This window comes from Catellatospora bangladeshensis, from assembly GCF_016862575.1.
Taxonomy (GTDB): Bacteria; Actinomycetota; Actinomycetes; order Mycobacteriales; family Micromonosporaceae; genus Catellatospora; species Catellatospora bangladeshensis.
Genome location: NZ_BONF01000027.1, coordinates 114,607 through 172,277, shown reverse-complemented (window position 1 = coordinate 172,277; position 57,671 = coordinate 114,607). Strand labels below are relative to the sequence as shown.

45 protein-coding genes, 3 pseudogenes and 3 riboswitches (2 of these 51 only partly in view) are annotated in these 57,671 nt (G+C 73.3%); of the genes and pseudogenes, 16 read left to right on the top strand and 32 right to left on the bottom strand.

The features are described from left to right. From Cba03nite_RS22835 to Cba03nite_RS22815, 5 genes are all read right to left on the bottom strand, one after another. Positions 1-431, bottom strand: partial view of a cellulase family glycosylhydrolase gene (locus Cba03nite_RS22835; RefSeq protein WP_203749767.1) — the start only. Its footprint begins 1,552 nt before the window's first position; the window shows 431 of its 1,983 coding nt (coding positions 1-431); it begins with the start codon at positions 429-431; its stop codon lies off the left edge, out of view. 27 nt (positions 432-458) lie between these two features. Continuing rightward, positions 459-2,882 (bottom strand): glycoside hydrolase family 2 protein, encoded by a 2,424-nt coding sequence (locus Cba03nite_RS22830; RefSeq protein WP_203749764.1) that lies wholly within the window; start codon positions 2,880-2,882, stop codon positions 459-461. A gap of 23 nt (positions 2,883-2,905) precedes the next feature. Further along, positions 2,906-3,769, bottom strand: a complete 864-nt coding sequence (locus Cba03nite_RS22825; RefSeq protein ID WP_203749811.1) for a carbohydrate ABC transporter permease — start codon at positions 3,767-3,769, stop codon at positions 2,906-2,908. 80 nt (positions 3,770-3,849) lie between these two features. Further along, on the bottom strand, positions 3,850-4,728 hold the full coding sequence (locus Cba03nite_RS22820; RefSeq protein WP_203749809.1) for a carbohydrate ABC transporter permease: 879 nt from the start codon (positions 4,726-4,728) through the stop codon (positions 3,850-3,852). Positions 4,729-4,950: 222 nt separating this feature from the next. Next, complete coding sequence (locus tag Cba03nite_RS22815; protein ID WP_203749762.1) at positions 4,951-6,228, bottom strand: ABC transporter substrate-binding protein; 1,278 nt, start codon at positions 6,226-6,228, stop codon at positions 4,951-4,953. 275 nt (positions 6,229-6,503) lie between these two features. Here Cba03nite_RS22815 and arfB point away from each other — a divergent pair, with 275 nt between their 5' ends. Next, on the top strand, positions 6,504-6,929 hold the full coding sequence (gene arfB / locus Cba03nite_RS22810; RefSeq protein WP_203749760.1) for an alternative ribosome rescue aminoacyl-tRNA hydrolase ArfB: 426 nt from the start codon (positions 6,504-6,506) through the stop codon (positions 6,927-6,929). 128 nt (positions 6,930-7,057) lie between these two features. Here the strand turns inward: arfB and Cba03nite_RS22805 are convergent, their stop codons facing one another. The 4 genes and pseudogenes from Cba03nite_RS22805 to Cba03nite_RS39955 all read right to left on the bottom strand — a co-directional run. Continuing rightward, positions 7,058-7,417: a hypothetical protein gene (locus Cba03nite_RS22805; protein WP_203749758.1), complete on the bottom strand. Its 360-nt coding sequence runs from the start codon at positions 7,415-7,417 to the stop codon at positions 7,058-7,060. A 97-nt stretch (positions 7,418-7,514) separates the two neighbouring features. After that, complete coding sequence (locus Cba03nite_RS22800) at positions 7,515-8,480, bottom strand: isopenicillin N synthase family dioxygenase (RefSeq protein WP_203749756.1); 966 nt, start codon at positions 8,478-8,480, stop codon at positions 7,515-7,517. Positions 8,481-8,625: 145 nt separating this feature from the next. Further along, positions 8,626-10,203, bottom strand: coding sequence for a SigE family RNA polymerase sigma factor (locus tag Cba03nite_RS40545; protein WP_308442759.1), 1,578 nt, complete (start codon positions 10,201-10,203; stop codon positions 8,626-8,628). Between the two features lie 1,273 nt (positions 10,204-11,476). Beyond that, a pseudogene (locus Cba03nite_RS39955) lies at positions 11,477-11,932 on the bottom strand (SigE family RNA polymerase sigma factor); the annotation flags it as partial. Positions 11,933-12,083: 151 nt separating this feature from the next. Here Cba03nite_RS39955 and Cba03nite_RS22785 point away from each other — a divergent pair. Both Cba03nite_RS22785 and Cba03nite_RS22780 read left to right on the top strand, forming a co-directional pair. Continuing rightward, complete coding sequence (locus Cba03nite_RS22785) at positions 12,084-13,730, top strand: FAD-binding dehydrogenase (protein ID WP_203749753.1); 1,647 nt, start codon at positions 12,084-12,086, stop codon at positions 13,728-13,730. An 89-nt stretch (positions 13,731-13,819) separates the two neighbouring features. Beyond that, complete coding sequence (locus Cba03nite_RS22780; RefSeq protein WP_203749750.1) at positions 13,820-15,262, top strand: carboxylesterase/lipase family protein; 1,443 nt, start codon at positions 13,820-13,822, stop codon at positions 15,260-15,262. 160 nt (positions 15,263-15,422) lie between these two features. Here Cba03nite_RS22780 and Cba03nite_RS22775 read toward each other — a convergent pair whose 3' ends face one another. Together Cba03nite_RS22775 and Cba03nite_RS22770 are read right to left on the bottom strand one after the other, a co-directional pair. Next, a complete protein-coding gene (locus Cba03nite_RS22775) occupies positions 15,423-16,136 on the bottom strand; it encodes a helical backbone metal receptor (protein WP_203749747.1) in 714 nt (237 codons plus the stop codon). A gap of 9 nt (positions 16,137-16,145) precedes the next feature. Further along, positions 16,146-19,148 (bottom strand): putative bifunctional diguanylate cyclase/phosphodiesterase, encoded by a 3,003-nt coding sequence (locus Cba03nite_RS22770; protein WP_203749744.1) that lies wholly within the window; start codon positions 19,146-19,148, stop codon positions 16,146-16,148. Positions 19,149-19,471: 323 nt separating this feature from the next. Here Cba03nite_RS22770 and Cba03nite_RS22765 point away from each other — a divergent pair, with 323 nt between their 5' ends. Next, positions 19,472-20,509: a coiled-coil domain-containing protein gene (locus Cba03nite_RS22765; protein WP_239125952.1), complete on the top strand. Its 1,038-nt coding sequence runs from the start codon at positions 19,472-19,474 to the stop codon at positions 20,507-20,509. A 99-nt stretch (positions 20,510-20,608) separates the two neighbouring features. Further along, the gene (locus Cba03nite_RS22760; protein WP_203749741.1) at positions 20,609-20,812 is read left to right on the top strand and encodes a hypothetical protein; all 204 of its coding nucleotides are present in this window, start codon (positions 20,609-20,611) and stop codon (positions 20,810-20,812) included. Positions 20,813-20,820: 8 nt separating this feature from the next. On the opposite strand, the gene Cba03nite_RS22755 is transcribed toward Cba03nite_RS22760, so the two are convergent. Next, positions 20,821-21,303, bottom strand: a complete 483-nt coding sequence (locus Cba03nite_RS22755) for a MaoC family dehydratase (RefSeq protein ID WP_203749738.1) — start codon at positions 21,301-21,303, stop codon at positions 20,821-20,823. Between the two features lie 178 nt (positions 21,304-21,481). On the opposite strand from Cba03nite_RS22755, the gene Cba03nite_RS22750 reads away from it, so the two are divergent. After that, entirely contained in the window at positions 21,482-22,225 is a 744-nt protein-coding gene (locus Cba03nite_RS22750) for a helix-hairpin-helix domain-containing protein (RefSeq protein WP_203749735.1), read from the top strand. A gap of 2 nt (positions 22,226-22,227) precedes the next feature. Continuing rightward, positions 22,228-23,280: an OmpA family protein gene (locus Cba03nite_RS22745; RefSeq protein ID WP_203749732.1), complete on the top strand. Its 1,053-nt coding sequence runs from the start codon at positions 22,228-22,230 to the stop codon at positions 23,278-23,280. A gap of 71 nt (positions 23,281-23,351) precedes the next feature. On the opposite strand, the gene Cba03nite_RS22740 is transcribed toward Cba03nite_RS22745, so the two are convergent. After that, the gene (locus Cba03nite_RS22740; RefSeq protein ID WP_203749729.1) at positions 23,352-25,025 is read right to left on the bottom strand and encodes a PQQ-dependent sugar dehydrogenase; all 1,674 of its coding nucleotides are present in this window, start codon (positions 25,023-25,025) and stop codon (positions 23,352-23,354) included. Positions 25,026-25,153: 128 nt separating this feature from the next. Then, a complete protein-coding gene (locus tag Cba03nite_RS22735) occupies positions 25,154-25,636 on the bottom strand; it encodes a COG4315 family predicted lipoprotein (RefSeq protein WP_203749727.1) in 483 nt (160 codons plus the stop codon). Between the two features lie 281 nt (positions 25,637-25,917). On the opposite strand from Cba03nite_RS22735, the gene Cba03nite_RS40395 reads away from it, so the two are divergent. The 4 genes from Cba03nite_RS40395 (at position 25,918) to Cba03nite_RS22715 (ending at position 30,418) form a co-directional block, all read left to right on the top strand. Further along, positions 25,918-28,425, top strand: coding sequence for a sensor histidine kinase (locus tag Cba03nite_RS40395; protein WP_203749724.1), 2,508 nt, complete (start codon positions 25,918-25,920; stop codon positions 28,423-28,425). Beyond that, a complete protein-coding gene (locus Cba03nite_RS22725; protein WP_203749722.1) occupies positions 28,422-28,850 on the top strand; it encodes a roadblock/LC7 domain-containing protein in 429 nt (142 codons plus the stop codon). The genes Cba03nite_RS40395 and Cba03nite_RS22725 overlap by 4 nt, the downstream gene beginning before the upstream one ends. After that, the gene (locus Cba03nite_RS22720; protein WP_203749720.1) at positions 28,847-29,818 is read left to right on the top strand and encodes a TAXI family TRAP transporter solute-binding subunit; all 972 of its coding nucleotides are present in this window, start codon (positions 28,847-28,849) and stop codon (positions 29,816-29,818) included. The genes Cba03nite_RS22725 and Cba03nite_RS22720 overlap by 4 nt, the downstream gene beginning before the upstream one ends. A 72-nt stretch (positions 29,819-29,890) precedes the next feature. Then, entirely contained in the window at positions 29,891-30,418 is a 528-nt protein-coding gene (locus Cba03nite_RS22715) for a DUF6790 family protein (RefSeq protein ID WP_203749717.1), read from the top strand. Here the strand turns inward: Cba03nite_RS22715 and Cba03nite_RS22710 are convergent. From Cba03nite_RS22710 to Cba03nite_RS22700, 3 genes are read right to left on the bottom strand one after another with little or no spacing between them, the layout of a single operon-like run. After that, positions 30,409-30,735: a hypothetical protein gene (locus Cba03nite_RS22710; RefSeq protein ID WP_203749803.1), complete on the bottom strand. Its 327-nt coding sequence runs from the start codon at positions 30,733-30,735 to the stop codon at positions 30,409-30,411. The two genes, Cba03nite_RS22715 and Cba03nite_RS22710, sit on opposite strands and share 10 nt — an antisense overlap. Positions 30,736-30,743: 8 nt before the next feature. Beyond that, the gene (locus Cba03nite_RS22705; RefSeq protein ID WP_203749715.1) at positions 30,744-31,472 is read right to left on the bottom strand and encodes a CbtA family protein; all 729 of its coding nucleotides are present in this window, start codon (positions 31,470-31,472) and stop codon (positions 30,744-30,746) included. A gap of 11 nt (positions 31,473-31,483) precedes the next feature. Beyond that, positions 31,484-31,711, bottom strand: coding sequence for a CbtB-domain containing protein (locus Cba03nite_RS22700; protein ID WP_203749713.1), 228 nt, complete (start codon positions 31,709-31,711; stop codon positions 31,484-31,486). Positions 31,712-31,741: 30 nt separating this feature from the next. Then, a riboswitch (cobalamin riboswitch) is annotated at positions 31,742-31,935 on the bottom strand. Between the two features lie 82 nt (positions 31,936-32,017). On the opposite strand from Cba03nite_RS22700, the gene Cba03nite_RS22695 reads away from it, so the two are divergent. Next, positions 32,018-33,388, top strand: a complete 1,371-nt coding sequence (locus Cba03nite_RS22695) for an alpha/beta hydrolase domain-containing protein (RefSeq protein WP_203749710.1) — start codon at positions 32,018-32,020, stop codon at positions 33,386-33,388. Positions 33,389-33,436: 48 nt separating this feature from the next. Here the strand turns inward: Cba03nite_RS22695 and Cba03nite_RS22690 are convergent, their stop codons facing one another. The 11 genes and pseudogenes from Cba03nite_RS22690 to Cba03nite_RS22640 all read right to left on the bottom strand — a co-directional run bounded on the left by Cba03nite_RS22690 (position 33,437) and on the right by Cba03nite_RS22640 (position 45,647). Next, complete coding sequence (locus tag Cba03nite_RS22690) at positions 33,437-34,345, bottom strand: sirohydrochlorin chelatase (RefSeq protein WP_203749708.1); 909 nt, start codon at positions 34,343-34,345, stop codon at positions 33,437-33,439. Positions 34,346-34,563: 218 nt separating this feature from the next. After that, positions 34,564-35,148 (bottom strand): annotated as a pseudogene (locus tag Cba03nite_RS22685) (precorrin-8X methylmutase); the annotation flags it as partial. A gap of 23 nt (positions 35,149-35,171) precedes the next feature. After that, positions 35,172-35,345, bottom strand: a pseudogene (locus tag Cba03nite_RS22680) (4Fe-4S binding protein); the annotation flags it as partial. Then, on the bottom strand, positions 35,330-37,294 hold the full coding sequence (gene cobJ, locus Cba03nite_RS22675) for a precorrin-3B C(17)-methyltransferase (protein WP_275411612.1): 1,965 nt from the start codon (positions 37,292-37,294) through the stop codon (positions 35,330-35,332). The gene cobJ and the pseudogene Cba03nite_RS22680, both read right to left, overlap by 16 nt. After that, positions 37,291-38,661: a precorrin-6y C5,15-methyltransferase (decarboxylating) subunit CbiE gene (gene cbiE, locus Cba03nite_RS22670; protein WP_239125950.1), complete on the bottom strand. Its 1,371-nt coding sequence runs from the start codon at positions 38,659-38,661 to the stop codon at positions 37,291-37,293. Before cbiE ends, cobJ begins: the two co-directional genes overlap by 4 nt. Next, positions 38,658-39,794, bottom strand: coding sequence for a cobalt-precorrin-5B (C(1))-methyltransferase (locus tag Cba03nite_RS22665; protein WP_203749797.1), 1,137 nt, complete (start codon positions 39,792-39,794; stop codon positions 38,658-38,660). The genes cbiE and Cba03nite_RS22665 overlap by 4 nt, the downstream gene beginning before the upstream one ends. Before the next feature lie 121 nt (positions 39,795-39,915). After that, entirely contained in the window at positions 39,916-40,713 is a 798-nt protein-coding gene (gene cobM / locus Cba03nite_RS22660) for a precorrin-4 C(11)-methyltransferase (RefSeq protein ID WP_203749699.1), read from the bottom strand. After that, a complete protein-coding gene (gene cobI, locus Cba03nite_RS22655; protein WP_203749697.1) occupies positions 40,710-41,435 on the bottom strand; it encodes a precorrin-2 C(20)-methyltransferase in 726 nt (241 codons plus the stop codon). Before cobI ends, cobM begins: the two co-directional genes overlap by 4 nt. Next, complete coding sequence (locus tag Cba03nite_RS22650; RefSeq protein WP_203749695.1) at positions 41,426-42,769, bottom strand: cobyrinic acid a,c-diamide synthase CobB; 1,344 nt, start codon at positions 42,767-42,769, stop codon at positions 41,426-41,428. The genes cobI and Cba03nite_RS22650 overlap by 10 nt, the downstream gene beginning before the upstream one ends. Before the next feature lie 46 nt (positions 42,770-42,815). Then, positions 42,816-43,430, bottom strand: a complete 615-nt coding sequence (gene cobO, locus Cba03nite_RS22645) for a cob(I)yrinic acid a,c-diamide adenosyltransferase (protein ID WP_203749694.1) — start codon at positions 43,428-43,430, stop codon at positions 42,816-42,818. 147 nt (positions 43,431-43,577) lie between these two features. Beyond that, the gene (locus Cba03nite_RS22640; protein ID WP_239125949.1) at positions 43,578-45,647 is read right to left on the bottom strand and encodes a VWA domain-containing protein; all 2,070 of its coding nucleotides are present in this window, start codon (positions 45,645-45,647) and stop codon (positions 43,578-43,580) included. Positions 45,648-45,734: 87 nt separating this feature from the next. After that, positions 45,735-45,889, bottom strand: a riboswitch (cobalamin riboswitch). Positions 45,890-46,145: 256 nt separating this feature from the next. Between Cba03nite_RS22640 and Cba03nite_RS22635 the strand changes: the two genes are divergently transcribed. From Cba03nite_RS22635 to Cba03nite_RS22625, 3 genes are all read left to right on the top strand, one after another. Continuing rightward, entirely contained in the window at positions 46,146-47,585 is a 1,440-nt protein-coding gene (locus tag Cba03nite_RS22635; protein WP_239125948.1) for a trypsin-like serine protease, read from the top strand. 113 nt (positions 47,586-47,698) lie between these two features. Next, positions 47,699-49,627, top strand: coding sequence for a M14 family metallopeptidase (locus tag Cba03nite_RS22630; protein WP_203749788.1), 1,929 nt, complete (start codon positions 47,699-47,701; stop codon positions 49,625-49,627). Between the two features lie 82 nt (positions 49,628-49,709). Then, positions 49,710-50,630 carry a GNAT family N-acetyltransferase gene (locus Cba03nite_RS22625; protein WP_203749692.1) on the top strand — a complete coding sequence of 307 codons (921 nt, stop codon included), beginning with the start codon at positions 49,710-49,712 and terminating at the stop codon, positions 50,628-50,630. An 81-nt stretch (positions 50,631-50,711) separates the two neighbouring features. On the opposite strand, the gene Cba03nite_RS22620 is transcribed toward Cba03nite_RS22625, so the two are convergent. The 3 genes from Cba03nite_RS22620 to cobN all read right to left on the bottom strand — a co-directional run bounded on the left by Cba03nite_RS22620 (position 50,712) and on the right by cobN (position 55,655). Beyond that, a complete protein-coding gene (locus Cba03nite_RS22620; RefSeq protein ID WP_203749690.1) occupies positions 50,712-51,551 on the bottom strand; it encodes a DUF6585 family protein in 840 nt (279 codons plus the stop codon). 1 nt (position 51,552) lies between these two features. Then, positions 51,553-51,909: a hypothetical protein gene (locus tag Cba03nite_RS22615; RefSeq protein ID WP_203749688.1), complete on the bottom strand. Its 357-nt coding sequence runs from the start codon at positions 51,907-51,909 to the stop codon at positions 51,553-51,555. 95 nt (positions 51,910-52,004) lie between these two features. Next, positions 52,005-55,655: a cobaltochelatase subunit CobN gene (gene cobN / locus Cba03nite_RS22610; RefSeq protein WP_203749686.1), complete on the bottom strand. Its 3,651-nt coding sequence runs from the start codon at positions 55,653-55,655 to the stop codon at positions 52,005-52,007. Positions 55,656-55,711: 56 nt separating this feature from the next. After that, positions 55,712-55,831, bottom strand: a riboswitch (cobalamin riboswitch). Positions 55,832-55,869: 38 nt separating this feature from the next. On the opposite strand from cobN, the gene Cba03nite_RS22605 reads away from it, so the two are divergent. Beyond that, a complete protein-coding gene (locus Cba03nite_RS22605) occupies positions 55,870-56,226 on the top strand; it encodes a DUF2784 domain-containing protein (RefSeq protein ID WP_203749684.1) in 357 nt (118 codons plus the stop codon). 149 nt (positions 56,227-56,375) lie between these two features. On the opposite strand, the gene Cba03nite_RS22600 is transcribed toward Cba03nite_RS22605, so the two are convergent. Beyond that, on the bottom strand, positions 56,376-57,671 hold the 3' portion of the coding sequence (locus tag Cba03nite_RS22600; RefSeq protein WP_203749681.1) for a nickel/cobalt transporter. 498 nt of this gene lie beyond the right edge of the window; the window shows 1,296 of its 1,794 coding nt (coding positions 499-1,794); its start codon lies beyond the right edge, outside the window; it ends in the stop codon at positions 56,376-56,378.

The following is a 57,671-nucleotide window of genomic DNA, read 5'->3' as shown; positions in this document are numbered from 1 at the left end:
ATCAGCTTGATCCCGCTCTGCCCCGCCTTCCACAGCACGTAGTCGAGCTTCTGCAGGCCGTCCGGCCCGTCGTTGTACGCGGGCCGCGTACCGTCCCAGTACTGGAAGTAGACGCCGTTCTTCTTGCCCGACACCGACCCCTGGTCGTCGGAGGTGCCGATGTCGAGCCATCCCCACGTGCGCAGCACGCCGAGCCCGGCGTCCTTCGCGCGGGCGAACACGTCGTCGACCATCGCCTGCGACGAGTACATCAGGTAGTAGTTGTTGGTCCCGGCGAACCGGAACCGCTTGCCGTCGAGCGTGAGGTCGCTGCCGTGGCGGGTGACGAAACCGCCGCCGGGCGGGGCGCCGGCCGCGGCGGCGCTGCCGGTGCCGGTGCCGAGCAGCAGGATCAGCGCCCCGGCGGCGACCGCCAGGATCCGTCTGTTCATGTGCGTGCTCCTAGAGGGAGTGAGGGGTCAGGCGCGCGGGATGTCGTTGACGCAGCGCAGCACCGGCCGGGCGGCCAGGTTGGCGGCGGGCAGACTCACGGCGCTGGAGACCTTGAAGGTCACCGACTCCCCCGGCAGCAGCGTGACCAGGGACTGGTCGACGGTCGCGGCCGGGTCGAGCCGGTCGGGGAACAGGGTCAGGTCGCGCAGGATCGTCCCGGCGGTCACCGTGACGGCGTACCCGCCGGGCACCGGCTCGACGTTCGTCTCGTACCGGGCCGCCGGATAGTCGGTGTCGCGGTCCTCGGCGTAGAACCACCACGCCTGCTGCTCACCGGCGACCGCACGGAGCAGCTCGGACCGGGGCTCCTCGGGCAGCGCGACCCCGTCGGGCAGCGGGATCGTCTGCACCGCGCGTGGCGCGACATCGACCGCGACCGTGGTCGACACCAGCGCTTTACCGCCGAGGTCGTACGAGGTCACGGCCGCCTCGGCCCGCCAGGGCCGGTCCGTGTCGTTGGACGCGACCAGCACCAGGCCGCCGTCGCGCGGCTGCAGGGTGAGCAGCCGCTCGGCGAACGCGTCGCGCAGCGCGTACCACAGGGGTTTGCGCCGCCCGTCGCCGTCGATCGCGGCCCACGAGGTGACCGGCCAGCAGTCGTTGAGCTGCCAGACGATCGCGCCCATGCAGACCGGCTGGTGGGACCGGAAGTGTTCCAGCGCCAGCCGGATCGCGCGGGCCTGGTTGACCTGCGTGAGGTAGTGCCAGTCGTCGAAATCGCGCGGCTCGGGCAGGTGCGCGTCCAGCCCGCGCCGCAGCTTCAGGTCGCCGTCCATCGCCTTCTGGTGGTGCCGCATCCCCGGCGAGTCGCTCGCCAGCGGCTCGTCCGACAGGGCACGGCGCAGCGTGGCGTAGGCGGGCGGCGCCTGGAACCCGAACTCGGCGACGAACCGGGGGATGTAGTCCCGGTAGTGCGTGTAGTCGATCTGGTTCCACACGTCCCAGATGTGCATGGTGCCGTGCGCCGGATCGTTCGGGTGCAGGTCGTCCGTGCCCGACCAGGGGCTGCCCGGCCAGTAGGGACGCGTCGGGTCGAGCGCGGCCACGATCGAGGGCAGCAGCCGGTGGTAGAAGCCCGCGCCCCAGCTGCGCCCGGCCAGCTTCTCCGGCCAGCCCCAGTCGGCGAAGCCCCAGATGTTCTCGTTGTTGCCGGTCCAGGTCACCAGGCTCGGGTGGGACGCCAGGCGCACCACGTGCTCGCGCGCCTCGGCCGCCACCTCGGCCGCGAACGGCTCCTCCTCCGGGTACGCCGCGCAGGCGAACAGGAAGTCCTGCCCCACCAGCAGGCCCAGCTCGTCGGCGAGGTCGTAGAAGTCCTCCGACTCGTACCGGCCGCCGCCCCACACCCGCAGGTAGTTGACGTTCGCCGCGCACGCCTGCCGGAAGCGCTCGGCCAGCCGCTCCCGGGTGATCCGGGTGACGAACGCGTCGTCGGGGATCCAGTTGACCCCCTTCACGAACACCGGCACGTCGTTGACCAGCAGCGTGTACGGCGTACCGTGCGCGTCGGGCGTGGTGTCGATCCGGACCGAGCGGAAGCCCACCCGCCGCTCCCACCGGTCCAGCTCGCGCCCGCCCTCGCTGGCCAGCACCACGCGCAGGGGGTAGAGCGGCTGCTCGCCGTACCCGCGCGGCCACCAGCGGCGCACGTCCGGCACGGACAGCCGGAGCACCGCGCCGATGCTGCCCGCGCCGATGGTGGCCACCCCGACCACGCCGCCGACCTCGGCGGTGACGGTCAGCGACTCGGTCGACGCCCGCTCCACGTCGATGTGCACCTCGACCAGGCCGGTCGTGCCGTCGACGGTGACCTGCGGGCGCACCTGCGCCAGCCGCGCCGTGGACCAGCTGTGCAGCCCGATCGGCTGCCAGATCCCGGCGGTGACCACGGTCGGGCCCCAGTCCCAGCCGAAGTTGCAGGCCATCTTCCGGATCAGGTTGTACGGCTCGTCGTAGGCCCCCGGCCGCGAGCCGACCTGCCGGGCCATCGCCGCCGTGTACTCGTACGGCGAGTCGAAGACCACGCGCAGGTCGTTACGGCCCGGGGTGAGCGCCGAGCGCAGGTCGAAGCGGTAGCCGCGGTGCATGTTCGCGGTGCGCCCGACCTCGGTGCCGTTGAGCGAGATGGTCGCCACGGTGTCCAGGCCGGCGCAGACCAGGTCGATCCGGTCGTCCTCCGGCCCGTTCCACAGGAAGCTGGTCTCGTACGTCCACCGGGTCTGCCCGATCCACTTCAGCGCGTCCTCGTTCTCGTCGAGGTACGGGTCGGGGATCAGCCCGGCCGCCAGCAGATCGGTGTGTACGCAGCCGGGCACGGTGGCCGCTACCCGGCTGACCGGCACCGGCGTGTTGCGCGCCGACACCTGCCAGCCGTGGTGGAGCTGGACCATGCTTCTGGACCGCGACGCCATCATCACGATTTGACCGCACCCTCCATGATGCCGCGGACAATCTGCCTGCCCCCGACGAACAAAAGAACAATCAGCGGCACGGTCGCCACGAAGGCTCCCGCGAGCACCCGCCGGTACAGCACATAATTGCCGCTGGCCAGGTCGAACAGCGCGACCATCGAGGTCGGGAAGTCCGTGCCGCCCAGCGTGATCAGCGGCCACTGGAAGTCGTTCCAGGTGCCGACGAAGGTGAGCAGCCCGAGCACGGCCAGCGCGGGCCGGATCGCGGGCAGCACGATGCTCCAGTAGATGCGCATCGTGGTCGCGCCGTCGACGCGCCCCGACTCGATCAGCTCGTCGGGCACCGCGCCGAGGATGAACTGCCGCATGTAGAACACGCCGAACGCGCTGACCAGGCCGGGCACGATGACCGCGAGCAGGGTGCCGTTCCAGCCGCCCTCGCCGGGCATGTAGCCCATGAGGATGTACAGCGCGACCACGCCGAGCTGGTTGGGCACGGTCAGGGTCAGGATGACCATCACCATGAGCGCGTTGCTGCCCTTGAAGCGCAGCTTGGCGAACGCGAACCCGGCCACCGAGCAGAAGAACAGCACGGACAGCGTCACCACGGTGGACACGATGAAGCTGTTCACCAGCGACTCGGCGAAGTACACGTCCTGCATCGAGAACACCTCGCGCAGGTTGCGCGAGAACTCGGCGCCGGGCAGGAACTTCGGCGGGATCTCGGCCAGCGCCGCGTCGGTGCTCGTCGCGATGACGAACATCCAGTAGATCGGGTAGATCGCGATCAGGAAGGTGAGGCTGAGCAGGACGTACGTCCATACCCCCGCCGGGGTGTCCTGGGGGGCGCGGCCCACCACGGACAGGCCGCCGCGGCGCTTGGGCGGGGTCGGCGGCGCCGGGCGCGCCCCGGCCTGCCGCACGGTCTGGGTGTCGGTGGTCGTGGTCACCGTCGTCCTCCTCCGAGCCGGCTGGTGAGCAGGGTGTTGACCGCCGCGACGATCACGATGATCAGGAACAGCGCCCAGGACATCGCGGCCGCGTAGCCGAGGTTGAGGTTCTTCCAGCCGGTCTTGTAGATCAGCTGGGCGATGGTCTGCCACTCGCCGTTGGCGCCGCCGGTGGCCGCGGCCGGGTTCGGCTCGAACAGCATCGGCTCGGTGAACAGCTGCAGGCCGCCGATGGTGGACAGCACCACGGTGAAGATGACGACCGGCAGGATCATCGGCACGGTGATCCGCCACAGCTGCTTCCACGCGGTCGCGCCGTCCAGCGCGGAGGCCTCGTAGATGTCGCGCGGGATGGTCTGCATCGCGGCCAGGTAGAGCAGCGCGTTGTAGCCGATCCACTTCCAGTTGACCATGGTGGCGATGGCGATCCAGGACTGCAGCTTGCCGGCCCGCCAGTCGATCGGATCGTCCATGCCGAACAGGGACAGCACCCAGTTGGCCGTGCCCGTGTCCCGGCCGAACACCACCAGGAAGACCAGCGTCGAAGCGGTCACCGGGGTGATGTACGGCAGCAGCATGCTCACCCGGAACCAGATCTTGCCGCGCAGCTGCCGGTTGAGCAGGAACGCGATGCAGATGGCCAGGAACAGCTGCGGGATGGTGGACAGCACGAAGATGCCGAACGTGTTGTAGAGCGCGTTCCAGAAGTCCTCATCGGACAGCAGTTTCTCGAAGTTGCCCAGGCCGGCCCAGCCGTCCTGGGCCGGGTCGTCCAGGCGCCAGGTGCGCAGCGCCACGACGCCGTTGAAGATCAGCGGGAACAGCCCGAAGATCGCGAACAGGATGAAGAAGGGTGCGATCAAGACGTAAGGCATCTGCTTCACGTCGAAGCGGTGCAGCCGGTGCGAGAGCCCGCGCACGATTACCTCCGTTTACCGAGGAAGGTCGATATGATTCCGTCGCGGAACGGGGCCGGGCACCGTGGCGCGCCGCGGTGCGGCGGCGCACGGGCCGGCCGGGTTCCGTCGCGGCGGGCGAAGGGGTGGACGCCGTAGGGAGACGCCCACCCCTTCTGATCCCCTACGCGAAGCCGCCCTTTAGGCCTTCGAGGCCTTGTCGGCTTCCTTCACCGCCTGCGCCCAGGCGTCGGCGGCCTTGGTGGTGCCCGCCTGGACGGAGTTGATGACGTTCTCGACCGCGACGCGGGTCGGGCCGTTCTTCTTGCCCAGGTACTGCGGGGTCAGGCCCTCCGCGGTCTTGGCGAAGATCTGGCCGACCGGGGCGTCGCTGAAGAACGGGTTCTTGAAGTCCAGGATGTTCTGGTCCTTGTAGAGGGCCGGCTGCGAGGGCAGGTTGCCGACCTTCTTGAAGATCTCGATCTGCTGCTCCGGCTGGACCAGCCACTCCAGCAGCTTGTACGCCTCGTCCACGTGCTTGCCCTGCTTGGGGATGGTCAGGAACGAGCCGCCCCAGTTGCCGCCGCCGCCGGGGATGGCCGCGATGTCCCACTTGCCGCTGGTGTCGGGCGCGGTGTTCTTGATGTGGCCCTGCATCCACGCCGGGCAGGCCAGCACGGCGAAGTCACCCTTGACGAAGCCCGCGTTCCACTCCGGCGACCAGGCCGGCAGGTTCGCCGACAGGCCCGCCTCGATGGACTTCATGGTCAGGTCGAACGCGACCTTCGGGCCGCCGTCCATCTTCAGCGCCTCGGACTCGTCGTAGAAGCCCACCGGCTGCTGGCCGAGGATCGGGTTGAACAGGTTGGTGGCGTTGTCCAGGAACTTCTTCTTCGAGGCGGCGGTGTACTGCTGACCGACCTTGATGAAGTCGTCCCAGCTCGGCCACAGCGCGGAGACCTTGTCCCGCTCGGTCGGCAGGCCGGCCGCCTTGAACAGGTCGGTCCGGTAGCACATGGCCAGACCGCCGACGTCGGTGCCGAGGCCGATCTGGGTCTTGCCGTCGGCCGACAGGGACTGCTTCCACTTCCAGCCCAGGTACTTGTCCTGGTAGGAGCCGGCACCCTTGTCCAGCAGGTTCACGAACTTGTCCGCCTGGCTGCGGAAGCTCACGATGAAGCCCTCGTCGATGGCGGCGATGTCCGGCGCGCCGCTGCCCGCGATGAGCTTCTTCTGCAGGTCCTCGTGCTGGGCGTTGTACTCGCCCGAGTTGAGGACGATCTTGACGTTCGGGTTCGCGGCCTCGTACTTGGCCTTGAGCTCGTCGAGGCCGAAGTCACCCCAGAAGGCGATCTTCAGCTCGACCGGGCCGCCGGGCTCCGACGGCTCGCTGCCGCCGCCCTTGCAACCCGCCAGCGCGAGCGCGGTGACCGCCACCAGGGCGGTCCCCACGGCCCAGCGGGACCTGTGCAGTCGCATGTGTCCTCCGAACAAACCTGAAACGCCCGCGTTCAGGGATCGCGAAGCGTCTACTGAACCGGATAAGTGCACACACGGTATGGGCGCGCTCCCAACATGTCAATGGGGGGTCGAACTCGTGACGGCTCTGTGACATGGACCATGAAAACCGATTAAGCAACTTTGCTGACCGTCGATGCCTTCTGCCCGACAGGCGAAAATGGTGCGGTGGTCGCGCTCTCCGTGCGGCATGATCGGCGGGCCGCAGGGAAGACACCGGAAGGGAGGACGCAGCCATGGCCGAGGACCTGAAGATCAGCGACCGGATCGTGATTCCGGCCGCCGAGCTGCGCGAGCGTTTCTCCCGCAGCTCCGGCCCCGGCGGCCAGGGCGTCAACACCGCCGACAGCCGCGTCGAGCTCTCCTACGACGTGGAGCGCTCCCACGCCCTCCCCGACCCGCTGCGCGCCCGCGCCCTCGAACGCCTCGCCGGCCGCCTCACCGACGGCGTCCTCACCATCGCCGCCAGCGAACACCGCGCCCAGCTCGCCAACCGCGAAGCCGCCCGCGCCCGCCTGGCAGCACTCCTCCGCGACGCCATCGCCCCACCCCCACCCCCACGCCGCCCCACCAAGATCAGCAAAGGCGCCCACCAACGCCGCCTCGACTCCAAAAAACACCGCGGCGCCCTGAAACAACTCCGCCGCGGCTCCCACGACTGACCGCCCCGCGCGCCTCTCCAGCGCCGATCTTGCGTGGACTGTGGGTACGACACGCACTATCCCGGCAAATCCCTAACACTTCGCGCAAGATCGACAGGATCTTGGTGGCGGCGGTGTGCTGGGTGGGGTCAGGTGCGGGATTGGCGGACCTCGGGGGTTACGGGGGCGGTGGCGGCGAGGCGGAGGAAGAGGTCGCAGGCGGTTTGGGCCTGGACTCGGCGTTGGTAGGCGCGGCTGGCGATGGCCACGGCGCCGGGGGCGGCGTCGAGGCGCCAGGCCCAGGCGAGGCGGCTGACGCGGTGGATGACCGGCTCGACCTCGGTGACCGCGGCGCGGACCTCGTCGACGGCGCGCAGGCAGGCGTCCACATCGGGGAAACCTGCGCCGGAGCGGCCGAGGTCGCGGTTGTTGCTGGACAGCAGCCGCCAGGTGACGCCGGCGCACGCCCGCTCGTAGAACTCGAAGCGAGCGGTCAAGGTGTCCCCCATGCGGCCGGTTTATCCGATCACATGACGTTCGCCCGCCGAGATGGACGGCTGCTGTCGCGGGGGTGAACAGCGTACGTCCCGGTGGGCGAAGAGACGGTCACAGCACCTCACCGCGCAGTTGGGGGAAGACCTTGCCCACCTTGCCCAGCAGGTACTCGCCGTACGTCCCGGTGAAAGCGCGCAGGTCCTGGCCGTCCCAGCGGGGGCGGCCGTCCGCGTCGGTACGGGCCCGGCCGGGTAGCGGCGGCACGGCCGCCGAGAAGTCGGGGTCGAAGAAGAACGGGAACGACAGGCGCTCGTTGCCGCTGACGTTGCGCACCCGGTGCGGGGTGGACCGGTAGTACCCGCCGGTCAGCCGGTCCAGCATGTCGCCGATGTTGCAGACGAACGTGCCCGGGATCGGTGGCGCGTCGACCCAGCCGCGCGGCGTGTGCACCTGCAGGCCGCCGTTCTCGTCCTGGGCCAGCAGGGTGAGCAGGCCGTAGTCGGTGTGCTCGCCCACGCCCCAGCCGTCGTCCCCGGACGGCGACGGCGGGTAGTGGAAGATCCGGAACAGCACGGTCGGGTCGGCGGTGTAGCCGCTCGCAAAGTAGTCATCGGGCAGGTCGAGACTCACCGCCACGGCGCGCATCACGTCCTGCGCGACGCCGGTCAGCGCGGCCACATACGCCGGGACCAGCTCGGCCAGGGCCGGGACCTGGCGGGGGTACAGGCTGGAGCCGTGCAGCGGCAGGCCCGCCCGCACCCGGGGGTCGTCGTCGGGCAGGTCGAGCCCGAAGTACAGGCCCTCCTTCAGGTCCGGGCGGCCCGAGGTCAGCTCGCCGCCGACCGGGAAGAAACCCCGCCAGGCCCGGCCGCCACGTGCCATGGCGATCTCCATTTTGGCGTCCTCGGGCAGCGCGAAGAACTGCCGCGCCGCCGCGTCGAGCGACTTCAGCAGGTCGGCGGGCACGCCGTGGCCGGTCAGGTAGAAGAAGCCGCTGTCGCGGCACGCGTCCTGGATCCCGGCGGCCACGCCGGCCCGGTCGGCGGACAGGTCGATGATCGGCAGCGCGCTATCCATGCCGCCATTCTCACCCCCTGGCCGCGACCAGCAATGCGGTGGCCTGCCCATCCGCGTCGTCGAGCACGACCGGACGGGCAGGGAACAGCAAGCCGGGTGCGCCGGCCCGCACGCCGGCCGGGTGCGGGCCGTCAACGGTGCCCGTTCAGAAGGTCGACCAGCAGCCCGGCGCGCGATAGCGGCCCGGCGGCAGGTCGACGGCCGTGTCGGCGCCACCCGGCCGCGAGCGGACGTGGAGCCTGTCGTCGCCGCGCCAGAGCAGCTCTGTGCCGCGGTAGCAGATCAGGAAGTTCGGGTTCATCGGCTCGGCGGGCCGGGGCAGGTCGAACCGGTGCAGCACCCTGCCGTCGGACACGGAGAACTGGAGGTAGGCCAGCACCTTCACACCGTGCGGAGCATCCCGCACCTCGATCGCCGCCGTGCCGTCGGCGGTGGGGTACATGCCGGCCAGCGGAGCCGGATGACGCCGCACCAGCTCACCCTGTTTGAGCGAACCGCCGAGGTCGACGGTGAGCGCCCGGACGATCCCCGTGCGGGTATCGACCGCCTCGACCCCGAGCTCGGCGCCCGTGCCGGCCGAGGACAGGCGCAGCACCTCGCCGGTGTCGAGCACCCCCGCCACGCTCCACCCGCCCTTACGCGCGAGCATGGCGGACTCGGTCCAGTCCGGTGCCGAGTACAGCGTGAAACGGTCGGCCATCGCACGGTATCCGAGCAGCCAGGCGCTCGACGGGGACCAGCGCACCACCGTCACGCCCGGCAGCGAATGCTCGGTGGTGCCCGCCAGGTCCCGGACGAACGCGGCGTCGGGGGTGATCCAGACCAGCCAGCGGCCGTCCGGGGACAGCTCGACCGGGGTGAGTATCCGGATGTCGGGCACCGCCATGCGATACCACGACCCGCCGGCCAGCACGTCTATCAGCACCTGCCCCCGCTGGGAGGTGAGGTCGTAGCGCACCACCGAGGCCGGGCCGACCCCGCGGTCACGCGGCAGCTCGGCGACGCCGGCACGAGGATCGGGCAGCCGCGTCGGCAGCGGCGGGAGCTGTACCCGCACGGACGGGCTGGGCGATGGAGTGCCGGTCAGCGGCGGTGGCACGGTGTCCCCGCCGCGCACCGCGAACAGCACCGCGACCAGGGCGAGTGGCAGCACCGCCAGCGCCGCGCCCACCGCGACCCGGCGCGCCCGCGAGCGCCGCGCCTGGACCACGGCCGCTTCCGCGTCGGCGTACTGGCCGGCCTGCTCGGCGAACATCGGCAGCGCCAGCCGCAGCTTGCCGAGCGCGGCGTGGGCCTGGCTCTTGACCGTGCCGATCGAGCAGCCCATCGCGGCCGCCGTCTCCGCCTCGGTGAGGTCCTCGTAGTAGCGCAGCACGACCACCGCACGCTGGCGGGGCGCGAGCGTGTCCAGCGCTCGACCCAGCACCACCCGGTCCACGACCTGGCGCGGCTCGTCCGGACCGGGCCACTCGGGCACCTGCGCCATCGGCCGGGCCGGACGCCTGCGCCACCACGAGATGTGCTCGTTGATCATGATGCGCCGGATGTACGCCTCCGGCTGCCCGTACTCCATGATCTGCCGCCACCGCGCCGCGGCCTTGGCCAGCGCGGACTGCACCAGGTCCTCGGCGGCGTGGTGTTCGCCCGTGAGCAGGAACGCGGTCCGCGACAGGGCTCCCCCGCGGGCCACGACGAACTCGTGGAACCCGTCGAATCTGTTCATGTCCTACCTCCGACCCCCACTACGCGGCAGGACACCAAAGGGTTGGCTCATCATCACGCGGCTGCTGTTTCGGGGAAAGTGCAGCTTCGCTCGCTCGCGAAGCTGCACTTTCCCCGAAACTGCGCGGCCGAGCCGGGTAGGGCGGGGCGGGTCAGAGGTCCGGCCAGCAGCCGGGGGCGCGGAAGTTGCCCGAGGGCAGGTTCAGCGCGACGTCTGGTGCGCCGGGGTAGGCGCGGGTGTAGACGTGGCCGTCGCCGTCGCGCCAGATCAGTTCCGTGCCGCGGAAGCAGAGTGGAGCGTTCGGGCCGGCCGACCCGGTGGACGCGGGCACCTCGTGGCGGCGTACGACCTGGCCGGTGTCCACCGTGAACTGGACCAGGGCGCTGACGTGGTCGCCGATCGGGGGCAGCCGGACCTCGATGCCCGCGGTGCCCGCGGCGGTGGGGTGGATCCAGGCGAGCGGCATGATGTGGCGCCGCACCAGCTCACCGGGTTTCATCACGCCGCTGAGGTCGACCCCGAGGCCCGTGACCTGCCCGGTGCGCCAGTCCAGCACCTCGATGTCGATCGCGCCGTGCTCGCCGGTCGAACCCATCCGCAGCACCTCGCCGCTGTCGAGCACGCCGGCGATGCTCCACTCCTTTCGCCGCTCCGGCGCCGCGACCTGTGCGAAGTCGGGAACGGAGAAGACCGCGTAGGTGCGGGTTCTGGTGATGGCGAGCAGCCAGTTCGCCGAAGGGGACCAGCGCACCGCCTCCACACCGTCCAGCGTGTGCTCGGTGGTGCCCGTCAGGTCACGGACGATCGCGCCGAACCTGGTCGTCCACATCAACCACCGGCCGTCGGGGGACAGCTCTACGGGAGCGCCGGAGAGGACCGGCTTCACGACGGGAACGTCGATGCGATACCAGGATCCGCCGGCCAGGAGATCGATGCCCCCGGGCTCGTAGCGCAACAGGGACGCCGGGCCGACGCCTCGGTCGCGCGGCAGCGGGCGGAGCGTGCCCGTGCCCCCGGCGGCGGGCACCGGGGTGGGCAGCGGTGGCGGCAACTGCGCCGGACCCGTGGCCGTCGGGCTGGGCGAGGGGGTCAGCGGCGGGGGCACGGTGTCGCCGCCGCGCAGCACGAACAGGACCGCGGCCAGGGCGAGCGGCACCACCGCCAGCGCCGCGCCGAGCGCGACCCGGCGCGCCTTCGACCGCTGGGCCCGGTGCACGGCGGCTTCCGCGTCGGCGTACACCCGGGCCTGTTCGGCGAACATGGGCAGCGCGGACCGCAGCTTGCCGATGGCGAGGTGGGTCTGGCTCTTCACGGTGCCGACCGAGCAGCCCATCGCGGCGGCGGTGTCTGCCTCGGACAGGTCCTCGTAGTAGCGCAGCACGACCACGGCGCGCTGGCGGGGGGTGAGCGTGGCCAGCGCCCGCCCGAGCACGACCCGGTCCACGACCTGGTGCGGCTCGTCGGCGCCGGGCCGGTCGGGCACCTCCGCCATCGGCCGGGCCGGACGCCGCCGCCACCACGAGATGTGCTCGTTGATCATCGTGCGCCGGACATAAGCCTCCGGCTGCCCGTGCTCCACGATCTGCCGCCACCGCGCCGCAGCCTTGGCCAGCGCCGACTGCACCAGGTCCTCGGCCGCGTGATGCTCCCCCGTGAGTAGGAACGCGGTCCGCGACAGGGCTCCCCCGCGGGCCACGACGAACTCGTGGAACCCGTCGAATCTGTTCATGTCCTCAACCTCCGACCCCCACTACGCAGCGGGACGGCCGCAGGTTGGAGGTCATCCTGCACCATCGGCCGGAAAGCCGGGCGACCACTAACTGAAGAAGTTTCGCGTTGGTTATGCTGCCGGTCACATCCCCGGCGTTGGAGAGGGCAGCGTGGACGCAGACGTCATCGTGGTCGGAGCAGGGCTGGCCGGACTGGTCGCCACCGCGGAGCTGGCCGACGCCGGCAAGCGCGTGATCCTGGTGGATCAGGAGCCGGAGGCCTCGCTCGGCGGGCAGGCCTTCTGGTCGTTCGGCGGCCTGTTCCTGGTCGACTCCCCGGAGCAGCGGCGCATGGGCATCAAGGACTCGCGCGAGCTGGCGATGCAGGACTGGCTGGGCAGCGCCGGGTTCGACCGCGAGTGCGACGCCTGGCCCCGGCGCTGGGCCGAGGCGTACGTCGACTTCGCGGCCGGGGAGAAGCGGTCCTGGCTGCACGCCCAGGGAGTGCGGTTCTTCCCGGTGGTGGGCTGGGCCGAGCGCGGCGGTTACCTCGCCGACGGGCACGGCAACTCGGTGCCGCGCTTCCACATCACCTGGGGCACCGGGCCGGGCGTGCTGGCGCCCTTCATCCGGCGGGTACGCGCCGCGCAGGCCAAAGGCCTGGTCACGCTCGCGTTCCGGCACCGGGTCGACGGGCTGACCCAGACCGGCGGCGTCGTCGACGGGGTACGCGGCGCGGTGCTGGAGCCGAGCGACGCCGCCCGCGGCGAGGCCAGCTCCCGGGTCGAGGCGGGCGAGTTCGAGCTGCGCGCGCAGGCCGTGATCGTCACCTCCGGCGGCATCGGCGGCAACCACGACCTGGTGCGGCGCAACTGGCCGGAGCGGCTGGGCACCGCGCCGCAGCGGCTGCTGTCCGGCGTGCCCGCGCACGTCGACGGGCGCATGCTCGGCATCACCGAGGACGCGGGCGGCAACCTGATCAACCGCGACCGGATGTGGCACTACACCGAGGGCATCGCCAACTGGGCGCCGATCTGGGACCGGCACGGCATCCGGATCCTGCCCGGCCCGTCCTCGCTGTGGCTGGACGCGACCGGCAGGCGGCTGCCCGTGCCGCTGTTCCCCGGCTTCGACACGCTGGGCACGCTGGAGCACATCATGCACACCGGGCACGAGTACACCTGGTTCGTCCTGACTCAGAAGATCATCGAGAAGGAGTTCGCGCTGTCGGGCTCCGAGCAGAATCCGGACCTGACCGGCAAGTCGGTGCGCCAGGTGCTGAAGCGGGCGCTGCCCGGCGCGCCCGGCCCGGTCGAGGCGTTCAAGCGGCACGGCGAGGACTTCGTCGTGGCCGACACGCTCGACGAGCTGGTCGCGGGTATGAACAAGCTGACCGGCGAAGGGCTGCTGGACCTCGCCGACGTACGCCGGCAGGTCGAGGCGCGGGACCGGGAGATCGCGAACGAGTTCACCAAGGACCTGCAGATCACCGCGATCCGCGGGGCGCGCAACTACCGCGGCGACAAGATCGTGCGGGTGGCCACGCCGCACCGGCTGCTCGACCCGAAGGCGGGGCCGCTGATCGCGGTCCGGCTCAACATCCTGACCCGCAAGACGCTGGGCGGGCTGGAGACCGACCTGGGCGGCCGGGTGCTGCGCGCCGACGGCAGCCCGCTGGCCGGCGTGTACGCGGCGGGCGAGGTGTCCGGCTTCGGCGGCGGCGGCGTGCACGGGTACCGCTCGCTGGAGGGCACGTTCCTCGGCGGCTGCATCTTCTCCGGCCGCCAGGCCGGCCGCGCCGCCGCCGCGGCCCTCTGACCGCTCCGCGAGGTTAGGAAGGGCACCTTCTTCATCGGAAAGCGATAAGAAGGTGCCCTTCCTTTCCGTTGGGGCGGGACAATCCAGGCATGACGGAGACTGCGGTCGAGGTGGTGGTCGGGACCGGGAGCGGGCGGGTACGCGGGCGCATCAGCGACGGCGTCGCGGTCTTCCTGGGCATCCCCTACGCGGCGGCCCCGTTCGGGGAGCACCGGTTCGCGCCGCCCGCGCCCGTCCCGGCCTGGGACGGGGTACGCGACGCGCTCGCGTACGGGCCGACCGCGCCGAAGGCGCCGTTCCCGCCGCCGCTGGACCGGCTGCTCAGCGACCCGGACATCCCGGGCGAGGAGTGCCTCAACCTGAACGTGTGGGCGCCCGCGGGCGCCACCGGTCGGCCGGTCATGGTGTGGATCCACGGCGGCTCGCTGCGCAACGGCTCCAACAGCCTGCCCACGTACGACGGGCGCCACTTCGCCCGGGACGGCGTGGTGCTGGTGTCGATCAACTACCGGCTCGGCATCGAGGGCTTCGGCGTCTTCCCCGACGCCCCGGGCAACCTCGGCCTGCGTGACCAGCTCGCGGCCCTGGGCTGGGTGCGCGACAACATCGCCGCGTTCGGCGGCGACCCGGGCAACGTCACCGTGTTCGGCGAGTCGGCCGGCTCCATCTCCATCGGCGCGCTGCTGACCAGCCCGTACGCGCAGGGCCTGTTCAGGCGGGCGGTGCTGCAGAGCGGTGCGCCGACCGCGCAGCAGCCCGAGGCCGCGGGCCGGTCAACCCGCATGATCGCCAAGCGGCTGAAGATCCCGGCCACCGCGGCGGCGTTCGCGGCCGTCCCGCCGGAACGGCTGCTCGCGACGCAGGTGGCGATCACGAAGGGCGGGCCGCCGCTCGGCAACGGCAACGGGTTCACCCTGTCCGTGGACGGCGACGTGCTGCCCCGCGACCCGATGGTCGCGCTGCACGAGGGTGCGGGGGCGGACGTGGAGCTGCTGCTCGGCTACAACGCCGAGGAGTACCGGCTGTGGTTCGTGCCCAGCGGGCTGGTCGACCGGATCAACCGGCTGACGCTGCGCCTGGCCCTGGCCAAGTTCCGGGTCAGGGCCCGCACCGCGCGCGTCTACCGGGCGGCCCGGCCGGAGGCGTCGCCCGGCGAGCTGCTCGGCGTCATCGCGACCGACCGACTGCTGCGGCTGCCGCTCAACCGCCTCGCCGACTTCCGCCTGCCCCACCGCACCTGGCTGTACGAGTTCGCCTGGCCGTCGCCGATGGAGCGCCTCGGCGCCTGCCACGCGCTGGAGATCGGCTTCGTCTTCGACACCCTCGACTCACCCGAGGGACTCCCGCTGGCCGGCCCGAACCCGCCCCAGTCCCTGGCCGACGACATGCACCGCGCCTGGGTCGACTTCGCCACCACCGGCGACCCCGGCTGGCCCGCCTGGGACGCCACCCGGCCCGTGATGCGCTTCGACGCCCCCGACTCCCGCGTCGTCCACGCCCCCAACGACCCGGAACTCAACGCCTGGTCCTGAAGGAAGGGCACCTTCTTAACGCTATGCGTAGAGGAAGGGCACCTTCTTAACGCCGCCGGGACGGCGCCGCCCGGCAAGATCGGTGCTTCGTGTCGAAATCATGTGCCAGACCGCAGATCTTGGCACGAGACCGCGATCTTCATCCGCCCGGCGGCCGGGGTCAGGCGGGGCTGGACAGCTGGGCGGCGAGCAGCGCCGGGGCCTCGGCCAGGGACGGGCCGTACCAGGTGAGATGGCGGCCGGAGACCAGCGCGCAGGGCACCCCGGGGAAGGCCTCCGGCCCGTCGGAACGGGTGAACGCGTAGGGCTCGTCCGGCAGCACGACCAGCTCGGCGGCGCGGGCGCGCAGCTCGTCGAGGGACGGGCGGGGGTAGCGCTCGTCCGCGTCGGCGTACACGTTGGCGACGCCGAGCCGGCGCAGCACGTCACCGGCGAAGGTGTCCGAGCCGAGCACCACCCACGGACGCCGCCACACCGGGACGATCGCCCGGCGCGGCGGCAGGGCGGGCAGCCCCGCCCAGGCGGCACGGGCCCGGACCAGCCAGTCCGGCTCGGCCGCCACGCCCAGGACGGCGAGCAGAGAGCCCAGCTCGCCGAGCCCCTCGTCCACGGTGCGCGGGTAGGTCACGTGCAGCGGCACACCCGCCGCGCGCAGGGCGTCGGCGTCGGCCTCGCGGTTCTCCTCGACGTTGACCAGCACCAGGTCGGGCCGCAGCGCCTGCACGGCGGCGAGATCGGGATGCTTGCTGCCGCCCACCCGGGCCACCGCGAGTCCCGCCGGATGGGTGCACCAGTCGGTCGCCCCGACCAGCACCTCGGGCACGGTCGCCGCGACCGCCTCGGTCAGCGACGGCACCAGGGACACGACGCGCACCGGGCGAGACTAGTCCGCGCCGGGCCGGTCGAGGTCGTCGACCAGCCAGCGCAGCGCCTCGGCGGCGGGCAGCGGCTTGCTGAACAGGTAGCCCTGCCCGTACGGGCAGCCGATCTCGGCGAGGATCTCGCGCTGCTCCTGCGTCTCGATGCCCTCGGCGATGACCTCCAGGCCGAGCGTGTTGGCCAGCCGGACGATGCCCTCCACGAGCGCCCGCTGCTGCGCGGACACCGCGATCTCGCTGACGAACGACTTGTCGAGCTTCACCACGTCCAGCGCCATCTGCCGCAGGTAGCTCAGCGAGGAGTAGCCGGTGCCGAAGTCGTCGATGGCCACGCGTACGCCCGCCTCGCGCAGGTCGGCCAGGTCGGTCCAGACGTCCTCCTCCTCGTGCAGCAGCAGCGACTCGACGATCTCCAGCATGAGCCGGTTGGCGGGCAGCCCGGCCGTGTCGAGTTCGCGCAGCAGGTCGACCACGACGCCGGGGGTGCGGAACTGCCGGGCCGAGATGTTGATGCTGACGTACGGCCCGAGCCCGGCGTGCGTCGGCCAGCGGGCGGCCATCGCCAGCGCCTGCCGGACGACCTGCGTCCCGATGGGCACGATGAGGCCGGACTCCTCGGCCAGCCCGATGAACTCGCCCGGCCCGAGCGTGCCGCGGTGCGGGTGCTCCCAGCGCACCAGCGCCTCCAGCCCGACCGTGCCGCCGCCGGTCAGCCCGACCACGGGCTGGTAGCGCAGGCTGAACTCCTCCTCGGCGATGGCCCGGTCGAGGTCGGCCTTGAGCTGCAGCCGCTCTACGAGCGCCTCGTGCAGGGCCGGCTGGTAGCGCCGCCACTGGCCCTTGCCCTCGCCCTTGGCGGAGTAGAGCGCCAGGTCGGCGTGGCGCAGCAGCTCGTCGCCGTCGTCGGCGTGCCGGGTGGTGGCCACGCCGACGCTCGCGCCCGCGGGCACGACCTGGTCGCCGACGGGCACGGGCGCGGACAGCACCCGGATCACCTTCTCCGCGACGGCCTCGATCGCGCCGGTGCCCGGGGCGTCCTCGATCAGCGCGGCGAACTCGTCGCCACCCAGGCGGGCGGCGGTGTCGTGCGGGCGGAGCACCCCTTTGAGCCGTTCGGCGACGGCGGTGAGCAGCTCGTCGCCGACGGGGTGGCCCAGCGTGTCGTTGACGTCCTTGAAGTCGTCGAGGTCGATGAAGAGCACGCCGGTGATGGCGCCGTTGCGCCGGGCCCGGTCCACCGCCAGGGTGACCCGGTCGATGAAGAGCGCGCGGTTGGCCAGCCCGGTGAGCGAGTCGTGGAAGGCCCGGTGGGTCAGCTCGCGCTCCAGCCGCCGCCGCTGGGTGACGTCCCGCAGGGTGATCACGAGGCCGCCGACGGTCGGGTCCTCGCGCAGGTCGCGGCTGGAGACCTCGACCTGCAGCCGCCGGTCGCCGAAGCCCCACACGGTCCAGTCGGTGGTCTCGCCGCGCCGTTCCTGGCGGGCCCGCAGCAGGTAGCCCGCGCAGCGCTCGCGCTCCTCCGGCACGACCAGGTCGAGCAGGTGGTTGCCCTCCAGCGCCTCGCGGCCGAACATCGCCGCGGCCGACGGGCTGCAGTAGCGGATGTCGTCGCCGTTCCCGACGATCATGATGACGTCGGCGGTGTTGTGCACCAGCGCCCGGAAGTACGCCTCGCTGTCGCGGCGGTTCACTTCGTCGTTGAGCATGATCCGGGACAGTGCCAGGGCCGCCTGCACGGCCAGCACCTCCATCGCGCCCTGCAGCGTACGCAGTACGTTCTCGTCCGCCCCGACGAGCAGCGTGCCGATGCTCCGGCCGCCGGAGGTGCCGTTGGCCGGGGCGAGCGGGCAGCTCAGCACCGACTCGAAACCGGCCAGCTCGGCCGAGTGCACCGGCCGCAGGTCACCGTTCTCGGCCAGCACCGCGGCCCGCGGCGCCCCGGCGGCCTCGGCGGGCGCTGCCTCGTCCTCGCCGACGGTGAGCACCACGCGGTGCGGGCAGTGCGGGGGCATCAGCCCGGTGGCGGTCTCCCGTACCACGTCGGTGACGTGGGCGACGTCGGTCGCGGCGACCAGCTCGGCGCCGGCCTCGCGCAGCAGCCGCTCCCGGGCGAGCGAGTGCCGGTGCACCCGCATCGCGTCGATCAGCCGGATCAGCACCAGCACGAACATGGCGATGCAGAGCAGCGCGATGGCCTCGGCGTTGCGTACCGGGCCGCGCAGCGCCTGGAACAGCAGCACGACCGGGGGGATGAACGACGACAGGCCGAGCACCACCACCCGGCGGCTGCTCAGCTCGGCGGTGGGGGCGGGCCCCGGCTCGGAGAGCCAGACCATGGACGGCAGCAGCGCGGCCAGGCCCCAGCCCCAGTAGAGCAGGATCCAGCCGATGTCGAGCGGCCCGCCGATGTGCCAGAACCCGTCGAGCCGGGCGAACAGGTGCAGGTTGTCGCTGACGAACATGCCGGCGCTGCCGGCCGCCAGCAGCGCGACCGACGCGCTCCACCGCGCCACGATCACGATGCGGAGCGCCATCGCCAGCAGCAGCAGGTCGGCGAGCGGGTAGGCGACCGCGGCTATCTGCTCCAGCGCGGTCAGTCCGGGCGTACGGAACCGCGGCTCGACGAGGAACATCCACGCGAGCAGGCCCAGCGCGAGCAGGAGGGTTACCGCGTCGAGCACCCCGGCCCGGTCGCGCACCGGCGAGCCGGACCGGGCCAGTCCCATCAGACCGGCGCTCATCAGCACGAACATGGCCAGGTAGCACATGTCGACGACGAACGGGACCTGGTACGGCGCGAGGCGGTCGCTGTTCAGCAGCGCCGAGAAGGTGTCGCCGACGACGAACAGCACCAGCGCGGCGGCCAGCAGGCGCCAGGGCAGCGCCTCCCGGGGCCGGTGGCGGCGTATGCCGTACTCGATCGCGGCGGCGCCGCTGAGTCCGAGGACAGCCCAGATCGCCACCTGCCACGGCCTGATGGCGTAGAACAGCACGCCAAACAGCACCATCCAGGCCGTGAAGAGCACTGAAACGGCGCGAGACGACACAATTCCCTCCGGCTAACACTATTACGGTGCCGATGCCGCAACGTGAAAACCAATGTTTCGGGCATAGCGGGGCATGCTCGTCGATCGCTTTGAGTGCCGGTCGCCGGACCGGGTAGTCTGACCGCCTGCCCCATGGCACCGAGGCTGTCTCACATAAAGATCTGCCGAAGCCACCGTCGCGCATCCCCGACGACAGGCCCGGCCGCCCGGCCCGCTGCATCCCCCGCAGCCCGCCACCGGCGCCGGTCCGGTCCGCGCGGCGAACGACGGAAGGATGCACCTCCGTGACCCCCACCGTGCCCCGCCGAAGGCGCTCGGCCCGCCTCGCGGTGCTGCTCGCCGCGCTGCTGGTCGTGACCGGCCTCGCGCCGGCCGCGCCCGCGCTGGCCGAGCCCAACGAGGGCAGCTCGAAGACCCTAAAGCAGCTCCGGGAGAACCTGGACGCCGCGGCCAAGGGCTACCTGGAGGCCCAGGCGGCCCTGGAGGCGTCCGAGGTCAGCCAGAAGGCCCTCGCCGCCGAGCTGACCGCGGCCGAGACCGAGCTCGAAGGACTGCGCCAGAACGTCGCCGCGTACGCCGCGGAGGCGTACAAGACCGGCAAGCTCGGCCTGGTCAGCCTGATGATCGACGGCTCCGGGCCTGGCTCGCTGCTGGCGAAGGCCGGCGCCATGGACCGGATGACCCAGCGCGACCAGAGCAAGATGCGCGACTACCGCACCCGCAAGCAGGAGGTCACCGCCAAGAAGGCGGCGATCAACGTGCAGGTCAAGCTGCAGCAGGACGCGCTCAAGGAGATCGAGAAGCGCAAGAAGGCGGCGGAGAAGGCGCTGGCCGTGGCCGACGGGCGCAACTCCAGCGGCTACATCAACGCGAACTCGCCGCTGGCCAAGCCCGCGCCGCGCAACTCCGACGGCTCCTGGCCGAAGGAGAGCTGCTCGATCGACGACCCGACGACCGGCGGCTGCATCACCCCGCGCACCCTGCACGCGATGAACCAGGCCAAGGCCAACGGCTTCAAACGGTATGTCTCCTGCTACCGCTCCGGCGGCGACGGCGAGCATCCCAAGGGCCGGGCCTGCGACCACGCCTCGGCCACCGACGGGTTCAAGAACTCGTCCGCCTCCGGCGGGGACCGGACCTACGGCAACAACCTGGCCGCGTTCTACGTCAAGAACGCGAGCCGGCTCGGCGTCATGTACGTCATCTGGTACTGCCAGATCTGGGTGAACGGCGCGTGGAAACGGTACAGCTCGACCGGCTCCACCTGCGGCGACAGCCCGGCCGGCGACCATACCAACCACGTACACGTGTCGATCCTCTGAGCATGCCGGCGAGCGGGGCGTCTCCTTCGGGAGGCGCCCCGCCGCGTTTCGCCCCCCGAACGGTGGCATGGCGGGCGCGCGGGCGGGCACAGTAAGGGCATGACGAACGTCGGGGATCCGCCGCAGTACTTCTGGTGCATCAAGCACAACAGGGTGGAGCACGGTGACGACAAGTGCCCGTCGAAGTTCCTCCTCGGCCCCTATCCCTCCCCCGCCGACGCCGAGCAGGCGCTGTCCCGGGTGAAGGAGCGCAACGAGCAGTGGGAGGAGGAGGACGCCCGCTGGAGCGGGGACCCCTCCTGAGCACCTGATCACCGCGGGACGGCGGCCGCCTCCCGCAGCAGGATCGTCAGGTCGGCGGTGGCCACGCGCTGCCGCCGGCCGGCGTGCTCCGACTCGAACGTCAGCCGGACCACCACCTCGGCGAAGCCCTTCGGGCGGGTGCGCGTGGACAGCAGCTCGGCGCCCATCCGGACCTGCGCGCCGACCGGCACCGGCGCCCGCAGCCGCAGGTTGTCCAGCCCCTGGTTCACCGTCATGTCGATGCCGTCGACCCGCCAGATCTCGGCGAGCAGGGTCGGCGTCAGCGACATGGTCAGGAAGCCGTGCGCGATGGTGCCGCCGTAGGGGCCGGTCGCGGCGCGCTCCGGGTCGGTGTGGATCCACTGGTCGTCCCAGGTCGCCTCGGCGAAGAGATTCACCTGGCGCTGGGTGATCTCGTGCCACTCGCTGTGTCCCAGGAAGCTGCCGACGGCGTCGGCGAGGTCGCGTACGTGTGTCACGGTCGTCGGCACAGCGGCATCCTAAACGGACGCGGGGCTTTGTGACCCGGTGCGGGGAGCACTTCCGCCCGATGCGCTGAGCCGGTCCGTCCGGGCGTGTGCGAAGCTGCCTCGAGTTTTCCGACAGCGCGTCCCCCGCGCGTTCTCTTTGGAGGTCTTCGTGGCCTGGTTCATCGGCCAGTCGCTCCTCATGATCTTGATTGCGTTCCTGCTCGGCCTGCTGGTGGGCTGGCTTATCTGGAGCAGGCGCGGCAAGTCCGACCCCGACCGCAGCACCACGTCCGAGCAGCCCACCACCGCCGCCGTGACGCCGGCCGAGGCCGCGCCGGTCGCGGTCGCGCCCGTGGCCGCCGCGCCCGCCGAGAGCGCCGCGCAGGCCAAGCCGGCCCGCAAGAACGGCAAGAAGGCCGCCGCGGCGCCCGCCGACGACCAGATCGAGGTGCAGCAGCGGCCCGTGTCGCTGGTCGCGCCGATCGCCAAGCCCGCCGAGCCGGCGGCCGAGGCGGAGCCCGTGACCGAGCCGGAGGCCGTGGCCGAGCCGGCGCCCGCCGCGAAGGCCGAGCCCGACGACTCGATGGAGGCCATCGTCGAGCGCGCCGAGGCGGCCCAGTCGGCCGGCTTCGCCGCCGAGGCCGCCAAGCTGACCCCCGAGGAGGTCGTGCTGGTCGCCGCGGGTGACAACCTGCAGCGCATCGAGGGCATCGGCCCGCGTATGGAGGCCGCGCTGACCGCCGCCGGGCTGGGCACGTACGCCGCGCTCGCCGAGGCGGACAACGACACCTTGCGCACCGCGATCGAGGCGCAGGGCCTGAAGTTCGCGCCCGCGCTGCTCACCTGGGCCCGCCAGGCCCGGCTACTCGCCGACGGGGACGAGGAGGCGCTGGCCGACCTGCAGCGCCGCCTGGTCGCCGGCCGCGACACGGGACGGGAATGAGCATGGCGAACAGTGAGCGCAGGTTCAGCCCGCTGGTCGGGGTGACCGTCGCGGTGCTCGGCCTGGCCGGTGTCCTCGCCGCCCAGCACCTGCCGGTGCGCGAGCGGATCCAGGACGACCTGACCCGCCGGTCGGAGCAGGCCCTGCAGGCCGCCGGGCTGTCCTCGGTGCGGGTGAGCTTCATCGGGCGCGACGGCACGCTCCAGGTCGCCACGGCGGCCGACGCCGACCGGGCGCTGGCCATCGTGCGGGCGCTGGAGGGCGTACGCGTGGCCGAGGCCGAGGTCCCCGCCGTCGCGGAGCCCGCACCGGCCCCGTCGGCGTCGCCCACGGCCGCGGCCCCCGCGCCGACGTCCCCGCCGGAGGTCACCGCGACCGTCGCGGGTGGCGGCCGGATCACGCTGAGCGGCCGGGTGCCCGACGAGACCGCCAAGTCCCAGCTGGTCAAGGCGGCGACCGACGCCGCCGGGGCGGGCATGGTCGACGACCAGCTGACCGTCGACCCGTCGGTCACCGACAAGGGCCTGGACGGCCTCGGCCGGCTGCTGGCCGCGGTCGCCAAGCACTCCACGGACCTGACCGTGCAGCTGCGCGGGGACAAGATCGAGGTCACCGGCACCGTCGACACGGCGGCGACCGCGCAGGAGGTCGACGCGGCCGCCAAGGCGGCGGGCGTCACCGACGTCTCGATCGCCGTCAAGGTGACCGAGGTCGAGCAGGCGCTGGGCGACCTGAAGGCGGTGACCTTCGTCGACGACAAGACCGTGCTGACCCCGGCCGGGCGGGCGGCGCTGGCCCGCGCGGCGCAGGTGCTCGCCACGACACAGGTCAAGGTGCGCATCGAGGGCCACACCGACAGCAAGGGCACGGCCGCGTCCAACCTGACGCTGAGCCGCGCGCGGGCCAAGGTCGTGGTGGACTTCCTGGTCAAGCAGGGCATCGCCGCCGACCGGCTGACCGCGGTCGGCTACGGCGAGACCCGTCCCGCGGTGCCGAACACGACCGAGGCCAACCAGGCGATCAACCGCCGGGTGGAGTTCATCGTCGTGCAGTGACCGCGCGCAGAGGTTAAGAAGGGCACCTTCTTCAACGGATTCCGTTAAGAAGGTGCCCTTCCTTTCGTTCGTCAGGAGTCGCCGGTGTAGCGGACTCGGTAGATCTTGGCGCCGGGGGCGTCGGGGGACGCGGTGTCGGCGTCGGGGTAGAGGGCGGTGAAGTAGAGGCCGTCGGGTCCGGCGGCGAGGCCGACCACGCTGGCCTTGCCGGTGCCGTTGTATTCGAGCAGCTTCCGGGGCTTGCCGACCTTGCCGCCGTCGAAGGTGAACTCGACGATGCGCTTGCCGTTGCCCTGCGGGCCGCTGGCGAAGGTCGGGCCGCTCTCGGCCACGAACATGTGGCCGTGCTTGCTCTGCGGGAAGCCCGAGCCGTGGTGCACCGCCGGGTCGATGAACGCGATCGAGGTCGGCGCGGTCGACGGCTCCCAGATGTAGAGCTTCGGCTTGAGCATGCTGTCGCGGGTGCCGTCCCAGCCGTAGTCGACGCCCTTGTCGACCCGGGACAGCCGGTCGATCGCGGTGCCGTTCTCCACCTGGTAGTAGCTGCCGTCGGCCCGCCAGGCGCCGCCGAACGGGTTGCGGAAGCCGGACGCGTACACGTAGTCGGCGGCGGTGATGCCGTCGTCGGCGTCGTGGAACGGGTTGTCCTCGGGCGCCGTGCCGTCCAGGTTGACCCGCAGGATCTTGCCCCGGAAGCTGTTCAGGTCCTTGGCGGTGCTGGCGATCATGCCGTCGCCCATGTGCACGTAGAGCTTGCCGTCCGGGCCGATGGTGAGCTGGGAGATCTGGTGCGCGGCCGACTGCGGCTCGTTCGGCATGTCCAGCACCGTGGTCTGCTTCGCCGCGGTGAGGCCGCCGTCGCGGCTGGAGAAGCGCACCACCTTCGGGTAGTGCACGCCGCCCTTGTCGTACAGCACCGAGGCGAACACGTCGCCGGTCTTCGGCTCGACCACGATGCCGGTGACGCCCTTCTCCCCGGTGCCGGGGAAGGTCCCCCGCGGGTTGAAGTTCAAGAGATTCTTCGCGTACGTCCCGACGGTCAGGTCACCGCGGACCACCTTGATCTGGCCGTACAGCTCGGTGACGTAGAACATCGGGCGGTCCGGGTCGCCGTTGTGGCCGGGCACCATCGCCAGGTGCACCGGCAGCTGGAAGCCGCCGGCCACCTCCTCGACCCGGTAACCGTCCTGGCGTACGTGCCAGGTGCCCGCGTTGGCCAGCGGCGCGAGCTGCGGGCGGGTGCGGAAGGCGCGCATTCCCCACGGCGTCCACCGGTCGGCCTCGGCCTTGTCCTCGTCGCGGTAGCGCACGCGCAGGTCGTACTCGCGGTCGGCGGCCAGGTCGCGGCGGGCGGCGAAGGAGTTCTCGAACCTCCCGTCGCCCAGGTGCGCGTGCACGAGCTGCGGCCCGTCCAGGCACTTGGTGGACCAGACCCGCTCGGCGGGCTCGATCGACCAGATCTCCCATTCGGAGCACACGTGCGCGGACCGCTTGCCGTTCTTGCCGGTCAGCTTCAGCTCGGCGCTCTCCATGTGCACGTCGGCACCGCTGACCAGGTGGCCGTCGGCGCGCGGCTCGGTGACCGTGGGCGCGCCGGGCAGGGCCGCGCCGAGTGTGCGGCTCGGCCGGGCCGGGTGGCCGGCGGGGGCGCCGTCGCTGTACGCCTGCCGGAACGACGCGTAGCCGATGCCGCCCAGCACGACCGCGGTGAGAACGGCCGTGATGACGAAACGTCTGTTCTTCATGTCTTCCCAACATCGCAGGCATATAGGCGAATTCGGGAAAGACTACCGACATCACGATGGGCCGGGCGCGTTACACGCCCGGCTCCGTCCAGGTTGGCCGGGATCTCACCGCAGCGGGCGGGGCCCGGTCACCACCAGCGCAGCGGGTCGCCGTCCGCGTCCAGCATGAACCAGGTGCCGTTCATGCCCTGGCCGTTGGCGTCCCCGACCTTGTCGTCGCGGAACCGGTAGAGCGGCTGGTTGAGGTAGGTCGTCTGCAGCTGCCCGTCCGGCCGGGAGTACGTCGCGAGCTGGAAGCCGTCCACGCCCTCCCCGTTGACCGCGTCGCCGGTCAGCGGCGGCCAGGTCGTGGCGCACTGGCCCAGGCAGCTGCTCTTGCCCTTGGTGTCGGCCGTGGACACGTACAGCGTGCGGCCCTCCTGGTCCACCAGCACCCGGCGGCCGCCGACGCTGCCCACCCGTACGGTGGTGCGGGCGACCGGCTTGGCGGCGGCCGAGGTGGCTGCCGCCGACGGCTTCGCGGCGGGCGGCTCCTCCTGACCGGAGCAGGCGCCGGCGGTGCCGGCGACGGTGAGCGCCGCGATGATCGAAGCGAGACGACGGACGAGCATGCTGCACCCCGTTGACAAATCCGACATATTGCCACGAGGGTAAGACGCCCGAGCGAATTCGCAGGTGAAACGCGCCATAACGACATCCGTTCGGGCGCATGGCTGAATGTCGTGAATGTTTCAGTTGAAACAACAACGACATAACCTAGGCCAGCCGGTAGGGCTGAACGTGCCATCCTGTGACACCGATGTGTCCATCCGTAGGACGTTTCGGGGGTTGCGGTGAAGGTTGTTGCCCATAACGCTCATGGGAGTCCAACCGACAGTCGGAGGCGCGACGCATGGCAGTCACCGGCGGCGGCGCACCGCCGTGGTCACCACAGTACGTTCGGGACAGCGACGTTCCGGCGGTTTCGGCCCGGCGCCGTGGCCGCCGATCCATCGGCTACCGGCTGCTGCTGCCCATCGGCGTGGCCACGCTGGGTCTCGGCGCGCTGGGTGGGCTGCAGACCTCGGCCGCGATGGAGGAGGCGGAGCAGGCCCGCGCCTCGGGCTCGATCGCCACGGCCCTGACCGCCACGGTGAAGCTCAACCACCAGCTGGAGCAGGAGATCGCCGAGACCGTGGCGCTGCGCCTGCGCGGCGGCAAGGCCGGTGAGGCGCTGCTCGTCGCGCAGCGGCGGCGCACCGACGACGCGGTGGCTCGTTTCCGGGCGGCGGCGCTGGCGGCGGCCGCCTCCGCGCCCGAGGTGCGGCCGATCCTCAACGAGGCCGAGTTCGTCCTGGTCGAGCTGCCGTACCTGCGCGACCGGGCGCAGTTCCCGCTGGTCGGCGCCAACACCGCCGAGACGTCGCCGGAGGCCGTCTACGACGACCTCACCCACACCATGTTCCTGGTCGGCGAGTCGCTGGGCGAGACGCCGAACGACGACTCGCTGAGCGCGTACGCCGAGGCGGTCGCGGCGCTCAACGCCGTCGAGCACCACGCCTCCGAGCAGCGCGGCCTGCTGCGAGCGGTGTTCAGCCGGGGCCGCTTCGAGCCCGGTGAGCTGGCCGAGCTGGCCGGGCTGCGCGGCGCCGAGCAGGAGCGGCTGCTGCAGTTCGAGCGGGTGGCCGGCGCGCAGACGCGCGCCCGCTACGGCGAGGTGGTGCGCGGCACCGACGTCGACCGCGCGAACGCGCTGCTGGCCGCCGCGCTGGCCGCCGACACCACCCCCGCCGCGCTGCGCGTCGACCCCGACACCTGGTACATCGCGCAGTCGAACGCGCTGCGCCGGCTCTACCTGTTCGAGCTTGAGGTCATCTCCTCGATGGAGCGGGAGTCGGCCCGGCAGCAGGCCGCCGCCCGGCGCGACGCGCTGCTCACCGGCGCGGGCACGGCGGGCGTCATCGTGCTGGCGCTGGCCGTGGCGGGGATCCTGGCCGTACGCACCAGCCGGGGCCTGCGCCGGCTGAGCCGGTCCGCGATGGACATCGCCGCCACCGAGCTGCCCGAGGCCATCGCCGGGGTCTCCGCCGCGCCCAACGTCGAGACGGTACGCCGCCTGGTGCGCGCCTCCCACGAGGTGGCCGACAAGGCGCTGGCCGGGCCGAAGGACGAGATCGGCGAGGTGGGCGCGGCCCTGGCCACGCTGCACGCGCAGGCGCTGCGGCTGGCCGCCGACCAGGCGATGCTGCGCCACGACATCTCCGCGATGTTCGTGAACCTGTCCCGCCGCGGCCAGACCCTGGTGCAGCGCCAGCTCCACCTGATCGACGAGTTCGAGCGGGGCGAGACCGACCCGCAGGCGCTCGCGAAGCTGTTCGCGCTGGACCACCTCGCCGCGCGCATGCGCCGCAACGAGGAGAACCTGCTGGTCCTCGCGGGCGGCGAGCCGGGCCGCCGGTTCGTGCACGCCGAGCTGCTGCTCGACGTGGTGCATGCGGCCGCCGCCGAGATCGACCAGTACGCCCGCGTGGAGACGAACTCCATCGCCGACCTGTCCGTGGTCGCGCACGCCGTCGGCGACGTGGTGCACCTGCTGGCCGAGCTGCTGGAGAACGCGACCGACTTCTCGCCGCCGAAGAGCCGCGTGCTGGTCTCCACCCGGCGCGGCGTGGACGGCCTGACCATCAGCATCTTCGACGCGGGCATCGGCATGCCGCCCGCGCAGCTCGACGAGATCAACGAGCGGCTGGCCCGGCCGTCCATGCTGACCAGTGACCTGGCCCGGACCATGGGTTTGCTGGTGGTGGCGCGGATCGCGGCCCGGCGCGGGATCAAGGTGCAGCTGCGCAGCAGCCCCGGCGGGGGTACCGTGGCCCTGGTGCTGCTGCCGACGGTGCTGCTCGCCCCGCCGCACAGCGCCGCCACCCGGTTCACCGTGCCGTCCGCGGGCGGCGCGATGCCGGACGGCGAGATCCTGCGCACCCGCCGGCACGGCTTCCGGGCCGCGGTGCTCAACCCCCCGGCCCCGATCCCCGCTCCCCCGTCCGCCGCGGCCCCGCCGACCGCCCTGATCCACTCCGCCGACTTCCCGCCCCCCGCCCTGCCCGCCGCCATCCCTGCGGCGGCCGGCGACGCGCCGACGCAGGCGATCCCTGCGATCCGGCAGGCACCGCCCCCGTCCACCGCCGAGATCCTGCCCTCGGGGCTGCCGCAGCGCCGTCCCGGGGAACCCACGCCGCCCGCTGACGAGCCCCCCTCCCCCTCTCATCCGACCGGACCGAACGGATCCGGCCTCCTGGACCCCGACGCGGTCCGGGTCCGGCTGTCCGGCCTGGCCGGGGGGATCGCGGCCGCTCACCGCGAACTCGCCCGCGAGCAACGCCTCTCAGCCCCGCCAGCTACGAAGGAAAGCACTCGATGACTCAGAACCCCGCGCAGGTCACCGGCGCCGAGGAGATCGGCGGCCTGGACTGGCTGCTGACCTCGTTCTCCCAGCGCATCGCCGACGTGACCTACGTGCTGGCCGTCTCCGTGGACGGCCTGACCATCGCGCACTCCGACGGTCTGCGCCAGGACCTCTCCGACCAGCTCGCGGCCATCACGAGCGGGATGGCCAGCCTCACCATCGGCGCGGCGCGCTGCCTCAGCAGCGGCCAGGTGCGCCAGACGGTGGTGGACATGGACGAGGGCGTACTGATGATCATGGCGGTACGCGACCGGGCGTTCCTCGCCGTCGTCGCCGCGCCCGGGTGCGACCTGGGCCAGATCGGATACGAGACCGCGCTGCTCGCCCACCGGGTCGCGTACGCCCTGGAACCGGAGGCACGGGCGGGCGGGCAGTGGTGACGCGCCGCCGGCTGGGCCTGCTGCTCTGCGCGCTGCTGCTGCCCGCGTTCGCCGCGTGCACGGAGGACCCGGCGGCGACGGCGCAGGCCTGGCACGGCGGCACCCTGACCATCGGCACCGGCCCCACCAACGGGGTGTTCAACCAGATCGGTGGCGGTTACGCCGACATCGTCAACCGCCACCTGGAGGGCTACGAGGCGCTCGCCCCGCCGACCAACGGCGCGGGCGAGAACCTGCTGCGCCTCGCGAGCGACGACGTGCAGGTCGCGTTCACCTTCGCCGACACGGCGGCCGACGCCGCCGCGGGCAGGGGCTCGTTCGAGGGCAAGCCGGTGAAGTTCAAGGCGCTGGCGCGCATCTTCAACGGCTACACCCACCTGGTGGTGCGCGCGAACTCCGGCATCACGTCGATCAAGCAGCTCAAGGGCAAGCGCGTGGCCACCGGCCCGCAGAACTCCGGCACCGAGCTGGTGGCGCTGCGGCTGCTGGGCGCGGCCGGGCTGGACGTCAAACGCGACATCACGCAGGTCTCGGCGTCGCTGTCGCAGATGGCCAACCTGATGCGGGCCGGTGACCTGGACGCCATGTTCTACGCGGCGGGCCTGCCCACCGTCGGCGTGCAGGCGCTGTTCGCGCAGTCGCCGGGCATGTTCACGCTGCTGCCCACCGAGGAGCTGTTCCTCACCATGGGCAAGGCGTACCCGGACATCTACGCCCCCGGCAAGATCCCGAAGGCGATGTACGGGCTCAGCGCCGACGTCACCGTGGTCGCCGTGCCGAACCTGATCGTGGTACGCGAGGACATGCCGGCCGACCTGGCGTTCCGGCTCACTCAGCTGATCTTCGACTACCAGTCGGAGCTGGCCGCGGTGCACCCCGAGGGTGACAACATCAGCCGGGACATCGCCGCGCTGGTCTCCCCCCTGCAACTGCACTCGGGCGCCGGCCGCTTCTACGGGGTGAGCTGAGCGCGAGATCATCCAGATGCCGGACAGACCCGGTGATCACGGCGTAGCGTCGGCATCACCGGGAGGTGCGCGATGCCGTTCTTCGTTGCCATCTGGTTCACCACCGTCGTCGGCTGGCTGATCCACGTCGCCGTGGACAAGCACCACCACCGGCGGACCAGGCACCGGGTCGTCGAGCTGGCACTGCTGTGGCTCATGGTCTGCGGGGCGGGCGTCTGGGGGGTGCTCGGCGGGCTCAGTCACATCGGACCGACCTCGGACCAGACCGCCGAGCAGATCGGCTACACCCAGTCCATGTTCCAGTGGGAGGTCGGCTGGGGCGATCTCGCGGTCGCCGTGCTGGCCATCGGCTGCGCCTGGCCGCGCCTGCGCGGCACCTGGCTGACCGCCGCCGTGGTCGCGCTGGCCATCTCGTTCTGGGGCGACGCCTGGGGCCACTTCAACCAGTGGGTGTTCCACGGCAACACCGCGCCCGCCAACGTCTACGCGCTGCCCTCGGACATCCTCATGCCGCTGCTGGCCATCATCCTGCTGGTGATGTACCGCCGCGGCGCCCCAGCAGCGGACGCCGCGGCGGTCCCGGTCCGGCCTCAGGCCTGACCGGGGGCCTCTATCACGTACGGCATCAGCGCCACCGGCAGCTCCGCGGCGCCGGGGCCGCCCGCGGCCGCCCAGGCGGCGACGTACTCCACCACCGTCTCGTCGAGCACCCCGCCCAGCCACACCGGGCGCCCGCCCGCCCGCCGCCCGCTCGGCCGCGGGTGCACCACCATCACGTTCGAGTGCTCGCACACGTCCAGGCACGTCGCGATGCGTACCCGCACGCCCGCCTTCTCCAGCTGCCGCAGCTGCCCGTCGTGGTCGGTGCCGGGATGCTTGCGGTCCGTGCCGCAGCAGCAGTCGCGGCACACGGTGATCCCGGCCTTCACGCGGCCGCCCGCGTCGCCACGGCGGCGTCCGCGGCCGTGGCGGCCCGCAGCCCCGCCAGCCCGAACCCGACGCCGAGCCCGGCCCACAGCACCGCCGAGGCCAGCAGCGACAGCACGCGGAAGCTCCACAGCAGGTCGGCCGGTGTGCCGATGGCGTCGCCGGAGGACGGCAGCAGGAACAGCAGCGCCAGCCCGAGCAGCACCACGCCCACCGGCGCCAGGTGCCGCACCGGCAGGAACGTGCCGCGCTGGGCCAGCCGCTGGGCCAGCAGCCCCGCCGCCGCCATCGTGGCCAGCCCGATCGCGATCGCGGCCAGCCAGGTCACGGTGCGGGCCTGCTGGGTCGCCTCGCTGCCCACGCCCGGCGGGTTGGTCGGGAACCGCAGGAAAGGCAGCAGGCTCACACCCAGGAACCCGGCCCCGGCCAGGCGCAGCGACCGGCCCCACGGGTCGGCGGCCGGGTCCCGGCGGTGCAGCACCGCGTAGACCAGGCCGAACAGCAGGCCGATCGCCATCCCGGTGAGGACCACCGAGACCAGCAGGCCGGCGTACTGGGTGTCGCGGCTGAACAGCTCCGCTCCGTGGCCCTCGCCGGCGGAGGCGTGCTCCAGCTCGATCGCCCGGTCGATGACCGGCTCGGCGAGCACCAGCGAGACCAGGGCGGAGGCGGCACCGGCGCACGCGCCGGCCAGCCCGCCCCGCCCCATCAGGGAGAGCAGGGACATGTCCGCCCCGCTCAGTGGCAGTTCGCGGCGAACAGGTGCCGCCCGTCGTGGGACAGCTCGTGCAGGTAGTTCGCGCTGCGGGAGAGCTCCCCGTACAGCGGGGACAGCAGCGCGCCCTGGTCCAGGAACACCGCGTACAGGATGAAGAGCGCCAGCGCGACCAGCAGACCGGCGATGAGCTGGTCCCGCAGCCGGGTCGCGGCCCCGGTCGCCTCGACAGGGGTGGACAACGCACCCATGACATACCTCCTTCTCGGGGTTCACCGCCCCGAACTGGACAACGACGGGTCAGTGTCCTGACTCCCGGGTGGTTGGCGTGTCGCGCGTGCCGCGCCTTCCAGCCGCATGGGCGGCCGTGGCTCGTTGCGGGGCGCTCCCCGGTCACAGTGGCGGGACCGTCCCGGATTCTCACCGGGTTCCTGCGCACCGTCGTCTGATGTGTACTTGTAGCAACCACCATGCCAGCGTCCTCGTGGGCGAGTCAAACCCCGGATCTGGTGATATCGCCGATGCGGGGCGGCCGGGCCCGCGGCCACCATGGCCGCATGACGAAGCATCCGCGCAGGCTGGGCACCGCCGTCACGCTCGCCCTCGCCGTGGCTCTGATCCCGTCCGGCAGCGGGTACGCCGAGGACGCGCGCACGCCGACCGCCGTGCCGACGGTGTCCGCGCCGATCCCGGGCGCCGTGCCCGGCGACCGGCTGTCCCCGGTGCTGGAGGAGACCTACCCGTTCTTCTCGACGCCCGACGACCTGGCCCGGCACGGCTACGTCGAGCAGGAGTTCTACCTGTCCGGGGTGGCCGACGGCTGGGACCAGCTCGGCGTGCAGGTCGCCACCGACGTGCCGTACCGGACCCGGATCATCGTGCGGCGGCCCGCGCACCGGCCCGCCTTCAACGGCACCGCCCTGGTCGAGTGGCAGAACGTGACCGCCGGCTACGACCTCGACGCGCTGTGGAACGGGGAGGCGATCATGCGGGCCGGGTACGCCTGGATCGGCGTCTCCGCGCAGCGCGTCGGCGTCGACCAGCTGCGGGCCTGGAGCCCCACCCGGTACGGCACGCTGGACGTCACCGGTGGCGGCGCCTACCGCGCCGACGAGCTGTCGTACGACATCTTCGCCCAGGCCGCGAAGGCGCTCGGCGGGCCCGGCTCGCCGCTGGACAGGCTGGACGTTCGCACCCTGCTCGCCGTCGGCGCGTCCCAGTCGGCGGCCCGGATGACCGTCTACTACCAGCACATCCTGCCCAGGGTCGAGCCGGTGTTCGACGGGTACGCGTTCATCGTCGGCAACGCCCCGACCCGCGTCGGCGACGAGCCGGTGTTCCAGGTGCTGTCCGAGACCGACGTACGCACACCGGTGCGCCCGTCCCCGGACACCGGCCGGTTCCGCCGCTGGGAGGTGGCCGGAGGGGCGCACTCCGGCTGGCGGGGGCAGGAGTACCGCAACCCGATCTCGGTCCGCGACCTCGGCGCCGCGCCCGTGTACGACTGCGCGCTGCCCCCGTTCAGCCGCGTCCCGGTGCACCACGCCACCGCCGCCGCGTACGACCACCTGGTCCGCTGGGTGCGTTTCGGCACCCCGCCGCCGGTCGCCGAGCCGCTGGTGTTCAACGCGGACGGCACGAAGGCGCGCGACGGCCTGGGCCTGGCCCTCGGCGGGATCCGCTACTCGCAGGTGACCGTGCCCACCGCGGTCGGCACCGGCGACAACGCCGGCCAGTCGTTCTGCTTCCTGTTCGGCTCCCACCAGCCTTTCGACGAGCCCACGCTGGACCGGCTGTACCCGACCCGCGGCGGCTATGTCGCCAAGGTCGTGCTCGCCGACCTGCGGAACGTCGGCGCGGGCTACCTGCTGCCCGCCGACGCCCACACCAACCTCCGCGAGGCGATCGCCTCGGGCGTCGGCCGCTGAGCCCCGGCGGACCCGGCCCCGCGCCCACGGGGCCGGGTCCGCCGGGTGCTAGCCGTGATGGTGTGGCGGGTGCCCGTCCGCGTGGTGATGGTGTGCGTGGCCGTGGTCGCCCGGGTGATGGTGCGGCGTCTGGGCCGCCCCGACCCGCTCCTCGAACCCGGGCAGCTTGACCCGGTACACGCACGAGTCGCAGTTCATCCGGATGTCGCCGGCCAGCGCCTCGTCGTAGCGCTCGATCACCAGGTCGGCGAGCTGGTCCGTGTCGCCGAGCACGGCCGCGCAGCGCACGGCCGCGTCCGGGTGCGTCCCCGCCCACGCGGCGGCCTGCTCGGCGACCCGGCGCGGCAGCACGCCGGTGAAGAGGAAGTAGGGCAGCACCACGATCCGGCGCGCGCCCAGCGCCGCGCAGCGGTCCAGGCCCGCGGGCACCCCGGGCGCGGCGAGCGAGACGAAGGCGTACTCCACCCCGGCCACCGCCGTCGTCTCGGCCAGCAGCCGGGCGGCCCGCGCCACCTCGGCGTTCGCGTCCGGATCGGTGGAACCCCGGCCGACCAGCAGCACCGTCGTCGCGCCGTCCGCCCCGGCCTCGGCCAGCCGCTCCCGCAGCAGCGCCAGGATCACCGGGTGCACGCCGAGCGGGCGGCCGTACGCCACCGCCAGCCCCGGATGCCGGTGCTGCTCGCGGGCCAGCGCGGCCGGGATGTCGCCCTTGGCGTGCCCGGCCGCGACCAGCATCAGCGGCACCGCCGCCAGCCTGCGGTGCCGGGCCGCGACCAGCCCGGCCACGGCCTCGCCCAGCGGCGGCGGGGACAGCTCGATGAACCCGCCGCCGACGGTCACCCCGCGCGGGGCCAGGCGCTTGCCGACCCGGTCGGTGAACGCGCGGAAGTCCTCCGCGCCGTCGGCGTCGGACGTGCCGTGCCCGGCGATGAGCAGCGCGGGCGGGGTGGTGGTCACGGTCTCTCCTCCTGGGGGTCTGCATCGTCCTGCTCGGCAACCTCGGGGTTGCCTCGGCAACACGTGGGTTGCCGCGGGTCAGTGCCTCGTCAGCCCGGCCCGGTTGCCGGGAACTGCGGCGCGGTGCCGCCTCCGGCCTGCGGTTTCGGGGAAACTGCTGGATGCGGCGACGTTGAGCGTGCAGTTTCCCCGCGACTGCGATCCGGCACGGGGTCGCCGTAAAGGAGCGCGTTGACGGCTGCGGCGGCCACGGCCGAGCCGCCGCGCGCGCTGACGTTGGACAGCTGGGGCAGGCCGGAGGCGCGCAGCGCCGCCTTCGACTCGGCCGCACCGACGTAGCCGACCGGCAGGCCGATCACCAGCGCCGGGACGACCCGCCCGGCGGCGGCCAGCCGCAGCAGCTCGAACAGGGCCGTGGGGGCGTTGCCGACCGCCCATACCGCACCCTCGGCGGACTCGGCCGCGGCCAGCCGCACCGCCGCCGCCGACCGGGTGACGCCCTGGTCTGCGGCCAGTTCCGCGGCCCGTGCCGAGGCGACCAGGCAGCGCGACGGGTAGCGGGTGATCCCCGCGCCGACCATGGTCACGTCCACCACCAGCGGCGCGCCCGCCGCCAGCGCGGCGGCCCCGGCGGCCAGCGCCGCCTCGTCCAGCACCAGGTCGGCCACCCAGCCCGGGTCGGCCGTGGTGTGCACGATCCGCTCCGCGACATCCCTGCTGTACGGCGGCAGGTCCGCGGTCGCCGCCTCGCGCCGCAGGATGCGGTACGACTCCGCCTCGATCGGGTGCACGGCGCGCCTCATCGCCGCTCCCGCGCGAGCAGCGTCACCGCGTCCACCGGGCACACCTCGACACACTCGCCGCAGCCCGTGCACAGGTCCGGGCGGGCGTACAGCGCCGCCGGGCCGTCGCCCGCCACCGGCCGGATCGCGTGCACCGGGCAGGTCAGCAGGCATGCGCCGCAGCCCTGGCAGCCGTCGAAGCTCACGACGGCATCCACGCGTACCCCCGCGGCGTCACCATGCGCCCCGCCACCGTGCGGGTCGTGCTCGCACCCACGATCACGACCGTGTTCATGTCCACCGCCGCCGGGTCGAACGCGGCCAGGGTGCTCAGCGCCACCCGCTCCCCCGGCCGGGTCGCCTCGCGGACCAGCCCCACCGGGGTGTCCGGCGGCCGGTGCGCGCCCAGGATCGCCAGCGCCGCGGGCAGCTGCCGGGTCCGCCGGGCGCTGCGCGGGTTGTAGAGGCACACCACCAGGTCCGCCTGCGCCGCCGCGGTCAGCCGCCGCTCGATCACCGGCCAGGGGGTGTGCAGGTCGGACAGCGAGAGGTACACGTGGTCGTGGCCGAGCGGGGCACCCAGCAGCGACGACGCGGCCAGGGCGGCGGTCACGCCCGGCACGGCGGTCACCGCGACGTCCGCCCCGGCGAACTCCAGCGCGGGCGACGCCATCGCGTACACGCCCGCGTCGCCGGAGCCGATCAGCGCCACCGCGTGCCCGGCCCGCGCCAGCTCCACGGCCGTGCGCGCCCGCTCCTCCTCGGCGCCCAGCCCCGAGTCCACCACCCGGGTGCCCGGCCGCAGCAGATGCCGGACCTGGTCCACGTACTGGTCGAGGCCGACCACCACCGACGCGGCCCGCAGCTGCTCGGTCGCCCGCGGCGTACGCAGATCCGCCGCGCCCGGACCCAGGCCGATCACCGCCAGCCGTCCCATCGGGACGAGCCGGGCCACCGCGACCGTCGCCATCGCCGACGCCGTCTTCGGCGCCACCAGCCGCGCGTCGCGGCCCCGGGCGCGGGCGCCCAGCAGCGCCGCCGCCTCGGCCACGCTCGGCGTGCCGACCGCCGCGCGCACCACCTCCGACGGGTTCGGCACCGGCACCCCCGCCAGCTCCGCCGCGGGATAGGTGAGCAGGGGCAGGCCGCGCCGCCGCGCGTACGCGAGCAGGCCCGCCTCGTCCGCCTTCACGTCCGCGGTGGCCACCGCGCACACCGACGCACCGGCCAGCCCCGCCGCGGCCAGCACCCGGTCGGCCAGCTCCGCGATCTCCTCCTCCGCCACGCCCCGGCTCGCCCCGACCCCCAGCACCAGCGACGGCGGATGCAGCACCAGCGGCCGGCCGGCTCCGTGCGCGGCGTCTCCGTCAGGTGATGCCGACGGCACGTGGCCGTCGGCGCGCCCGTCCCCGGCCGGCGCTTCGAGCACGGGCGCGGTGCGGTCGGTGACCAGCACGCGGCACACCGCGCCCGGATGGTCGCCGAGGTTGGGTGGCAGCGCGGGCAGCGGCCAGAGCTGGTCGGCGCGCCAGTCGACCGGCTCGCCGTCGAGCAGCGCCCGCGACACGGGCGCGAGCCGCGTCGGATCGGCCACCGCGAACCCGAGCGTGTCCAGGCCCGGGATGCCCGCCGCGTCCGTGCCGGTGGTCACCACCGGCTCCGCCCCCAGCACCGCCGAGATCCGCCCGGCCAGTGCGTTCGCCCCACCTGCATGCCCGCCGAGCAGCGCCACCGCCCACCGCCCCGCCTCATCCACACACACCACCCCGGGCTGCTCCCCCTTCCCCCGCCGCACACCCACCCTGCCGCCACCGCCGCCCACGTCGGGACCGGCGTCGGCGTCCGCGTCAGGTTCGGGGAAAGTGCAGCTTTCGAGGGCGTTGAGGCTGCAGTTTCGGTGAAACTGCGGCTCCGGCGCGGGGGCGGCACTCGGCGCGATGCGAGGTTCGGAGGCGGGTTGCGGGTCGGGGGTGAGGTGGGGGGCGAGGAGGCGGACGGTGGCGCCGGTGGCCAGGAAGGCGACGATCGCGTCGGACTCGGCCCAGGCGCGGGCGAGCTGGTCGCGGACCCGTCCCTGGTGGACGGTGCACTCGCCGGGCCAGGCGGCGGCGAGCCGGTCGGCGGCGGCGCGCCCGGCGGCGGTGGCCCAGATCAGCCCGATGGTCATGGCAGCTCCCCGGAGACGACGAAGACGGGATTGGTGGCGGCGAGCCGGTGCGTGCCGTCGGGCAGCGGGTTCAGCCGCGCGGCCTGCAGCTGCACGCCCTCGGCGCGGTACCCGGCGGCGCGTAGCAGGGTCAGCGCCGCGCCCGCCCGCTCGACGGCGGCGAGGGCGGTGACCAGGCGCGTGGGGCGGCGGTCGGCGCAGGCGGCGAGCACGGTCATGCCCCCGCCCCCGACGAACACGGCGTCCGGGTCGGGCAGCGCGGCCAGGCAGCCGGGTGCCGTCTCGGCGACCACGCGGATACCGATACCGGCCGCGTTCGCCCTGATCAGGGGCAGGGCGGCCGGGTCGCGCTCGATCGCGAGCACCGCCGCGCCGAACCGGGCGCACTCCACGGCGACCGAGCCGGACCCGGCGCCCACGTCCCAGACCAGGTCGCCGAGGCGCGGGCCGAGCCGGGCCAGGGCGTACGCGCGTACCTCCGCCTTGGTGATCATCGAGTCGCGGTGGGCGTACTCGGCCTCGGGCAGGGCCCACCCGCGCGGGCCCGGGCCCGGACCGGAGACCCAGCCCGGCCGGGTCCGCGCGTCGGGGCGGGCGGGGTCCAGCACGAGCACCACGTTCGGGTCGGCCCACTCGGCTCCGGCCGCTGCGGCGGCGGCAAGCGTGACCAGCCGTTCCTGCCGGGTGCCCAGCCGCTCGGCGACCACCAGGGTGCGGTCCCACCCGGCCAGCGCCGCGCCGAGAGCGGCGGGCCCGTTGCCGGGGGCGGTCAGCACCGCCACCTTCGGGTGGGCCCGGCACGCGTTGACGGCCCGCCGGAATCCGTCCGGCAGCCTCGATGATCCGTTTTTGTGGACGCCTGGCGTTGCTACAGCGACAGCAGGCGTCCACAAAAACGGATCATGGTCCGCACCGCCACGATCACCGCCTCCGGACACGGCGCCGCCGCAGGCGGAGTCGCGGCCGACGGAGTCCCCTGACGCGGCGTCGCCGCTGGCGGAGTCGCGGGCGCCTGGGTCGCGGCCGTGGGCTGAGACGACCAGGGCGTCGTCCCACGGTAGGCCGGCGCGGGCGAAGGCCGCCGCGACGCTCGACACCGCGGGCAGCACCACGGGCTCGACCCCGGCCCGGCGCAGCGCCGCGACGATGCCGAAGAAGCCGGGATCGCCGCTGGCCAGCACCACCGCCTCGCCCTCGTGCGCGGCGACGCGGGCCACCACCGGCGCGACCGGGCCCATGACCAGCGTCTCGGCACCCAGGTCCAGCCCGGACAGATGCCGGGCACCGCCCGCGACCAGGGTCGCGCTCGACAACGCCGCCGACGCGGCCGGGCCGAGCGCGCCGCCGTCGTGGCCGATCACCGTCACCCGGCGCATGAGACCCACTCCGGCCTGGTCGCGGCCACGACCGTACGCCCGGTGAAGTCCACCATCGCCACCTCGGCCTTGAGCACGCCCCCGCCGAACCGGGCCAGCACGTCCCGCACCCGGCCGCACAGCAGGTCCCCGGCGGTGCGCAGCAGACCCGCCGACTCCCACAGCTCGTACGCGTGCCGCGCCGTGTTCGCCGCGTCGACCTGCCCGGCCAGCTCGGGCGAGCCGCCGGCGGCGATCGTCACCCGGCCCAGCAGCGCGGTGTCCACGGCGGAGCGGGTGTAGTGCGTCATCAGCACCCCGGCGGCGAGTTTCGTCAGCTTGCCGGCCATGCCGACGAAGACCACCCCGGTCATGCCGTGCCCGGCGGCGGTGCGCAGCGCGGCCCCGGTGAAGTCGCCGACCTCGACGAAGCAGACCTCGGGCAGCTCCGGCAGCAGCGCCATCGCCCCCGCCTCGGTGCGCCCGCCGGTGCACAGCACGATCGTCTGCTCGCCCTGCGCCGCGGCGACCTGCACCGCCTGCATCACGCTGGCCCGCCAGGACGCGGTGGAGAACGGCCGGACGATGCCGGTGGTGCCCAGGATCGAGATCCCGCCGAGGATGCCCAGCCTGCGGTTCGTGGTCTTGCGGGCCATCCGCTCGCCGTCCGGCACCGAGATCACCACCTCCACGCCGCGCCCGCCGGCGGCCTCGGCGACCGCCTGCGTGATCATCTGGCGGGGCACGGGGTTGATGGCCGGGCCGCCGACGTCCAGGCCGAGGCCGGGCTTGGTGACGGTGCCGACGCCGGTGCCGCCGCGCAGCGATACGCCGGTGCCCTCGCACCAGCGCGCGGTGGCGGTCAGCCGGGCGCCGTGCGTCACGTCGGGGTCGTCCCCGGCGTCCTTGACCACCACGGCGGTCGCCGCGTCGCCGTCCATGCCGGACTCCGCGACCGCGAACGTCACCCGCCGCCCGGACGGCAGCGCCACCTCCACCCAGCGCGGCGGCACCCCGCCTGCCAGCAGTTCCACCGCTGCCTTCGCCGCCGCCGAGGCACAGGTCCCCGTGGTCCAGCCGGTCCGCAGCGCCTTGGGCCGATCCTTCGCGGTCCGCGGCAGGTCGGGCTCCCGCAGCACAGGCATATCCGGCCCCGACTCCACCGCAGATCCCGGCAGGTCCGGCTCCCGCAGCTCGGGCACGTCCGGTCCGGGGACCGTGACTCGCGATGCCGTGCCGTCCGGGCCGGGTGGCAGGGCCGGCTGGTCAGGCACGGCCTGCTCGCAGGGCGGCGCGGGCGGCCGGGTCGGCCCGGCGGAAGCCGTGGAAGTGGCCGGGGTGGTAGAGGTGGCTGCGGGTGCCGACACCCTCGCCGAGCGCGGGCCCGACCAGGAACAGCGTGTGCTTCCACAGCCGGTGCTCCTTGACCGCCGCCTCCAGCGTGCCGACCGTGCAGCGCACGACCAGCTCCTCCGGCCAGGTCACCCGGTAGGCCACCACGACCGGCGTGTCCGGCGCGTACCCGCCCGTGAGCAGCTCGGCCGCGAGCTGGCCGGACCGGGCGGCGGACAGGAAGACGGCCATGGTCGCGCCGTGCGCGGCGAACGCCCGCACCGACTCGCGCTCGGGCATCGGCGTCTTGCCACCCTCCAGCCTGGTCAGCACGACCGACTGGGCCACCTCGGGCACGGTCAGCTCGCGCTGCACGGCGGCCGCCGCGGCGGTGAACGAGGACACCCCGGGGACGACCTCGGTGGGCAGCCCCAGTTCCCGGCAGGCGTCGAGCTGCTCGCCCAGCGCGCCCCACAGCGCGGGGTCGCCGGAGTGGATCCGGGCCACCACCAGGTCCTCGGCCGCGGCCTGGCGGTACAGGCCGAGCGTCTGCTCCAGGGTGAGCGCGGCCGAGTCGACGATCCGCGCGCCGGGCCTCGCATGCGACAGCACGTCGGGGTGCACCAGGCTGGCCGCCCAGATCACCACGTCGGCCGCGGCGATCGCGGCCGCTCCGCGCAGGGTGAGCAGGTCGGCCGCTCCGGGCCCCGCTCCGATGAAGACGACCTTCACAGCTTTCCGCCCCTTCCCTCACGCCGTCCCGGGATCAGCACCGCCGACAGGTACGGCGCCCCGTCCGCCGTGGCCAGCGGGGTCACGCTCTCGCCCGGCAGTCCCAGCCGGGTGCCGAGGACCGCTCCGCCGAGCCGCCCGGCGTCCTTCACCACGGCTACGACCTCGTCCAGGTGCCGCCCGCCCTTGTACGCCACCACCGTGCCGTCCTCGGCGTACGCCAGCGCGCCGGCCAGGGCCGTGGCGCCCCCGGCCAGCGGCACCAGCACCAGCGGCTCGGCGCCCTCGGCCAGCGGCACCCCGGCCGCCGCCGCGAGCGCCTGCATGGCGGTGATGCCGGGCGCGGTGGCGATCTCGACCTCGGGCAGCAGCGCCCGGACCGTGGCGGCGAGGTAGCCGAAGGTGGAGTACACGTTCGGGTCGCCGATGGTGGCGAACGCGGCGGTGCCGCCGGTCTCGCGCAGCCAGTCCGCGACGCGGGCGCCGGCCTCGTCCCAGTGGGACTCGCGGCGGCGCGCGTCGGTGCGCTCGTTCAGGGCGAACACCAGCCGCTCGACGCGGTCGTGCCCGGCGTGCGCGCGGACCGTCGCCTCGGCCCGGCCGGTCTCGCCCAGGTCCATCACGGGCACGAACACCCGGCCCGCGTCGCGCAGCAGGCGCACCGCCTGGAGCGTCACCAGTTCGGGGTCGCCGGGGCCGACGCCCACTCCGATCAGGCGCATGCGGCACGCACCGTCCGCACCGCGAAGCCGGGCTGCCCGGCCCAGTGCAGGTGCAGGTAGGAGGCGTGTACCCGATGCTGGACGAAGCCCTCGGCGGCGGTGCCGCGCCAGGCCCAGGCCGGCGCGGGCCCGGCGGCGGGCGCGACGGCGGTGCGGTGGAACTCGTGCCCGGTGACGCGGGTGCCCGGCTCGGCGAGCACGCTGCCGGACACGGCGACCGCGTCGCGGTAGCCGAGGGTGAGCCGTTCGGTCATCACGGCCCGCGCGTCGAGCACCCCGCACATCTCGTGCCCGTCCAGCGACCGGGCCAGCCACAGCAGCCCGGCGCACTCCGCAGCGACCGGGCGGCCGGCGGCGGCGAGTTCGCGTACGGCGTCGCGCAGCGGCTTGTTCGCGGCCAGCTCGGCGCCGTACACCTCGGGGAAGCCGCCGCCGGCCACGAGCCCGGCGGTGCGCGGCGGCAGCGCCTCGTCCCGCACCGGGTCGACGTGCACCACCTCGGCCCCGGCCGCCCGCAGCAGCTCGGCCTGCTCGGCGTAGCCGAACGTGAACGCGGGCCCGCCCGCGACGGCGATCACCGGCCGCTGCGCCACCGGCTCGCCCACCGCCTCGGCGGCCGACCAGGGCGTCACGTCCAGCGGCGGCGCGCCGTGCGCCACCGCGAGCACCTCGCCCAGATCGACGCCGTCCGCGACCAGCTCGCCCATCGCGCGTACCCCGTCCACGGCCGCGCCGCTCTGCTCGGCGGCGGGCACCAGGCCCAGGTGCCGCGAGGGCACCGCGACGGCGTTCGCCCGCCGCAGCACGCCGAGCACCGGGGCGCCGACCTCCTCGCAGGCCTCGCGCAGGATCTCCTCGTGCCGGTCGGAGCCGACGCGGTTGAGCACCACCCCGCCGAGGCGCACCGTGCCGAACGAGCGGAACCCGTGCAGCAGCGCGGCCACCGAGCGGCCCTGCCCGGTCGCGTCGACCACGAAGACGACCGGCGCGTCCAGCAGCTCGGCCACGTGCGCGGTCGAGCCGAAGGCGCCCTGGCCGGAGCGGCCGTCGTACAGGCCCATCACGCCCTCGACGACGGCGAGCTGCGCACCCGCCGCGCCGTGCGCGAACAGCGGCCCGACCAACTCCTCGCCGACCAGCGACGGGTCCAGGTTGCGGCCGGGCCGCCCGCAGGCCAGCGAGTGGTACGTCGGGTCGATGTAGTCCGGCCCGACCTTGAACCCGGCGACGCTCATGCCGCGTGCGGTGTACGCCGCCAGCAGCCCCGTCGCCACGGTCGTCTTGCCGTGCCCCGACGCCGCCGCGGCGACCACGATCCGCGGGATCGTCACCACCCCGCCACCGCCCGCCCGCACGTCACCGCGCCGCCGTCCGCCCGCTTCACCATTCGATCCCCGCCTGGCCCTTGCGCCCCGCGTCCATCGGGTGCTTCACCTTGCCCATCTCGGTGACCAGGTCGGCCGCCTCCAGCAGCGCGGGGGCGGCGTACCGGCCGGTGATCACGACGTGCTGGGTGCCGGGGCGCTCGCGCAGCGTCTCGACCACGTCGCCGACGGGCACCCAGCCCCAGTGCAGCGGGTAGGTGAACTCGTCCAGCACGTAGAAGCCGTACCGCTGCGCGGCCAGGTCGCGCTTGATCTGCGCCCAGCCCTCGGCGGCCTCGGCGGCGTGGTCGCGCTCGTCGCCGGGCCGGGCCAGCCAGGACCAGCCCTCGCCCATCTTGTGCCAGGTCACCGGGGCCCCGGCGCCGGTCCGCGCGTGGGCGTCGCCCAGCGCCCGGAACGCGGCCTCCTCGCCGACCCGCCATTTCGGGCTCTTCACGAACTGGAAAACGGCGACGGGCCAGCCGACGTTCCAGGCGCGCAGCGCCATCCCGAAGGCGGCGGTCGACTTGCCCTTGCCGACGCCCGTGTGCACCGCGAGCAGCGGCCCCTTCCGGCGCTGCCGGGTGGTCAGCCCGTCGTCGGGCACGTGCTCGGGTCTGCCCTGCGGCATCTCAGCACCTTCCTGTCGGGTCAGTGGCGGCGTCAGCCGGCCGGGCGGCGCCAGGGCGGCCGCGCCGCGGCCCGGTCGTGCGTGGCGCGTTCCCGGCGCCGGGCTCGTCGCACTCGCGGTCACGGCGACGGCGGCCGCCCGCGCTCATCAGGCGGCCCGGCGGCGGTCGCGGCGGGCCACCCCGGCGAGCCCCTGCGCGGTGACGTCCGCCAAGGGCACGTGCTCGGCGCCCAGCCGGGCCGCGAGGCGGGCGGCCAGGCCCAGCCGGACCGGTCCGGACTCGCAGTCCACGACGACGGCGGCGAGCCCGCCCGCAGCCAGGCCGTCGGCGACCCGCATGGCCTCGCCGACCGGGTCCGCGCCCGCGGTCGCCCGGCCGTCGGTGACCACGACCAGCAGCGCCCGGCGGCGCGGGTCGCGCAGCCGCTCCACCCGCAGCGTGTGCGCGGCCCGGCGCAGTCCCGCCGCGAGCGGGGTGCGCCCGCCGGTGGGCAGCTCGCGCAGCCGCGCCGCGCCCGCCTCGACGCTGGACGTCGGCGGCAGCACCAGCCTGGCCTCCGCGCCGTGGAAGGTGACCAGGCCGACCTTGTCCCGCCGCTGGTACGCGTCGAGCAGCAGCGACAGCACCGCGCCCTTCACCGCGCCCATCCGCCTGCGGGCCGCCATCGAGCCGGACGCGTCCACGCAGAACAGCACGAGATTGGACTCCCGCCCGCGCCGGACCGGCTCGCGCAGGTCGGCTGCGGCCAGCAGCAGCGGGCCGCCGGGCCGGCGGCCGCGCGCGCCCTGCCACCGGGCCGCGGCCCGGACGGTCGCCGCCAGGTGCAGCGCGGCCAGGCCCCCGCCGGGCACCCTCGCGCCGACGGTGCGGCCGTTCCTCGTGTACGCGGGCGAGCGCCGTCCCGCCGTGCCCTCGCCCGTGCCCGGCACCGCGAACAGCCGCGCCCGGCGCGGCGCGGCGGCCTGCGCGTGCTGCTGCCCCGCTCCCGCGAACCGGCTGTCCCCGTCCTGCTCCCGCCGCTGCGCGCCGCCATGCGGCCGGGCCGCCGGAGCCTCCCGGTCGGGCGCGCCGCCACCGGGTCCGTCGGGCCGGGGACGATCGTCGGGCCCGTCGTCGTCCGGGCCGCCGTCCGGATCGGTGTCCCGCGGATCGGTATCACGCGGGTCGCTGTCCGTCGGAGCGGCCGGGGGCGCGGCGTGCCGCAGGGCGTCCTCCAGGGCCTGTTCGTCGAGGTCGGGGCTGTCGAACGGGTCGCGGCGGCGGCGGTGCGGCAGGGCGAGCCGAGCCGCGTCGCGTACGTCCTGCGCGGTGACCTCCGGGCGGCCGTGCCAGGCGGCCAGGGCCAGCGCGGCGCGGGCCACCACCAGGTCGGCGCGCAGCCCGTCCACCTCGAACGCGGCGCACACCCCGGCGATGCGGATCAGCTCGGCGTCGGGCAGCACCACACCGGGCAGCCTGGTGCGCGCGGCCACGATGCGCTCGGCGAGCGCGGCGTCGGCGCCGGCCCAGCGCGCGGCGAGACCGGCCGGGTCCGCCTCGTACGCCAGCCGCCGCCGCACCACCTCGGCGCGTTCGCGCGGCTCACGCGGGGCGCGCACCTGCACCGCCAGCCCGAACCGGTCGAGCAGCTGCGGGCGCAGCTCGCCCTCCTCCGGGTTCATGGTGCCGACCAGCAGGAACCGGGCGGCGTGGCGCACCGAGACGCCGTCGCGCTCGACGTACGCCTCGCCCATCGCGGCGGCGTCGAGCAGCAGGTCGACCAGGTGGTCGTGGAGCAGGTTCACCTCGTCCACGTAGAGCACGCCGCGGTGGGCCGCGGCCAGCAGGCCGGGCGCGTAGGCGGCCTGGCCCGAGGTGAGCACCCGCTCCAGGTCCAGCGCGCCGACCAGCCGGTCCTCGGTCGCCCCCACGGGCAGCTCGACCAGCCGGGCGCGCCGCACCAGGACGTCGGATCCGGCCTCATGCGGCCCGTCCGGACAGGCCGCGTACGGCGCGGCCGGGTCGCAGCCGAACCGGCAGCCCGCGACGGCCTCCAGCGCGGGCAGCAGCGCGGCCAGCGCACGGACCACGGTGGACTTGGCGGTCCCCTTCTCGCCGCGCACCAGCACCCCGCCGACGCCGGGCGAGACGGCGTTGAGGAGCAGGGCCAGCCGCAGGTCGTCCAGACCGACCACGGCGGAGAACGGGTACAGCGGGGTCAACGCCCGCTCAGGCACGAGCCCATGCGCGAGTCCTCTCCGCGGGTTTCCTCGCCCGCGAACACCGGTGGACAGCGACGTCGTCGGCGTCGCCGGAGCGGCCGGAGTGTCCTGGCTCCCGGATCGACGCTCCCCCTCGGCCTTCCAGCCCTGCGGCCGTGACCTGGGGACGACGCGGCGCGCCGTGGCGGCGCGGGCGTCGGGAGGGGTCGCTCCCCGGTGACAGTGGCGGGACCGCCCCGGATTCACACCGGGTTCCTCCACTGCCGCTCACCGGTCATCGTGGCGCAAGAGCGCCCCCGCGTCAAAGCGGGTCGCCCGTCGGTGCGCCGTGTCCCGGGCACATGGCGCCGTGCCGGGCCCGCCCCCTGGCATTCGCGGCCCGGCACGACATCACGTCGTAACAATCAACTTCAATATTGCTATACATCATTGTCTTCCGCTAGCTTCCAGGGAAACTCTCCGGCGGTCCCGCGCCAGAAGCGCCCGCCGCCGGGTGGACCTTGGGAGGATCCTGTGAGGCACTCACTACGCACGACGCTGCGTGCCGGCGTCGTCGCGCTGGCCGGCGCGATGATCGCCATGGCCGCGGCGACGGTCCCGGCCCAGGCCGCGCCGACCGACCCCGGACTCGTCGACGGACCCGATCTCGTCGTGGGCGGCACCCCGGCCGCGCAGGGCGAGTTCCCGTGGATGGTGCGGCTGTCCATGGGCTGCGGCGGTGCCATGTACACCCAGAGCCTGGTGCTCACCGCGGCCCACTGCGTCGGCGCGACCGGCAACAACACCTCGATCACCGCCACCTGGGGCGTGGTCGACCTGCAGAGCTCGTCCCGGGTCACCCGGACCTCGAACTACGTCTACCGCGCGCCGGGCTACAACGGCACCGGCAAGGACTGGGCGCTGATCCGCCTGTCCAGCCCGATCACCCAGGCCCCGCTGCTGAAGATCGCCACGGACACCTCGCTGCACAGCGGCGAGTTCGACGTGATGGGCTGGGGCGCGACGGCCTCCGGCGGCGGCCAGCAGCGCTACCTGCTCAAGGCGAAGGTGCCGTTCATCACCGACACGCAGTGCCAGAGCGCCGGCGGCAGCTACTCCGCCCTGGTCTTCAACGAGGAGATCTGCGCGGGCAACTGGAGCTCCGGCGGCGTCGACACCTGCCAGGGCGACTCCGGCGGCCCGATGGTCAAGAAGAACGCGTCCAACGAGTGGATCCAGGTCGGCATCGTCAGCTGGGGCATCGGCTGCGCCCAGCCGCAGAAGCCCGGCGTGTACACCGAGGTCCGCTACTTCTCCACCGACATCTACAACGCGGCGGTCTCCCTCGGCGGGGCGCCGGGCGGCGTCTCGGTGACCGGCCCCGGCAACCAGTCCACCGTGGTCGGCACCGCGGTCACCCTGAACAGCACCGCGTCCGGCGGCACCGCGCCGTACTCGTGGTCGGCCTCCGGCCTGCCGGCGGGCACCTCGATCAGCTCGTCGACCGGCCAGATCACCGGCACGCCGACCACGGCGGGCAGCTACAGCGTCACGGTCACCGCGACCGACAGCGCCAGCAAGACCGGCACCGCCTCGTTCACCTGGACGGTCAACCCGGTCGGCGGCTGCGCCGCGAGCACCAACGGCACCGACGTGAGCATCCCGGACAACAACACCACCGGCGTGTACAGCAACATCGTCGTCTCCGGCTGCACCGGCAACGCGTCGGCGACCTCGACGGTCGAGGTGCACATCGTGCACACGTACAAGGGTGACCTGGTCGTGGACCTGGTCGCGCCGGACGGCTCGGTGTACAACCTGCACAACCGCACGGGCAGCAGCACCGACAACATCGACACGACCTACACGGTGAACCTGTCGGGCGAGGTGAAGAACGGCACCTGGCGCCTGCGCGTACGCGACCTGGCGTCGATCGACACCGGCTACCTGAACTCCTGGACGCTCACCCTCTGACACCCCTCCGTCAACGGCCCGGCCCCCGCCACCCCGCGGGGGCCGGGCCGCGCGCCCCCACCCCCGCGCCCCCACCGACCCCAGGAGGGTTCCCCGTGCGCAGACTCGCGCTCATGCTCACCGCGCTGGCCACCGGCGCCGCGCTGACCCTGGCCGCACCGGCCGGCGGCGCACCCGCCGACGACGCCGCCACCACGTCCACCCAGTACCGCGTCGTCGGCCCGAAGACGCTCGCCGACCGCGACGCCGTGGCCCGCACCGGGGCCGCCATCGACCTCGTCGAGCACGGCAAGATCTACATCACCGCGACCGGCGCCGAGGCCGCGCACATCCGCAAGCTCGGCTTCACGCTGGAGCCGCTGCCCGCGCCGCAGCAGGTGCCGAGCGTGGACGGGCCGCTGCTCGGCTTCCCGTCGGCCGACTCCGGCTTCCACGACTACGCCGAGATGACCGCCGAGCTCAACCAGATCGTCGCGGACCACCCCACCCTGGTGCGCAAGTCCGTGATCGGCACGTCGTACGAGGGCCGCGACATCGTCGCGCTGAAGATCTCGGACAACGTGGCCACCGACGAGAACGAGCCCGAGTTCCTCATCAACGCGCACCTGCACGCACGCGAGCACCTGACCGTCGAGATGGCCCTCTACCTGGCCAACCTGTTCACCGACAGCTACGCGTCGGACAGCCGGGTGCGCGCCGTGGTCGACTCGCGCGAGATCTGGATCATCCCGGACCTCAACCCGGACGGCGGCGAGTACGACATCGCGACCGGCTCCTACCGCTCGTGGCGCAAGAACCGGCAGCCCAACTCGGGCTCGTCGGCGATCGGCACCGACATCAACCGCAACTTCGGCTACAAGTGGGGCTGCTGCGGCGGCTCATCGGGCACCCCGTCCAGCGAGACCTACCGCGGGCCGGCGGCGTTCTCCACGCCGGAGGCGCGGGTGCTGCGCGACTTCGTGCTGTCCCGCCGGGTCGGCGGCGTGCAGCAGATCAAGGCCAACATCGACTTCCACACGTACGGCGAGCTGATCCTGTGGCCGTTCGGGTACACCACGGCCGACACGGTCAACCCCGGCATGACCCTCGACGAGCGCAACACGTTCGCCAACATCGGCGGGCAGATGGCGGCGACCAACTCCTACACCGCCGAGCAGGGCAGCGACCTGTACGTCACCGACGGCGACATCACCGACTGGCTCTGGGGCGACCAGCGGGTGTGGACGTACACGTTCGAGATGTACCCGAAGTCGTCCAGCCCCGGCTTCTACCCGCCGGACGAGGTGATCGCGGCGCAGACCTCGCGCAACAAGACCGCCGTGCTGATCCTCGCCGAGTACGCCGACTGCCCGTTCCGGGCCATCGGCAAGCAGGCGCAGTACTGCGCCGCGGCGAACGACTTCTCGATCACGGCCAGCCCGGCGTCGGGCTCGGTCAATCCGGGCAGCGCGGTGACCTCGACCGTCAGCACCGCGCTCACCGCCGGCAGCGCGCAGACGGTGAACCTGTCCGCGAGCGGCCTGCCGACCGGCGCGACCGCCTCGTTCAGCCCGTCCTCGGTCACCACGGGCGGCTCGGCCACGCTCACGATCAGCACGAGCGCGTCCACCCCGGCGGGCACCTACCCGGTGACCATCACCGGCACGGGCACCGGGGCCACCCGCACGGCGACCTACACGCTGACCGTCAACGGCGCGCCGGGCTGCTCCGGCACCAATGCCAACGACGTGACGATCAGCGACAACGCCACGGTGTACAGCGACATCACCATCGCCGGGTGCAACCGCAACGCGTCGGCGACCTCGACCGCCGAGGTGCACATCGTGCACACGTACCGCGGCGACCTGGTCGTCTCGCTGGTGGCACCGGACGGCAGCGCGTACACGCTGCTCAACCGCTCCGGCGGCAGCGCCGACAACGTCGACCAGACGTTCACGGTGAACCTGTCGAGTGAGGCCGCCAACGGCACCTGGCGCCTGCGTGTCCAGGACGCCGCGTCCGGTGACGTCGGCTACGTCAACACCTGGACGCTGACCCTCTAGCGTCCCGCTCGGCCACCGGTGGCGTCCGCAACGGCGCGGGCGCCACCGGTAATTCGTTTGCCGCCCCTGTTAGACAGGCTGTGTGACGAGCGAACCCGTGATCCGCGAAGCGACCATCGCCGACGTGCCCGGCATGGCGCGCATCAGGTATGCCGCGTTCCCCTGGTTCACCGCCAGCGTGGCGCAGCAGGAGGTGTGGTGGCGCACCAGCCGCCCCGAGGGCCGGACGCTGCGGCTCGTCGCCCTGCACGACGGGCTGCCGGTCGGCTGGGCCTCCGGCGGCTTCAACGTGTCGACCACCGAGGAGGGCGCCGGTCACGTGGAGCTGGTGGTGCACCCCGAGCATCGCGGCCGCGGCCTCGGCAGCGCCCTGTACGACCGGATCGAGGAGCACCTGCGCGCCATCGGCGTACGCCGGGCGCGCGCCTTCGCCACCGAGGACGCGCCGTCGTTGCGCTGGGCGCAGGCGCACGGCTACACCCAGGGCGCCCGCGACCGCTACGCGAAGCTCGACACCGCCGTGCTGCCGCCCGTGCCCGCGCTGCCCGCCGGTGTCACGGTGTGCAGCCTCGCCGAGGCCGGCCGCGAGACCGTGTACGACCTCGACCAGGCCGCCTCGATCGACGAGCCGGGCGACATGTCCTTCGACGGCACCCCGTTCGACGTCTGGACCGCCCGCTACTGGGAGAGTCCCGACCAGCAGCTCGACATCGGCACCGTGGTCATGGTCGACGGCGTCGCCGCGTGCGGCACGTTCTTCGAGGCGAATCGCGAGCTGGGCAAGGGCATGTCCACCGGCACCTGCACCCGCCGGGAGTACCGCGGCCGGGGTCTGGCGAAGATCGCCAAGTCGGTCGCCCTGCGCCGCGCCGCCGAGGCCGGCATACACACCGCGATCACCTGCAACGACTACACCAACGCGCCGATGATCGCGGTCAACGACTGGCTCGGCTACCAGCCCTTCGCCGACGAGTACTCCTACCTCAAGCACTTCAACGCCTGACGCGGACGCGGTTTCGGGGAAACTGCACGAAATCAGCGCGGCTTTCGCCCAGTTTCCCCGAAACTGCAGGACCGGTCCCGTCTACTGCTCGGCGCCGCGCAGCTTGGCGAGGATCGTTTCGGTCATCAGTAGGAACGTGTGGGCGTTGGGCATCTGGCCGAAGCTCACCTGCGGGGACACCCGCTTGCCGGCGCGGTCCACGACGCTCACGAAGCCCTGGGCGACCTGGATCCCGCCGACCTGCGGCCAGGGCACGACCTTGCCCTTCTTCGTGGCCAGGCCGTCCTCGGTCACCGTCAGGTCGCCGAAGGCGACCGGGTTGCCCTTGTCGAAGTACGACAGCGCCTTGGGCAGCTGGGCCTGCGCCACCTGGGCGGCCAGCGCCGGGCCGAACCGCGCCATGTCCGTGTGGATCTGGCGCATCCGCGTCTGGCGGCCGTCGTTGCAGGTGATCCGGTAGTCGTAGACGGTGGTGGTGACCCCGCTGTTGTTGACCACGACGATCGCCGCGAACAGCGTCTGCACCTCGTCGAACCGGTAGACCTCGGTGCCCTTGCGGCGCACCCAGACCCAGCCGCGCTCGAACAGGTGCACCTGGAACCCGCGCGCCGTCTTGGACACGGCAGGGCTGCGCAGCAGGAGCCACAGGAAGCCGGCCAGGAACAGCGCGGTGATGCCCCACAGCACGGCCGAGGCCACCGCGGCGGCGCTCTGGCCCTCCTCGGTGGCCGACGAGCTCGCGCCGACCGTGGCGAAGACGGCGATCACGCCGAACAGCGCCACGAAGATGCCCAGGCCGACCGACGCCTGCTTGTTCCACTTCGCCGGGTAGGTCTCCCGGTGGGCGCCCAGGTCGCGGGCGGCGGCGGCCGCGGTGACCTCGGCGGGGACCGCCGCGGCGGACTCGATGTCGACGCTCATGTCAGCCCTTCTGCGTCCACGCCTGGGCGGCAGCCACCTGCTGCGCCTCCCTGCGGCTCTCGCGCCGCCCGGCGAGCAGCGATCCGGCCGCGATGAGCAGGAACAGCGCGCCGCCGCCGAAGAAGACGATCCGCATGACCTGGCGGCCCTCCGCCGTCTTGACCTTCATCTCGTCGTAGGTGTGCCACGCGGTCTCGGTGTCGGTCACCAGCAGGCACTTCTGGCCGGGCTCCATCGTCTTGTCCGCGCACTTCACCGAGTCGCCGGAGGTGGCCAGGAATCCGATCACGAGGCACAGCAGGCCGATGAGGCCGCACATCACCACGCCGACCATCAGGCCGGCCTTGGGCTTCGCCATATGTTGATCTCCCCGTACAGGAATGTGTGGCCGCCACCGTAGCCACGCTGGAGATCAGCTGTGAATCGCCCGATCACCCGAGCAGGACGTCGCCGTCAGCCCTCCAGCTCGCCCTCCACGGCCAGGTACGCCTCCCGGAGCGCGTCCAGCACGGCCGGATCCGGCTCGGACCACAGGCCGCGCTCGGCCGCCTCCAGCAGGCGCTCGCTGATGCCGCGCAGCGCCCACGGGTTGGACCGCTCCAGGAACTCGCGCACCTGCTCGTCGAACACGTACGCCGCGGCCAGCTTCTCGTACATCCAGTCGTCGACGACCCCGGCCGTGGCGTCGTAGCCGAACAGGTAGTCCACGGTCGCGGCCAGCTCGAACGCGCCCTTGTAGCCGTGCCGCATCATCGCGCCGATCCAGCGTGGATTGACCACCCGGGCCCGGAACACGCGCTTGGTCTCCTCGGCCAGGGTGCGCGTCTTCACGCTGTCGGGCAGGTGCGAGTCGCCGATGACGGCGCTGGGCGAGACGCCGGTCAGCGCGCGCACCATGGCCACCATGCCGCCGTGGTACTGGAAGTAGTCGTCGGCGTCGACGATGTCGTGCTCGCGGGTGTCCACGTTCTTGGCCGCTACGCTGACCCGCCGGTACACCCGCTCCAGGTCGGCGCGGGCGGCCCGGCCGTCCAGGTCCCGGCCGTAGGCGTAGCCGCCCCAGACCGCGTACACCTCGGCCAGGTCCCGGTCGTCGCGCCAGTTGCGGGCGTCGATCAGCGGGAGCAGGCCCGCGCCGTACGCCCCCGGCTTCGAGCCGAAGATACGGGTGGTGGCCCGGCGCCGGTCGCCGTGCTCGGCCTCGTCGGCGCGGGCGTGCGCGGCCAGGAAGTTGTCCGCGTCCGGCTCGTCCAGCGCGGCCACCGCCCGCACCGCGTCGTCGATGAGCGCCACCGCGTGCGGGAACGCGTCCCGGAAGAACCCGGAGATGCGCACCGTCACGTCCACCCGCGGCCGGCCCAGCTCGGACAGCGGCACCACCTCGAACCCGCTGACCCGCCGGGACGCGTCGTCCCAGGTGGGACGGCAGCCCAGCAGTGCCAGCACCTCGGCGATGTCATCGCCCTGGGTCCGCATCGCGGACGTGCCCCACACGGTCAGGCCGACCGTGCGCGGCCACTCGCCCGTCTCCTCGCGATGTCGCGCCAGCAGCGAATCCGCCAGCGCCACGCCCACGTCCCAGGCGTTGCGCGACGGGATCGCCTTCGGGTCCACGGAGTAGAAGTTGCGCCCGGTCGGCAGCACGTTGACCAGGCCGCGGGTCGGCGAGCCGGACGGCCCGGCCGGGATGTAACGCCCGTCCAGGGCGCGCAGCACCGCGGACACCTCGTCCACGGTGGCGTCCAGCCGCGGCACCACCTCGGTCGCGGCGAAGCGCAGCACCGCCTCCACCGCGTCGTCCGGGCCGCCGAGCACCTCGGCGACCACGGCCGGGACCTTCGACGGCTCCCAGCCCAGCGTCTCGTTGCCGAGCACCAGCCGCCGGGCCACCCCCTCGATCAGGTCCACCGCGTCCGCGCCGGTCCGGGCCGGGCCGTCGGCGATCTCGGCCAGATCCTGCGGCACGGCTGCCGCCGCGCCCGGCTCGGCCAGCAGCGCGCGCTCGTCCAGGCCGAACCGGCGGCACAGGGCGGCGCGCAGGCCCGGCAGCGCGCCGCGCCGCCCGCCCCACACCTGGTTCGCCCGCAGCACCGCCAGCACCAGGTTGACCCGCGCCTCGCCCTGCGGGGCACCGCCGAGCACGTGCAGGCCGTCGCGGATCTGCGAGTCCTTGACCTCGCACAGGTAGCCGTCGACGTGCAGGATGAAGTCGTCGAACTCGTCCGCGCCGGGCATGCCGTCCTGGTGCAGGTCGTGGTGCAGCTGCGCGGCCTGGATCAGGGTCCAGATCTGGGCGCGCACGGCGGGCAGCTTCGCCGGGTCGAGCGCCTGCACGGTGGCGTACTCGTCGAGCAGCTGCTCCAGCTTCGCCATCTCGCCGTACGTCTCGGCGCGGGCCATCGGCGGCACCAGGTGGTCCACGATCACCGCGTGCCCGCGCCGCTTGGCCTGGGTGCCCTCGCCCGGGTCGTTGACGATGAACGGGTACACCAGCGGCAGGTCGCCCAGCACCGCGTCCGGCGCGCACTCCCGGGACAGGCCCAGGCCCTTGCCCGGCAGCCACTCCAGCGTGCCGTGCTTGCCCAGGTGCACCACCGCGTCGGCGCCGAAGGACTGCTCCAGCCACCGGTACGCGGCCAGGTAGTGGTGGCTCGGCGCGAGGTCCGGGTCGTGGTAGATGGCGACCGGGTTCTCGCCGAAGCCGCGCGGCGGCTGGATCATCAGCAGCACGTTGCCGAAGCGCAGCGCGGCCAGCACGATCTCGTCGCCGTCCACGTACAGCTCGCCCGGCGGCTCGCCCCACGCCGCCCGGATGCCCTCGCGCAGCCCGTCCGGCAGCGCCGCGAACCAGGCCGTGTAGTCGCGCAGCGGCACCCGGGCCGGGGCGGCGGCGAGCTGCTCCTCGGTCAGCCACTCCACGTCGTGCCCACCCGCCGCGATCAGGGTGTGGATCAGCGCGTCCCCGTCCTCGGGGAAGCCTTCGCCGAGGTCGTAGCCCGCCTCGCGCAGCGCCCGCAGCAGCACCACCGCGCTGGCCGGGGTGTCCAGGCCCACCGCGTTGCCCACCCGCGAGTGCCGGGTCGGGTAGCTGGACAGCACGATCGCCAGCCGCTTGCGCGCGTTCGGGATGCCGCGCAGCCGGGCGTATCGGCACGCGATCCCGGCCACCCGGCGCGCCCGCTCCGGGTCGGCCGCGTACACCGGGATGCCGTCCGGGCCCGGCTCCTTGAACGAGAACGGCACCGTGATCAGCCGCCCGTCGAACTCGGGGATGGCCACCTGCATCGCCGCGTCCATCGGGCTCAGCGCCGCGTCCGAGTCCGCCCAGGCGGCCCGGGACGAGGTCAGGCACAGGGCCTGGAGCACCGGCACGTCCAGCTCCGCCAGCGCCGCCACCGACCACGCCTCGTCGTCGCCGCCCCCGGCCGCGTCGGCGGGCGTGGTGCCGCCCGCGGCCAGCACCGTCACCACGATCGCGTCGCAGGTGCGCAGCAGGTCGCGCAAGCCGTCCGGCACGCCGCGCAGCGAGCCGCAGTACACCGGCAGCGCGTTGGCGCCCGCCTCGCGCAGCGCACCGGCCAGCGTGTCCACGAACGCGGTGTTCCCGGCCAGCTCGTGCGCCCGGTAGTAGACGATGCCGACCGTCGGGCGGGCCGGATCATGGTCCGGGCCGGGGCGTACGCCGTACTCCGGGGTGCGGGCCGGCGGCGCGAAGCCCTCGCCCGTCATCAGCAGCGTGTCGGACAGGAAACGGTGCAGCTCGCGCAGGTTGCCCGCGCCGCCCTCCACCAGGTAGGCCAGCGCCTCCCCGGCCACCCGGGCGGGCACGGTGGACTCGGCCTGCAGCGCGGCGTCGGGCAGCGCCTCCCCGCCCAGCACCGCGACCGGCACCCCGGCGGCGAGCACCGCGTCGAGCCCGTCCGGCCAGGTGCGGCGGCCGCCGAGCAGGCGTACCACCACGAAATCGACGCCCGCCAGCAGCTCCGGCACGTCGCCGGGGTCGAGCCGGGACGGGTTGGCGATGCGCCAGGCCGCGCCGCAGGCGCGGGCGGCGAGCAGTTCGGTGTCCGCTGTGGACAGCAGCAGGCCCTGGGCAGCCGTCATGACCGCGTTCCTCCTTCGGGGTCCGCGCCCCGGTAGCAGAGTCGTCGCGGCGGCCGGAGTCTCCTGACTCCCGGATCGGCGCCCGTCCCCGGCCTTCCCTTGCGGTGGCCGTGGGGTTGGGGACGGGCTCCCCGGTAACAGTGGCGGGACCGTCTCGGATTTCCACCGAGTTCCTCCCTGCCGCCATCGGGATCGTAGCGGCAGATAATGGAGCATGGGCTATCGGGCGCTCGCCGACGCCACCATGGCGGTGCACTTCCTGTTCCTGGCGTACGTCGTCACGGGCGGGTTCCTGGCCTGGTGGCGGCCGTGGCTGCGCTGGCCGCACCTGGCCGCGGCGGGCTGGGGGTTCGCCACGATCGTGTTCGGGCTGACCTGCCCGCTCACCTACGTCGAGAACTGGGCCCGCCTGCGCGCGGGCGAGCAGGGCCTGTCCCGCGGCTTCATCGACACCTACCTCACCGGCGTCGTCTACCCCGAGCGCTACACCCTCCAGCTCCAGATCCTCGCCGCCCTCCTCGTCCTCACCTCCTGGCTGATCCCCCTACTGAAAGGAAGGGCACCTTCTTAACGCTTTACGTAGAGGAAGGTGCCCTTCTTAACGTCGCCGCCGGGGCCGGCCTCCGTGGGTGCGGTAGATCTTGTGCAGTTCGTGCTGTCCTGACGACACCAACCGCACAAGATCTACGTGGCGGTCCGGGCGACGGCCTGGCGTCGACGTCAGACGACCAGAGCGGCGGCTCGCGCGGCCAGCCCCACGCCGACCAGCAGCACCATCGCACCGGCCGCGTACGGGCCCGCCGGCCGGAGCCGCCGGAACCTGCTCAGCCTGCCCGCCCACCGGTCCCGCACCTTCAGCAGCATCAGGCCCGCCGCGGTGAGGGTCGCCGCCATCCCCAGCCCGTACGCCAGCACCAGCAGGATGCCGAAGCCCGTGCGGCCGAGCGCGATCGCGCCGAGCAGCACCACCAGCGCCGACGGGCTGGGCACCAGGCCCGCCGCCACCCCGATGGCGCCGATGCCCCACCGTCCACCGCCCCGCCTGACGGGCGCGTGATCGTGGGCGACGACGCGCGGATGCGCGTGATGCTGCGCGACGCCGTGCTGATGCGGGTGGGTGTGGTGAACCTCGTGGCTCTCTGTGTGGTGGTGCGCAGCCTCGTCTGGACGCGTGTGCTGGTGAGCGGCTCCGGCGGGATGTGGGTGGCTGTGGTGGAGACCGTGCGGGTGAGTGTGTTCGTGGGTGGTTGCGCGGGCCGGTGTCGTCGGGTGGTGGCCTTCGTGTGAATGGGAGTGGGCGCGGCCGAAGAGCCCGTGGCGATGGGTGTGCTCGCCGGGGCGGCGGGCGTTGCGCAGCATGGCCAGGCCCACGGTGACGACGATGGCGCCGCTGGCCAGGCCGAGCCAGCCGAGCACGGTCTGCCCGGTCAGCCCGGACACGGCGGTGAGCAGCAGCCCGAGGGCGATGACGCCGCCGGTGTGGGTCGCGGTGACCGTCGCGCCGACGTACAGGGCGTCGCGGGGGCGACCCGCGCGCCCGGCCAGGTACACCGCCAGCACGGTCTTGCCGTGGCCGGGCAGCAGCGCGTGACCCGCCCCGAGCACCAGCGCGAGCAGCACCGCCAGCACCCCGACGGCCGGGGTGAGCCGATCCGCGCCGACCGCGCCCACCACCCGCTGCTGCACCCACGCCGCCCAGCGCAGCGGCGCCGCATCGTCCACCGCGCCCACCTGTCCGCCGGCCCCGCAGTCCCCGGCCCGACCGGCGGATCCAGCGGGACCGGCGGGACCGGCGGGACCGGCGGGACCGGCGGGACCGGCGGGACCGGCGGGACCGGCGGAGTCTCGGGAGTCGGCCGGATCGCCCGGAGCGGCGCACGTGTCCGCCGTGCCGCCCGGGGCGGGCTGGACGCTGATCCGGGCGTCGCGCACGTCGAGCGGCGACCCGAGCAGATCCAGGGGGTATGCGCGCAGCTCGTTCGTCGTGCTGCGGGCGGGGACCGGGGAGCCGGGCAG

Coding starts and splice junctions, on each gene's coding strand:
- Cba03nite_RS22830 (WP_203749764.1), bottom strand. CDS start 2,882: ATGGTCCAGCTCCACCACGGCTGGCAGGTGTCGGCGCGCAACACGCCG.
- Cba03nite_RS22820 (WP_203749809.1), bottom strand. CDS start 4,728: ATGCCTTACGTCTTGATCGCACCCTTCTTCATCCTGTTCGCGATCTTC.
- Cba03nite_RS22815 (WP_203749762.1), bottom strand. CDS start 6,228: ATGCGACTGCACAGGTCCCGCTGGGCCGTGGGGACCGCCCTGGTGGCG.
- arfB (WP_203749760.1), top strand. CDS start 6,504: ATGGCCGAGGACCTGAAGATCAGCGACCGGATCGTGATTCCGGCCGCC.
- Cba03nite_RS22805 (WP_203749758.1), bottom strand. CDS start 7,417: ATGGGGGACACCTTGACCGCTCGCTTCGAGTTCTACGAGCGGGCGTGC.
- Cba03nite_RS22800 (WP_203749756.1), bottom strand. CDS start 8,480: ATGGATAGCGCGCTGCCGATCATCGACCTGTCCGCCGACCGGGCCGGC.
- Cba03nite_RS40545 (WP_308442759.1), bottom strand. CDS start 10,203: ATGAACAGATTCGACGGGTTCCACGAGTTCGTCGTGGCCCGCGGGGGA.
- Cba03nite_RS22780 (WP_203749750.1), top strand. CDS start 13,820: ATGACGGAGACTGCGGTCGAGGTGGTGGTCGGGACCGGGAGCGGGCGG.
- Cba03nite_RS22770 (WP_203749744.1), bottom strand. CDS start 19,148: ATGGTGCTGTTTGGCGTGCTGTTCTACGCCATCAGGCCGTGGCAGGTG.
- Cba03nite_RS22760 (WP_203749741.1), top strand. CDS start 20,609: ATGACGAACGTCGGGGATCCGCCGCAGTACTTCTGGTGCATCAAGCAC.
- Cba03nite_RS22750 (WP_203749735.1), top strand. CDS start 21,482: ATGATCTTGATTGCGTTCCTGCTCGGCCTGCTGGTGGGCTGGCTTATC.
- Cba03nite_RS22745 (WP_203749732.1), top strand. CDS start 22,228: ATGGCGAACAGTGAGCGCAGGTTCAGCCCGCTGGTCGGGGTGACCGTC.
- Cba03nite_RS22740 (WP_203749729.1), bottom strand. CDS start 25,025: ATGAAGAACAGACGTTTCGTCATCACGGCCGTTCTCACCGCGGTCGTG.
- Cba03nite_RS22735 (WP_203749727.1), bottom strand. CDS start 25,636: ATGCTCGTCCGTCGTCTCGCTTCGATCATCGCGGCGCTCACCGTCGCC.
- Cba03nite_RS40395 (WP_203749724.1), top strand. CDS start 25,918: ATGGCAGTCACCGGCGGCGGCGCACCGCCGTGGTCACCACAGTACGTT.
- Cba03nite_RS22725 (WP_203749722.1), top strand. CDS start 28,422: ATGACTCAGAACCCCGCGCAGGTCACCGGCGCCGAGGAGATCGGCGGC.
- Cba03nite_RS22715 (WP_203749717.1), top strand. CDS start 29,891: ATGCCGTTCTTCGTTGCCATCTGGTTCACCACCGTCGTCGGCTGGCTG.
- Cba03nite_RS22705 (WP_203749715.1), bottom strand. CDS start 31,472: ATGTCCCTGCTCTCCCTGATGGGGCGGGGCGGGCTGGCCGGCGCGTGC.
- Cba03nite_RS22700 (WP_203749713.1), bottom strand. CDS start 31,711: ATGGGTGCGTTGTCCACCCCTGTCGAGGCGACCGGGGCCGCGACCCGG.
- Cba03nite_RS22695 (WP_203749710.1), top strand. CDS start 32,018: ATGACGAAGCATCCGCGCAGGCTGGGCACCGCCGTCACGCTCGCCCTC.
- cobJ (WP_275411612.1), bottom strand. CDS start 37,294: ATGACCATCGGGCTGATCTGGGCCACCGCCGCCGGGCGCGCCGCCGCC.
- Cba03nite_RS22665 (WP_203749797.1), bottom strand. CDS start 39,794: ATGCCTGTGCTGCGGGAGCCCGACCTGCCGCGGACCGCGAAGGATCGG.
- cobI (WP_203749697.1), bottom strand. CDS start 41,435: ATGCGCCTGATCGGAGTGGGCGTCGGCCCCGGCGACCCCGAACTGGTG.
- cobO (WP_203749694.1), bottom strand. CDS start 43,430: ATGCCGCAGGGCAGACCCGAGCACGTGCCCGACGACGGGCTGACCACC.
- Cba03nite_RS22630 (WP_203749788.1), top strand. CDS start 47,699: ATGCTCACCGCGCTGGCCACCGGCGCCGCGCTGACCCTGGCCGCACCG.
- Cba03nite_RS22620 (WP_203749690.1), bottom strand. CDS start 51,551: ATGAGCGTCGACATCGAGTCCGCCGCGGCGGTCCCCGCCGAGGTCACC.
- Cba03nite_RS22615 (WP_203749688.1), bottom strand. CDS start 51,909: ATGGCGAAGCCCAAGGCCGGCCTGATGGTCGGCGTGGTGATGTGCGGC.
- cobN (WP_203749686.1), bottom strand. CDS start 55,655: ATGACGGCTGCCCAGGGCCTGCTGCTGTCCACAGCGGACACCGAACTG.
- Cba03nite_RS22605 (WP_203749684.1), top strand. CDS start 55,870: ATGGGCTATCGGGCGCTCGCCGACGCCACCATGGCGGTGCACTTCCTG.